Source organism: Providencia sp. PROV003 (assembly GCF_045040775.1).
Taxonomy (GTDB): Bacteria; Pseudomonadota; Gammaproteobacteria; order Enterobacterales; family Enterobacteriaceae; genus Providencia; species Providencia huashanensis.
Genome location: NZ_CP096369.1, coordinates 1,153,430 through 1,211,100, shown reverse-complemented (window position 1 = coordinate 1,211,100; position 57,671 = coordinate 1,153,430). Strand labels below are relative to the sequence as shown.

The window sequence follows — 57,671 nt, the reverse complement described above, 5'->3', positions numbered from 1 at the left end:
GGTTACTTTACTACGCTACTTTAATCCCGTTGGCGCACACCAATCAGGCTTAATTGGTGAAGACCCACAGGGTATTCCAAATAACCTAACACCTTATATCGCTCAAGTAGCAGTTGGTCGTCATAAAGAAGTCATGGTATTTGGCTCTGATTACCCAACTCCAGATGGTACTGGCGTACGTGATTATATCCATGTTATGGATTTAGCTAGCGGTCATATTGCAGCATTAAATAATGTCAGCCATCAAGCAGGCCTACATATCTATAACCTAGGTACGGGTAAAGGAACGAGTGTATTAGAGATGATTGCTGCTTTTGAAAAAGCATCAGGTAAACCTATCCCGTATAAAATTGTTGAGCGCCGCCCTGGCGATATCGCTGAATGTTGGTCTAGCCCTAAAAAGGCCTTTAATGATTTAGGATGGAAAGCACAATATTCAGTACAAGATATGGTTAATGATAGCTGGCGCTGGCAATCGCAGAATCCTAATGGCTATAAATAGATTTATTTGATTTAGGTTAAGATATGAATATTGATATAGATTCTTTTGCTTTATATATTGGCGTTAAGGCAGAGTATTTAGCTATGTTATATAGAACCACATGCGAATTAGAAGGATTACCATTACCGAAAAGAAATAGGCATGGTAAGGTAAAAATGAGTGAGGTTTTGATTTTTAAACAACACGTTGAAGATAAAAATAAAGGGGGACTGTCCTAGATAATTAAGATCATCTAGGATAGTTCTACGAGAAAAAGCAGACTCAGTCAGTACAAATAGGAATGGTTAATTGAGCTGTTCGTTACAGGCTCTACAGCTAGTATTGCTGCCGAATTAGTTGGTGTCCAACACCGCGGCTTATTGTTCCCATCGCCTCAGAGTGCTAATCGCTGAGCACGTTGATAAGCATTCTTGGTTTGATGGAGAGATATAAATCGACGAAAGTTATTTTGGTGGAAGCCGTAAAGATTCTTTAGGTAGAGGCACCGTCGGTAAAGTGACTGTATTCCAGCTATTGAAGTGTAGTGACAAGGTTTATACTAAGATTATACCAGATGCCTAATCTCACATATTGCTACCGATAACGAAGCTTTACTGAAACTCGGCACTTAAACCCACACTATAATGAATAGCCACCAATTGACAGTTTACATAGCCGAGGCTACGGTCATTTCGATATTCTCGCGACCAAAGCTTAGTATTCTCGTTTAGATAGCGCCCTTTTAAAAATCACGCCAATAGTTGCAGATGAGCCAGCTTTGGTGGCAGGTTATTACAACATTGAAAAAGAGTGCTTAAAAGAGGCGTATTTTCAACGAGGGCTATTGCTTCTGATGTGAACAATAACCCAGAAGGCACCACGCTTTGGCATCTAGTACGTGAAGGCAAACTAGATGATTAATCGTAAGAAAATATTATGTGCTGCACAATCGTTAATCATAAAGTGATCCAGAAAGGTGATGCAACATCAACGGATGGTGGCATACTTGAAGGGTGTTATGTTGAAAGCCAATATGTGGCTATCTTGCTTCTACTAGTGCATTTGTCATAACAGTAAGATAAATATCCATTTAATGGTTTGCATTAAATAAAAAAAGAATACCATAATAGCCATCTTCACGGATATCCGTAAAGATGGCTTAAAATAGAGTTTAGTTTGATTAACGTTCTAGCTTATGGATGTCATTGGGGTACCACGACATTCTTTATTTCCCGCCTTAAGGGATGAAAGCGGCTCGACTCTCATGTTGTTGTCCTATCTACCCACCCGTATGATAAACATATCCTCCACTGTGAAAAATTCCGCCTTGTTCAAGACAAACATCACGTCCATAGCGTTCATAGTCAAAGTAATGGGATAAATGACCCAGTTGGGCTAAATCATAACAACCACTTTCTTCTATCCAGTAATAACCTAAATCATATTCATTATAGACCCCCGCTAATTGCTGGAAAGAATCTAAATTATCCGCTAAATGAATTAAATCATGGATTGAACTCGCGGAAGAACCGATTTCAATAGCTGCCTGATAAAGGTCAATTTCATCAGGCGATAACATGGCTAATTGCGTGGCTAACTCATTCAACTCATCTAAAAGGCTATATTCTGAAATATAGGAAGAAAGGCCATCAATGGAGGATTCATAGTCGGTCAAAAAATACTCTTCATAGTGAATACCATCAATGCCAATCCGCATTAAACAGTGTTCTATTTCTTTTGAGGTTGCCGGAAGCTCAAGCCACTCACCAACCAGTTCACCTTCGTTATATTTACCTAAATTCGTAATAAAAACAGAAATCATCCCCGATTTTAGGCATGGGGAAGCCGTCGCAGTTATATGCATATTCGTGTCCTATTATTGATGTATTGTGATTTAATTAATGGCGATATTTTGATAAAGGGAGCTATTTCCCTTTAGAAGCTGATGTTGATATAAAATCCCCATCAGCTGAAAACAGATAATCTGCTTTAAAGCGTGATTAATGGCGTTTTAGATCAGGATAATGAGCAGACTGACAGATCCGATAATGTGTTAAGTTTTCTATCATGATTTATTTTTGTGTGGGTTAAAACGAAAAAAGCCCCTGTTCCAATAAACTAGGGTCAGTTCAGACTCACAGACTCCTAAGAGATGAAACCCCATCAGGGGTTTCCGTTAACTTATGGCTATCAATCAAACGTGTATTCACACTCGATACATTCATAACGATCAAATACCACGCCATCTAAAGCTGAACCACTCACAGCCCCAGCAGTAGCTCCAGCTACTAAACGTCCAAATAGAGCGCCTACCGCAGCACCAGCAATCGTCCCTATAACAGGAACAGCAGAGCCGATAGACGCTCCAGCTAGTGCGCCTGATACGCCACCAGCAACAGCTCCTGTCTTTTTCCCGATATGACGTTCACGAATACGGGTTGAATCGCAGGCCGGGCAACGAATGTAATTTTCCATGATAATTTCCTTTTAGGTTGATTAAAAAGCAAAAAAGCCCCTGTCCGTGAGGACAGAGGCTTTCAGTGATAAAGCTTTTTTATTGAATGAAATGTATTACGATAAATCGTGGTTAGTTATCATGCGTTTTGACGATGAAAATTCCCATGAACAATATTGCCACCATTTCGCAATGAATCGATATAGTCGGCATACCACTGCATCATTTCACGTCTCCCTGCCAAATATTGCGCCATGGTTATAGGTTCCACGTATCGCATTTTTATTGCTATGCGCCAGCTGTGTTTCAATCCAAGCGCTGTTAAAACCTTTCTCACGATAATCCTCATCTCGTGGCGGAGACCGTGTCCTGTTAGCCTTCCTTCATACCTAAGCAATTAAATCGCTTTCTTGACTAACCAGCTTTTGATGAGTATCTAGCAAGGTATGCAAAACTGTATCTGCAAGCCTCACACTATCTCATTGCCTAATTTAGCAAAACTAAACGGCGAAATTTCCCTTTCCCTATTCGCATCCAGATAATCAGCCCACCATTGCACCATCAGTCGTCTTTCCTCAATATGCTCAGCCTTATGAATATAAGCAGCTCTTACTGAATTGCGTTCTTGGTGGCTCATTTGCCTTTCTACTGCATCCTTCGACCATAGCCCTGACTCAATCAACGAGCTACAAGCCATCGTTCTGAAACCATGTCCACAGACTTCCGTCTTAGTGTCATAGCCCATCACACGTAACGCGTTGTTAACTGTGTTTTCACTCATTGGTTTTCTAGGATTGTGATCGCCGATAAAGATCAGTTCGTGGTTGCCACTGAATTGATAGATCTGTTTTAAGATCTCAATGGCTTGTCGGCTTAAAGGGACTAAGTGAGGAGTACGCATTTTTGATCCACGATGAGAGTGCTTAACCCCTTCTATCGCTTCGCGTTCAGCAGGGATCGTCCACATGGCATTATCAAAATCGATTTCATCCCAGCGAGCAAAGCGCAATTCACTGGAACGAATAAAAACTAACAAGGTAAGTTTGACAGCAAGTTTAGTTAAAGGTCTTCCCTTATAATCATCGATACGTTGTAAGAACTCGGGTAGACGTTTAAGCTCTAAAGCGGCTCTGTGGACTCGTTTACCTGTCGCAACTGCACCCGCCATGTCTTGCGCTGGGTTATAGTCGATTAAACCGCTTTGTACGGCATAACGCATTATGGCTGTCACACGTTGTTGTAAACGTGCTGCAACCTCAAGACGTCCAGACATCTCTACGGCTTTAATCGGTTCAAGGAGATCACGAGTGTTTAGTTCGGCAATATTGCGTTTACCAATAGCAGCAAAGATATTGTCCTCAAGGCTTTTAAGGACTCGATGGCTATGCCCTTCTGACCACTTTTTATTGGTCGCGTGCCAATCACGAGCTACCTTCTCAAAGGTGTTAAATTCCTTTTGCTGTTCTTCCTTTAATTCTTTCTTGAGCTCGCGAGGATCGATACCTAAAGCGACTTGCTTTCTGGCAGCATCCCTTCTTTCTCTTGCATCCGCTAAAGAAATTTCAGGGTATACACCAAAAGCCATCAAGTGTTGTTTACCGCCAAAGCGAAAACGGAAACGCCAATATTTAGAACCATTGGGGTGAATATAAAGAAACAAGCCATCACTGTCTGTCAGTGTATAAGCTTTATCTTCAGGTTTAGCTGCACGAACTTTTGTATCGGTTAATGCCATATTCTTTATCCTCTTCACCCCAGAGTGAGTATATAAACGAGATATCTCAGATTACAGTCGATGATTTCGAGTTACATAAACAACTAAGTATCTACGCCAAAGGCTGCGCCTGCATTGCTTTAGCATTGGTAATTCAAGATATAATGAGTATACAAACATTATCGAAGCGAAGATATACTCAGTTATATACTCACTCGGAGGTTGATGTGGGTTGAGTTAAGTTGACATACATTGACTGAAAACGCGGGGGAAGCCTTGCAAATACTGGATTTTAGATACAAAAAAAGACGTCAGTTGACGTCTCTTGATGTTCTTATGGTGCCGAAGGCCGGACTCGAACCGGCACACCCGAAGGCGGTTGATTTTGAATCAACTGCGTCTACCAATTCCGCCACTCCGGCACTGAAGTGATGTGTTTCTTGGAAAACGCTGCCATTATACTTGCCTTGTGTCTACTGGCAACACTTATTCTTGAAGATCAAGTCTGTTCGATTAAAAAAAACGCATATTGCTAAAATCACATGATAAGAGAAAGAAAGCTTCTTTTGTTTATATCTTCATTAGCCGATATGGTAGCTTTCCCTAACTATTTTTCTTATCACAACGCTGGGTCACTGGCGATAGACAATTATTTTTGTTAGTTTATCCGCAATCTAATACAAACATTAAGGCTTTATCATGGGTTTTGTTGGGTGGATAGCGACAGGGATCTTTATTGGCATCTTAATTGGTGTGGTAATGAAAATTTTCGCTAAGAAAAAATAAGATTGGCTGAATAGCCATTTGCAAACAATCATATCGGCTGGCTTCAAACATGAAGAAATCATTACTAAAAATTCTGTCAGTATCTGCGTTGTCTTTAGCCTTGATGGCATGTTCAACAACGACCAAAAAAACACCAAAATTTCTGCAAACGAATGATATTGCATCTACTGACTGGCAGGTTTTTGAAGGAGATAGAAGGACCTACGAACGCGTTGCTAAAATTGTCGATTTATATGCCAATCGTATTTTTAACGAAAGCGACGCCAGAGGTATGGCAATAATTGTTATTGATAATAACCAAGTTTTATCCCGTTATTATGGCGAAACAGCACCCGGCAATGGTAAAAAACCGGGGCCAAATTCACTCATTCGCATAGCATCAATTACTAAATTGATGACGAGTGAAATATTAATCAAGCTTGAACAAGACAAAAAGTTATTAATTACTGACCCGCTGCAACAATATGCCTATCATGGTGTTACTGTGCCTGATAACGCCAGTGGGCAGCCGATTCGCCTCTACCACCTTGCAAGCCACACCAGTGGCTTACCTCGTGAGCAACCAGGCGGAAAATGGGGGCGTCCTGTATTTATTTGGCCAACCCAAGATAACCGCTGGACATGGTTAAAAACAGGCAAATTAGATGCGACGCCAGGCACTGAGGCATCCTATTCTAACCTTGCATATGACTTATTAGCTGATGCCATGGTGAAAGCATCAGGTCATTCTTACCCACAATTGTTTAGTCATTATGTCACCTCCCCAGCCAAAATGACCAATACCACCTATACACCCAATAAAGCTCAATGTGCACGTTTAATGGAAGGCACTAAACCAAGCCCTTGCCATAATACACTTGCAGCAGCAGGAAGCGGTGGTGTGTATTCAACCCCAGCAGATATGCAAAAGTGGATGCAACAATTTTTATCGACAGATAAGAGCTTAAGGAAAGTCACCGCGGCTCGTGAGCAAGGCATCTATTTCCCTCGCGAAAAATTGTTAGAAATTAAAGGAATGGACGTCGCTGGCCATGCGGATGGGTTAGGCCTTGGGTGGGTTTATATGAAACCGAAGAATGGCACTCCAGGAATTTACCAGAAAACAGGCGGCGGCGGTGGGTTTAATACCTATATGGCGATGATCCCACAGCAAAACATTGGGGTATTTGTCGTCATGACCCGAAAAGATAGCAGCAAATTTAGTAAGTTAACTATTGGCGTTAATGAACTCGTCGCTTCGCTATCTTCTAACCACGCATATGGGAAACATTGAAGGAGTACCGCCAAAGCATTACAAACAATGGCGAGTTACACCCCGACCCTAAAACGTGGATTTACCCGCATTATCTCATTAATTGCGACAACAGCCTGATATATTCAGGCTGTTTTTGATAATTTTACTACCCATTTTTAAAATCAATTCATTCAAATTCCCGATAATCTTTTAGCCTTCCATTAACACATCCAGAGCTAAAATGAAAACAAAAAACCACGCGATAACATTAAGTTGTCAGGCTACACAATGCCCAAAAATTAGCCAATTTGAATTGATAGAAATTTTGAATAGTATTAAAGGCCATTGTACTAAAAAACCAGAGTACGTAGAGAATAGGTCTATTGCTACTCAATACCCCTACAAATATTTAGATGGCTCAGAATTACAAGCTATCAAAGCTTACCGACAAGAAGAAAGGCGAATATATCGGGAAAAGTGCCAAACGGCTTTTAAATTTAAACGACAAAATAGTATGAAAGGTGGTTTTTTTTCACTTGCTCAGCAATTAGCAAACCGGAGTCGCCAAAATATTTTAGCTATTGATAACCAAAGTCATATCTCAGGAGCCAGAAAAAAGTTATTTCAACCCCAAACAAGGGTAGTCGCCTTTATCAGTGCATTAGGTTACGCAATAGTTGGTTAATAATAACAGTATTAATGCCCTATTATTCAAGCTATTTCTTATATTTATAATCGTTTTATGCAATGTTGTAAGCTGATTCAAGGCTAATCTTAATCCCTCTTCTACTTGATGAATAGGAATTAAAATGCGTACTTCTCCATTTTTTTTACATCATATAACACGGCCCTGTACCATTAAACAGGGCAACGTTTCTGAGTTGGTTCTCCAACTTAGAAGAATCCATAACCACCAAAACATATTCCCTGCCCCGCAGAAACCGACATCAGTAGAAATAAATCTTGGATCACTCAATTCTCATCCTTTAAAAAACAATCAAAAGAAATTAGAACAAACACCTGAATATAAAAAACTTGTCAGTGAAGCACGAAAAGAAGTACAAATCGCATTCACAGAGCAAGAATGGAAAAAAGCTTATCTTATTCGCCAGTCATATACGGCGAATGGCGGTATTTTTTCTTGTGCTCAACAGTTAGCGAATAAAAGTCGATTGAATGTTATTGGGATTAAAGGTGAATATATCAGTACATCTGCAGATAATAGGCAACAACAAGTTTTATTCCGTCCTCAGAATAAACTATTACGAATTATCAGTAAGTTAGGAAACTTATTACTAAGTAAATGACGACAAAGAAAAAGGCTGTGATACCCGAAGATACACAGCCTTTAATGACCTATAAAACGCTATTTTCGTTTCACTAATAAAACAATACTGACAATTAGGAACAATAAGCTTGGCAAGATAGCTGCAATAATCGGTGGTACTGAATAAACAAGGCTCCAGTTACCAAACCCTTGGTTTAGCACATAAAATAAGAAGCCGCCCACAATACCTGAAATAACACGTACCCCCATTGGTACGGTGCGTAATGGCCCGAAAATAAACGAAACGGCCATTAACATCATGACAGCGGCAGAGAGTGGCGCCAATATTTTTTTCCACATACTTAATTCATAAACAGCTGCAACTTGACCACTTTCTTTCAAGTAAGAAACATACTGATATAAGCCACGAATAGATAACGAATCCGCATTCAAAGAAACTATCCCTAGTTTTTCTGGGGTAAGGTTAGTTTTCCAGTCAACCGTCAACCGCTGTGAACCCGTAATTTTTTTCTCACTGCTTAATATTGACTCATCCACTTGAGATAACACCCACTGTTTATTTGCCGTGTCATACTCCCCACTTGAAGCAAACATCACCGAGTTAAGTTTTTGTTGCTTATCAAAACGGTAAATCGATACATCTTGAATCGATGTTGCGTTATTAATACGCTGAATGTGTATAAAGTCGCGGCCATCTTTTGCCCACATTCCCTCGTCAGTAACCACTAATGAATTACCAACGATTTTTTCTGCACGGTAGTTTCTCGCCCATTGCTCACCGGCTGGTGCAATCCATTCACCAATGAACATCGCCACGATAACCAGAGGGATAGCCGTTTTCATCACCGCAAGGGCAATCTGTAAACGGGTAAAACCAGAAGCTTGCATGACCACCAGCTCACTACGTGAAGCGAGTGCACCTAAGCCCATTAACGCCCCTAATAAGGCCGCCATCGGGAAGAAAACATCAATATCTTTTGGTACCGTAAGTAAAGTAAAAACCCCCGCGCTCAACGCAGTGTAATCACCATCACCCACTTTACGCAGTTGCTCGACAAATTTAATAATCCCAGCGAGTGAAACCAATAAAAAAAGCGTCACCAAAATAGAATTTAGGATGGTCCGACCGATATACCTATCTAAAACACCAAACATCAGGCAACCCCTTTACTCAATTTAAGACGCATACGGCGCATAGGAACAGTGTTCCATGCATTGAGGATCACCGCTAAGACTAAATACCCTAAGTTCACTGCCCACATGGTATACCTTGGGTCAATATCACCTTTATCTGCACTATTGCGTAACGTACTTTGCAGCAAAAAGAAGATGAGGTACAACAGCAGCGCAGGTAACATACTTAGCACCCGACCTTGACGTGGGTTCACTTCACTTAGAGGTACCACCATTAAAGCCATGACGATAACCGAGAAAACAATCGTTAAACGCCAATGAAACTCTGCATTCACTTCAGGTGTATTTTCATTCCACAATTGCAGCATATTCTTTTGCTCAACGCGGTCATTACGAGCCTCACCTGTTTGATGATCGACTATGGCTTGGTAATTGACAAAGTCAGTGATACGAAAATCACGTAATAATGCCGTCCCCTCGTAACGGGTCCCTTCATTAAGAATGACCACTTGACGGCCATCAGGGTCTTCCTTCATATAACCACTTTCGGCAACCACTACAGAAGGGCGCTGTTCATTCGCAGCACGTAACTGCGCTAGGAAAACATTTTTGAAATTACTCCCTTTTACATCACCAATATACAAAACATAGTTGCCGTCTTTTGTGGTTTTAAACTGCCCTTCCACCATTGCGGCTAAACCTGGGTTAGCTTTAGCATCCGCTAACACTTGTTCTTGATATTGAGATGACCACGGTAGCATCCACGTAATATTGGCAACTGCCACCATGGCGGTAATCATGGCCAGCACTAACGCCGCTTTGACCAAAACACTTTTCCCTAAACCGCAGGCGTGCATTACCGTAATTTCACTTTCAGTATAAAGCTTACTGTAGGTCATCAATAGCCCAAGAAATAGGCTTAAAGGTAAGATAAGTTGCGCCATTTCAGGCACACCTAACCCCAGTAAAGGAAGTACTAAGTTTGATGGAATATTGCCCTGAACGGCAGCGCCCAGAATATCTATCGACTTCTGGCTAAAAAAGATTAGCATCAATACAAAAAGTATGGCTAACTGACTTTTCAGGGTTTCCCGTACCAAATATCTAATAATGATCACGCTTATTACGCCTGTGAAAACTTGTCTTTTGGGTAGAAAATGGCTAAGTTCGTTCAATGTCTGCCATTTACTAACATATACTCTAGTTTATTGTATGGCTAGAATGATATAAAAGCATTCTCTATACTGATTAAAATATCAGAACATGCTTAATATTCGCGAAACCAAATATACTCGCCATACTTCGTAGTTGTATCGCGATAAACAGCATACAACTTGGTTTATTTCGCGTATAGATGGTCAGTTTAACATAAAGAGTTCATTCTCTATGAGGTAGATCATGCGAAACGCTAATTCTAGCGGGAGCATCGGCCTTTGTCTTTAAGATTCAGGAGAACGCATGGAGTTTAGTGTAAAAAGTGGTAGCCCGGAAAAACAACGCAGTGCATGTATTGTTGTCGGAGTCTTTGAACCACGCCGTCTGTCCCCAATTGCTGAACAGCTGGACAAAATTAGTGACGGATATATCAGCGCCCTGCTGCGCCGCGGCGAACTTGAGGGTAAAGTAGGGCAATCCCTGCTACTCCATCATGTACCAAATGTTCTGTCTGAACGCATTCTGCTTATCGGTTGTGGTAAAGAGCGCGAATTAGATGAACGCCAATTTAAACAAATTATTCAGAAAACAATTAGTACTCTGAATGAAACAGGCTCAATGGAAGCCGTATGTTTCTTAACTGAATTACATGTAAAAGGCCGCAATAACTACTGGAAAGTACGTCAAGCAGTCGAAACAGCAAAAGAATCGCTGTATGTGTTTGACCAACTAAAAAGTAATAAAACAGAGCACCGTCGCCCACTACGCAAACTGGTGTTTAATGTCCCAACACGCCGTGAATTGACCAGTGGTGAGCGCGCGATTTCCCATGGCTTAGCCATTGCTTCAGGGGTTAAAGCTGCGAAAGACTTAAGTAACATGCCACCAAACATTTGTAATGCCGGTTACTTAGCCTCTCAAGCTCGTCAACTAGCAGATATTTCAGATAGCAAACTAACCACTCGTGTGATTGGTGAAGAGCAAATGAAAGAGCTGGGAATGAATGCCTATCTAGCAGTGGGGCAAGGTTCACAAAATGAATCACTGATGTCCATTATGGAATATAAAGGCAACCCAGATGCGGACAGCAAGCCAATTGTTCTGCTCGGTAAAGGGTTAACCTTTGACTCAGGTGGTATTTCAATCAAACCAGGCGAAGGCATGGATGAAATGAAATACGACATGTGTGGTGCGGCAAGTGTGTATGGCGTGATGCGTTTTATCACTGAATTGCAACTTCCAATCAATGTGATTGGGGTACTAGCAGGTTGTGAAAACATGCCTGGTGGTCGCGCTTATCGTCCCGGCGATATTCTAACTACCATGTCAGGGCAAACCGTTGAAGTACTTAATACTGATGCGGAAGGTCGGTTAGTTCTGTGTGATGCACTCACCTATGTTGAACGCTTTGAACCTGAGCTGGTTATTGATATCGCTACCTTAACAGGGGCTTGTGTAATTGCATTAGGTAGCCATTATACAGGGTTGATGTCAAACCATAATCCACTAGCTCATGAGCTGTTAAATGCCTCGGAACAAGCGGGTGACCGTGCATGGCGCTTACCACTAGCGGATGAGTATTTTGACCAAATCACCCCTAATTTTGCTGATTTAGCGAATACAGGTGGTCGTCCAGCAGGTGCAATTACCGCTGGCTGCTTCCTATCTCGCTTTGCCACTAAATATAACTGGGCACACCTTGATATTGCAGGTACCGCTTGGCGTTCAGGTGCCGCGAAAGGGGCTACTGGTCGTCCGGTTGCGATGCTAGCGCAGTTTTTACTAAACCGCGCGGGTTTAAATGGTGATGAGTAATCCCATTTAAATGATTTAGCTGTATCTCGTCCATAAAAATATCCCGATGAGCAATAGTGATTCGGGATATTGTTTTTTGGTTTTCAAGGCACTGAGAAAGCCATTTTGAGGCAGCTATAAAAAAGGATATAATTAAGCATAGATATATACTGCGCTTGGTTACCAAAATACACCCCTGCAAATTGAAGGGTAGCGATTTAAGCTATACCCTAGATAATTCAGTTTGTAGGTAGGCGGCAAGCGACTGAGACCTTAGGAGCATACATAAGTATGTGACTAAGGCGAAAAAACGTAGCCAACACCCCTGCAAATTGAAGGGTAGCGATTTAAGCTATACCCTAGATAATTCAGTTTGTAGGTAGGCGGCAAGCGACTGAGACCTTAGGAGCATACATAAGTAGGTGACTAAGGAGAAAAACATAGCTAACACCCCTGCAAATTGAAGGGTAGCGATTTAAGCTATACCCTAGATAATTCAGTTTGTAGGTAGGCGGCAAGCGACTGAGACCTTAGGAGCATACCTAAGTAGGTGACTAAGGAGAAAAACATAGCTAACACCCCTGCAAATTGAAGGGTAGCGATTTAAGCTATACCCTAGATAATTCAGTTTGTAGGTAGGCGGCAAGCGACTGAGACCTTAGGAGCATACATAAGTAGGTGACTAAGGCGAAAGAGCGTAGCCAACACCCCTACAAACTGAAGTATGACGGGTATAATGGGTATATGAAAAAAGGTACATTTTACCAACTAACACAAGCCTCACCGCTTCCTGATCTTGAAGCCCATGAATGGCTAGCTTGCGAGCTTGCTGCTCAATTGTGGCGTAATGGGAAGCGAGTTCTGATTGCTTGCGAAACGCAGCAACAGGCAGAAAAAATAGATGAAACCTTGTGGCAGCGTGACCCACATCAGTTTGTTCCCCATAATTTAGCGGGTGAAGGCCCTCGTTATGGTGCGCCTATTGAAATTTGTTGGCCTGCCAAACGGGGAAATACGCCACGTGATATACTGATTAATTTACAAAATCAGTTCGCAGATTTTGCCACGGCTTTCCATGAAGTGATAGACTTCGTACCTATTGATGAAACTTTAAAACAGTTGGCGCGTGAGCGGTACAAAATATACCGTAGCGTCGGCTTCAATTTGACTATGGCGGCGCCGCCAACTTACTGAATACAAAAGATAATGGAAAAGAAACCAGATAGCCCAATGAATGAGCCTTCGCTCGATAAAACCTATAACCCCGCAGAAATTGAGCAATCACTGTATGCTCACTGGGAGAAAAGCGGTTATTTCAAACCTAATGGGGATACCACCCAAGATAGCTTCTGTGTCGTCATTCCACCACCGAACGTCACTGGTAGCCTGCATATGGGGCATGCCTTCCAACAAACCATCATGGATACCATGATCCGTTACCAACGTATGCAAGGTAAAAATACCTTATGGCAAACAGGTACTGACCACGCAGGTATCGCGACTCAAATGGTCGTTGAACGTAAAATTGCGGCAGAAGAAGGCAAAAACCGTCACGATTACGGCCGTGATGCGTTTATTGACAAAATTTGGGAATGGAAAGCAGAATCTGGCGGCACTATTTCTCAACAAATGCGTCGTCTAGGCGACTCTGTTGATTGGGAACGCGAACGCTTCACCATGGATGAAGGCTTATCTAAAGCTGTTAAAGAAGCTTTCGTTCGTCTCTACAAAGAAAACTTAATTTACCGTGGTAAGCGCCTTGTTAACTGGGACCCAAAACTGCACACCGCAATTTCTGATTTAGAAGTTGAAAACCGTGAAGTTAAAGGTTCTATGTGGCACCTGCGTTACCCATTAGCTGACGGGGCAAAAACCGCCGAAGGCAAAGACTATTTAGTCGTTGCTACTACACGTCCTGAAACCATGTTGGGAGATACTGGCGTTGCTGTTAACCCAGAAGATCCTCGCTATAAAGATTTGATTGGTAAAGAAATTATTCTACCAATTGTTAACCGCCGTATTCCTATTGTTGGTGACGAGCACGCCGATATGGAAAAAGGCACGGGCTGCGTGAAAATCACCCCAGCTCATGACTTTAATGACTACGAAGTCGGTAAGCGCCATCAGTTAACGATGATTAACATGATGGATTTAGATGGTAACGTACGTAGCGAAGCTGAAGTTTTCGATACTAACGGTAACCCATCAACCGCTTATAGCAGCGAAATGCCTGAAGCATACCGTGGCATGGAGCGCTTTGCAGCACGTAAAGCTATTGTGGCAGAGTTTGAGCAATTAGGCCTACTCGTTGAGGTGAAACCTCATGACCTCACCGTCCCTTATGGCGATCGTGGTGGTGTCGTTATTGAGCCAATGCTAACTGACCAATGGTATGTACGTACTGAGCCTTTAGCCCGTGATGCCATCAAAGCTGTCGAAGACGGTCGTATTCAGTTCGTTCCTCGCCAATACGAAAACATGTATTTCTCGTGGATGCGTGATATCCAAGATTGGTGTATTTCTCGCCAATTGTGGTGGGGTCACCGCATCCCCGCGTGGTATGACGAAAAAGGCAACGTCTACGTAGGTCGTGACGAAGACGAAGTTCGCCGTGAAAACAACCTAGGGGCAGATATCACACTACGTCAAGATGATGACGTTCTAGATACTTGGTTCTCTTCCGGCTTGTGGACATTCTCCACCCTCGGCTGGCCAGAAAATACAGATGCACTGAAAACTTTCCATCCAACCGATGTATTAGTCAGTGGGTTTGATATTATTTTCTTCTGGATCGCCCGAATGATCATGATGACCATGCATTTCATTAAAGATGAAAATGGCGAGCCACAAGTTCCATTTAAAACTGTTTACATGACAGGCCTGATCCGCGATGAAGAAGGCCAAAAAATGTCGAAATCCAAAGGGAACGTTATTGACCCACTGGATATGATTGACGGTATTTCTCTGGAAGATTTACTCGAAAAACGCACAGGCAACATGATGCAGCCACAATTGGCTGAAAAGATCGCTAAACGCACCCGTAAAGAGTATCCAGAAGGAATTGAAGCCCACGGAACCGATGCACTGCGCTTTACTTTAGCGGCATTAGCGTCAACAGGTCGTGATATCAACTGGGATATGAAACGCCTGTCTGGTTACCGTAACTTCTGTAATAAACTCTGGAATGCGAGCCGTTTCGTGTTGATGAACACGGAAGGTCAAGATTGCGGCCAAAACGGCGGAGAGATGAGCTTTTCACTCGCTGACCGCTGGATCATGGCACAATTTAATCAGACAGTGAAAGCTTACCGCGATGCGTTAGACACTCACCGTTACGATATCGCAGCGGGTATTCTGTATGATTTCACATGGAACGAGTTCTGTGACTGGTATTTAGAGCTGTCTAAACCTGCGGTTCATAAAGGTAACGAAGCACAAGTTCGTGCGGCTCGTTTCACTTTAATTGAGGTATTAGAAGGCTTACTGCGCCTTGCACACCCTATCATTCCGTTTATCACTGAAACCATCTGGCAACGCGTCAAAGTAGTGAAAGGTATCGACGCTGATACTATCATGCTACAAGCGTTCCCTGAGTTCGATGCGGCTAAAGTGGATCAACTCGCGCTGAGTGACCTTGAGTGGATCAAAGAAGCGATTATCGCCGTGCGTAATATTCGTGCTGAAATGAATATTTCCCCAGGTAAACCGCTCGATGTAATGCTGCGTGGTGCTTCTGCCGATGCGAAACGTCGTGTCGATGAAAACCAGAACTTTATCAAGTCAATGGCTCGCTTAGAAAGCATCTCAGTATTAACTGAAGGTGAAGAAGCTCCTATATCTGTCACCAAACTAGTTGGTGGTGCTGAGTTACTGATCCCAATGGCGGGTCTAGTAGACAAAGACGCCGAACTGGCTCGTTTAGATAAAGAGCTGGAAAAGGTGGTTAAAGAGATCGAAACCATTGAAAACAAACTAGCAAATGAAGGTTTTGTAAGCCGTGCACCTGCTGCGGTAGTGGAAAAAGAGCGTGAGCGTTTAACCGCTAATATTGAAGCGAAAGCGAAAATTGAAGCGCAAAAAGTGACAATTGCCTCTTTATAACGGTTCATTAATTTAGCCGACTTGAAAGCCCTTATTGGTTTACTAATAAGGGCTTTTTCTTGCTGAATAATTCGAGTATCATCAAACGACTGCGTTCGCAGTTCTCAGATTGAAGTTCCCTTCTGGTTCTCTCTACACTGAGTTGTACACAATAATAATCAAGAGTTTCACATGACAACACAAAACTATAACGTTCGACTTATTGAACAACAAGATAATGCAGGGATTGCCGCGGTGATCCGTGAAGTTTCTGCTGAACATGGTTTAACTGCAGATAAAGGCTTTGCCGTTGCAGACCCCATCTTAGATACCTTATTTGAGGTATACAACAAACCCCGTAGCGCTTATTGGGTGGTAGAAATGGATGGGGAAATTGTCGGTGGCGGCGGTGTTTCACAACTGGCAGGCGGCGATAACGAAACAGCGGAATTACAGAAAATGTATTTATCTTCCGTATTACGTGGCAAAGGCTTAGCCAAAAAAATTGTGCAGATGTCACTGGAGTTTGCGAAACAACAAGGTTATACCCGTTGCTATTTAGAAACCACCAAAGACTTACAAGCCGCAATTAAGCTATACGAAAAGTTAGGTTTTGAATTTATTGATGCCCCTTTAGGTAATACAGGCCATAGCGACTGTGAAATTCGTATGTTAAAAGCGTTGTAATTATAAAGCTTATAAGGGTAGTCAATATGCTATCCTTATTTATCTAATATTCTTTAGATAATAGATTTTTTATGATCCCACATTTATATCGAGAACCTATTTCATCACTATGTTCTTGTAAAATAATTAGTTCCTTCTCTAAGTTAATTAATTTTTCAATATTTTCTCTCACATTAATTAAATGCGTATTAATAACAGATTCAACTAATTGGCAATCATTACTATTATTATCCACTAAGTCTAATAGTTTTTTTATTTCGCGATGAGACATATTAAGACTACGGCAGTTTTTAATAAACCTTAGTCTCTCAATGTGATTTTCACTATAGCTTCGATAGTTATTATCATTTCTATTAGGAGGAATAATTAACCCCTCTTTTTCATAGAAACGTATAGTCTCCCTTGGAATGTTGAATAGTTTTGATAATTCACCTATTTTCATTATTGACCACCTAAAAACGGATACAGCCCATTGTAAACTTTCAATAATACTAATCCTTACCATCATTGTAATGTCAAGAAAAAAACATATTTTTTCATTTGTCCACTATATTATTAAAATATATAATTAAATTTATTAGTATCGTATTTTTTGGTTCTTTTGGTATATAGAATTAGCCAGATGACTAGCTAATTCTATTCCTTCTTCTAAAACCTATTCACTAAACTATGCATGATATCTTAGCATTGTTTCTCTCCTATATTTAGCAGGGGTCACTTTCAATTCTCGCTTAAATGCTCGTGTTAGCCCTTGCTGACCATCAAATCCATACCTGAAAGCGATATCAATGATTTTATCATTGGTTTCTTTCAAATCTGTTGATACCCTTAACAAGCGGCTGATTAAAAGATATTGTCCTAAACTCACACCAACCGTATTTTTAAAAATACGTTGGAAATACCACTTTGAATATCCTGCTCTATCAGAGATTTCCGCTATCTGTAGTGGTTTATCTACATTCATATCGATCCACAAAAGAATATCTTGTATTACATTTTCTCTAATGGTTTGATGACTCATCGCTCATCTCCTTAATAAAACCGAATGGCTTTACTGATAAAATGTGACATGTCCTCGAAGTTGATTTTCACCGCTTGCGCCAACAATTTTATAGCGGCTCGCTCCTAACTTTTTAGCTTCTTGCTGAGCCTGCATTTCAATTGATGACAAACTAGCATCACCAACAAAAGTCTTTGTTACTAATATTTTTCTGTGAGGTTCTGTTGAGGAATTATTTTCAATTATTTTATTTGATACCAGCTGAAAGTTAACCTTATTACCGGAAGCCAAACCCTGGTAACTAAATAAACTTAACGCTAATAAAACTATCATCTTCTTCATCATTAACCCTTATTTAAGTATGTATTTAAATTAATGATTATTATTAAAAACCTTAAAGTAGATACAAGGTCAATAGCTTATTTCTATTTTTGCACAGTATATTTTAGTCAATTAATCATAATTGAATTAATTAAAGGTTCCTTTTCGATTTTTAATATCCTATTAAAGCCTTATTAAATTAAAACGGTTGACCTTACAACTACTGTAACCTTTACCCTGCCCAAATATTTCTTATTCAAGTTTTAAGCTAACAATGAGATCAATTAATTAGGTAAGGTTTATTATGAAAATAAAAATCGGGATATACGCTACATTTGTTGTAGCCATGGGCATAAGTGGTCTAGTTATTGCTCAAGACGCAAATAATGATAACAAATCAGAAACAGCAAGTTCCACCATACTTCCCAAAGTGCCTGTAGCAGAAGTTATTCAACAAGAAATTGTCCCTTCCTCTGAATTTACAGGCTATTTAGCGTCTCCCAAAATCGTGGATTTACGCCCTCGGGTTGGTGGACGCATTAATTCGATAGAAATTCCAGAGGGGAAACTGGTTGAAAAAGGGGATTTACTCTTTCATATAGATCCGCGACCCTTTCAAATAGCACTACTTGATGCAGAAGGAAAATTAAGCCAAGCAGAAGCTTTAGCCATACAAGCTCAGCGAAATTACCAGCGCCTCAAAGGATTAGTCAATAAAGGGGCGATTTCCCGTAAAGACTATGACGATGCCCTTTCTATACTTTCGGCTAATAATGCGCAAGTAAAATCCGCCAAAGCAGCCGTAGAGTCCGCTAAATTAAATTTATCTTATACCCAAATCCGTTCACCGATTGCGGGTCGAGTTGATAGAGCATTTATTACTGAAGGTAATTTAGTGACTGGTGGGGATACGAATGAGGCGACTCGCTTAACCACGATTGTTTCTATTGACCCAATATATGCTTACTTTGATATTGATGAAACTACCTTTCATAAACTAACAAGTTTACAGCCGTCAACAATAAAAAATAGCGCGACAGCTTTACCTCCAGTGACCATACGGTTACCAAATGAAAAACATACGCAATATACTGGCACCCTTAATTTTATTGGCAATCAAATCGAGAGAACGACTGGCACAGTAAAAGTCAGAGCGGTTATCGCCAATAAAGATGGCAAATTGATACCCGGTACGTTTATTCGTGCACAACTGCCTATAGGAGAAAAAACACCTTCAATTTTAATTGATGACCAAGCGATTGCTTCTAATCAAGGGCAGAACTACGTCCTCGTTCTAGATAAAAATAATAAGGCAGAATATCGCCCTGTGGAACTAGGCGCCATGATTGGCGGCCTCCGAGTCATTAATCACGGTTTAACTGCTGGTGAGAAAATTATTATTAAAGGCCTTATTAGACCCGGTATGGAAGTCATGCCTAATCCTATTCCTATGCATCCCTCATTAGCAGCAGAAGCAACTCAGTCAACCACGAACAACAAACATCTGACCGTCAATGAAGTCGAGGAGAAACAATAATGAAGTTTCCTCATTTCTTTATACAGCGCCCTATTTTCGCTATGGTTTTATCAATATTTATAGTGATAGCTGGGGTATTAAGCTTTTATAAGCTTCCCCTAAGCGAATATCCATCGGTAACACCGCCGACAGTTCAAGTTATTGCGAGTTATCCTGGTGCCACCCCAAAAGTGATTGCAGACACCGTTGCCTCCCCCATTGAGCAAGCAGTAAATGGCGTCGAGGGCATGCTCTATATGAGCTCACAGATGTCAACCGATGGAAAAATGGTGCTCACAATCTCGTTTAGACAAGATGTTGACCCCGATATCGCGCAGATCCAAGTACAAAACTTAGTATCACGCGTTATTCCCCGTTTACCCCAAGAAGTTCAGCAAATTGGCGTTACCACAGAGAAAACTTCACCGGACGTACTAATGGTTGTCCATATGTATTCGCCTAATAATGTCTACGAACCTCTGTTTGTTTCTAACTATGCATTACTCAATGTCCGTGATGAAATCGCAAGACTACCTGGAGTGGCAAGCGCATTAGTATGGGGTGAAGGTGAATATGCGATGCGAGCATGGATTGACCCAACAAAAATAGCCTCATTAGGGCTAACCGCAAATGATGTCGTTGCCGCTATTCGAGAACAAAATGTCCAAGTTGCTACAGGCTCTATTGGGCAACAACCGAATGCAACATCATCATTTCAAGTTAGTATAAACGCCCTTGGACGACTCACAACTGAAGAACAATTTGGCAATATTATTATTCACTCAGGAGAAGATGGACAAGCCACCTATTTAAAAGATGTCGCTAGGCTAGAGCTAGGTGCCGATAATTATTCACTTCGTAGTTTGCTGAATGGGCAAAATGCAGTCGGGCTACAAATTGTGATGAGCCCAGGGGCAAATGCATTAGAGGTTGCCGAATCAGTCAGAGAAACTATGGCGCGTTTACAAGCTAACTTTATCGAAGGAATCGATTATAAAATCGCCTATGACCCAACCATATTTGTCAGTGCTTCTTTAAAATCTGTCGCCATCACACTGCTTGAAGCCACCATATTAGTTGTCCTGGTTGTTGTTTTGTTTTTACAAAGTTGGCGTGCTTCTATTATTCCATTAGTCGCTGTACCAGTATCCTTAATCGGCACATTTGCCTTTATGTACCTGTTTGGTTTTTCTCTAAATACGTTATCTTTATTTGGTTTAGTTATCTCAATAGGAATAGTTGTCGATGATGCTATTGTCGTCGTCGAAAACGTTGAAAGGCATATTTCAGAGGGCTTAGCCCCAAAAGAAGCCGCATTTAAGGCAATGGAGGAGGTTACAGGCCCAATCCTTGCGATTACCTCAGTTCTAGCCGCCGTTTTTATTCCCACCGCATTTTTGTCTGGCCTACAAGGAGAATTTTATCGTCAGTTTTCATTAACCATTGTTATTTCGACAATTATTTCAGCAATTAACTCGCTAACGTTATCCCCTGCCCTTAGCGCGATTTTGCTCAAATCCCATGATAAAAATACAAAGTTAGATTGGCTTACTCGTATTATCAATGCAATATTTGGTCGTTTCTTTACAAAATTTAATATTTTTTTCAATACATTATCTAACAAATACGTTCTAATCGTACGCCGTTGTATTCGAGGAAGCTTAATTGTTCTAGTGCTATATCTGGGGTTTGTTGGGCTAACCGCATTAGGCTTCAAAGTAGTGCCTAATGGTTTTGTTCCCGCACAAGATAAATACTATTTGATTGGCGTTGCTCAATTACCATCCGGTTCATCTCTCGATAGAACAGAAGCCGTTGTCAAAGAAATGTCACGCCTTGCATTGATGGAACCAGGAGTTGAAAATGTAGTGGCTTTCCCTGGCCTCTCAGTGAATGGGCCTGTTAATTTGCCTAACTCTGCCCTCATGTTTGCCATGCTCAAGCCTTTTGATGAGCGCACTGACCCCTCCTTGTCTGCAAATGCGATTGCAGAGCGCTTAATGGGCAAATTCAGCCAGATACCTGACGGATTTGTTGGTATATTTCCTCCACCTCCTGTGCCTGGACTTGGTTCAATGGGGGGTTTTAAAGTACAAATCGAAGATAGGGCTGACCTAGGTTTTGATGCATTAGCACAAGTGCAAGAACAAATCCTTATGAAAGCGATGCAATCACCCGAGTTAACAGGAATGATGGCTAGTTTTCAGACTAATTCCCCACAAATAGATGTAGATATTGACCGTGAGAAAACCAAGTCTCAAGGAATAACACTGACCGATATCTTCGATGCTTTACAAATCAATTTAGGTTCTCTCTACGTCAATGACTTCAATCGCTTCGGTCGTACCTATCGTGTTGTTGTTCAAGCTGATACTCCATTTAGAATGGACCCAAAAGATATTGAACTGATCAAAGTGCGTAATAAACATGGCGAAATGATCCCTTTAAGTGCATTAGTGACTATTACTCGTACAAATGGCCCAGACCGCGTGATCCATTATAACGGCTATCCTTCCGTTGATATTACTGGCAATGCAGCTCCAGGCTATACCTCTGGTCAAGCAACTAACGCAATGGAGAAAATCTTACGTGATACCTTACCTGAAGGAATGGATTTTGAATGGACAGATTTAACTTACCAAGAACAATTAGCGGGTAATTCTGCTCTCTATATTTTCCCATTAGCAGTACTATTTGCCTTCTTAATATTAGCTGCCCAATATAACAGTTGGTCGTTACCATTCTCAGTATTACTAATAGCCCCAATGGCACTACTGTCAGCAATTACGGGAGTCTGGTTGCTCGGCGGGGATAATAATATTTTCACACAAATTGCCTTTATTGTACTGGTCGGTCTTGCGGCGAAGAATGCTATCTTGATTGTTGAATTCGCAATAGTGCAAGAGAAGCAAGAAAAAGATCCACTAACCGCTGTATTGGAGGCTTCGCACCTAAGATTGCGCCCTATTTTGATGACATCTTTCGCCTTTATTGCTGGAGTTATTCCACTGGTACTAGCCACTGGAGCAGGCTCTGAAATGAGACAAGCAGTGGGGATCGCGGTATTTTTCGGCATGTTAGGCGTCACCTTCTTCGGCTTATTGCTAACCCCTGTATTTTATATGACGATACGGAGATTAACGTCCAAGAAATCAACATAACGTATATTTTATCCGATAAGGAAGCTCACTAAGCACAAGTAGTTTGGTGAGTTTTCTATTTAATCACCAAATAAAATTCATTATAAAACAAAAAAATAAAGGAAATTATCATTAATATAAATAAAAATTAAAAAATAGCACTTGACCTTACCCTTAAGGTAAACGTTAGTCTTTACTCAATAAAGACATTCAAGAGGGTAGATCCATGACAACAAATATCTCTAATACCTCAGTCAATAGACTGAGCTTGCCAGTAGAAGGCATGACCTGTGCATCCTGCGTTGGTCGTGTTGAAAAGGCATTAAAAGCGGTTACAAATATTGATACGGCTGTGGTGAATTTAGCAACAGAACGTGCTGATATCACCTTTAAAGGTGATGTTGATCCAGACGTAGCAATCCGCGCGATAGAAAGCTCAGGTTATAAAGTGCGGGAAGAAACAACCGAACTGGCGATCGAAGAGATGACCTGCGCATCGTGTGTCGGTCGCGTTGAAAAAGCATTATTACAAATACCGGGTGTAATTGAAGCGAATGTTAACTTAGCAACAGAACGCGCCCGTATTCGCCATTTATCTGAAGTGGTCACTATCGCCACTTTGGAAGAAGCCATTGTTCAAGCTGGCTATAAACCTCGCCGTTTATCAGATACAACGACCAATGCAAATGACCAAGCCAATGAGCGCCGTGAAAATGAAGAGCGCTCTCTACGTCGTGCGTTGTTCACTGCGGCTATATTTACCTTACCAGTATTTATTATTGAAATGGGTTCACACTTTATTCCAGGTATTCACCACTGGGTATCAGAAAACCTTGGGCAGCAACTCAATTGGTATATCCAATTTATATTAGCAACCCTTGTTTTGTTTGGTCCTGGTTTGCGCTTTTTCCAAAAAGGAGTTCCAGCACTATTACGCGCTGCGCCTGATATGAACTCACTTGTTGCTGTAGGTACTGCCGCGGCTTATGGGTATTCAGTAGTAGCAACGTTTATCCCCCAAGTTCTCCCAGCTGGCACCGCAAATGTGTATTTTGAAGCAGCTGTCGTTATCGTAACGTTAATTCTACTTGGTCGCACATTAGAAGCGCGAGCGAAAGGAAAAACCTCCCAAGCGATTAAACGCCTTGTAGGGTTACAAGCTAAAACGGCTCGTGTAGAACGCGATGGAAAAATGATTGAGATCCCTCTGGATCAAGTTATAACGGATGATATTGTTTTCGTTCGCCCTGGTGAAAAAATCCCTGTAGATGGTGAAGTCATCGAAGGCGCTTCCTATGTTGATGAAAGCATGATCACAGGAGAACCTGTTCCTGTATCTAAAGAAGTAGGTTCTGAAGTTGTTGGCGGCACAATAAATAAAACAGGCGCGTTTAGTTTTCGCGTCACTAAAATTGGTTCAAACACTGTATTAGCCCAGATAATTCGTTTAGTTGAAGAGGCACAAGGGTCAAAATTACCTATTCAAGCGTTAGTTGATAAAGTCACGATGTGGTTTGTACCTGCCGTTATGACAGGTGCCGTGATCACATTCTTTATTTGGCTAATATTTGGCCCAGACCCAGCCCTGACCTTCGCATTAATTAATGCTGTTGCTGTACTCATTATCGCATGTCCATGTGCAATGGGCCTCGCAACACCGACATCTATCATGGTTGGAACAGGAAGAGCGGCTGAATTAGGTGTTCTATTCCGCAAAGGCGAAGCATTGCAAGCTCTACGCGATGTCACTGTAGTTGCTCTTGATAAGACGGGGACATTAACAAAAGGACGTCCAGAGCTCACTGACCTAGTCCCTGCAGATGGCTTTGAATATGATGAAGTTTTATCCTTGGTCGCTGCAATTGAAACCCGTTCTGAACATCCGATTGCGGAAGCAATTGTCAACGCAGCAAACGAAAAAGGTCTGACATTTGCGGCAATTGAAGAATTTGAAGCTGTCCCAGGATTTGGTATTTCAGCCAGAGTAGATGGTCGAGCAGTCTCTGTTGGCGCCGATCGCTTTATGAAACAACTCGGATTAGATGTCAGTCACTTCCAGCAATCTGCGCTACGACTAGGAGAGCAAGGAAAAAGCCCATTGTACGCAGCTATTGATGGTCGCTTAGCTGCAATTATCGCCGTAGCTGATCCCATTAAAGAAACAACACCAGAGGCTATTAACGCGTTACACGCTTTAGGTTTAAAAGTTGCCATGATCACTGGTGATAATGCAGCGACTGCCGCAGCTATCGCTAAACAGCTTGGGATTGATGAAGTTGCCGCAGAAGTATTGCCAGATGGTAAAGTTTCAGCCCTAAAACAGTTCCGTAACAATGGTAATAAAGTCGCATTTGTTGGTGATGGTATCAACGATGCCCCAGCATTAGCCGAAGCAGATGTTGGATTAGCAATTGGTACAGGAACAGATGTCGCTATTGAAGCCGCAGATGTCGTATTGATGTCAGGAGATCTACGCGGTGTTGTTGATGCCATTGCATTAAGCCAAGCAACTATTCGTAACATAAAACAGAATCTGTTCTGGGCATTCGCTTACAATGCGCTATTGATCCCAGTAGCCGCAGGCTTGCTATACCCAATTAACGGAACTTTGCTTTCACCTATTTTAGCAGCCGCCGCAATGGCACTTTCTAGCGTATTCGTATTAGGTAATGCCTTACGTCTAAAACGCTTCCAAGCCCCTATGAAAGATAGTATGGCTCAAACTCAATAAAGGACTTAATCGCCAGACTTTATAAAGTCTGGCTTTACTCGTAGAAAGGAGTTAGCTATGACACTCTCATCAAAAGAACAAATATTGATTTACACCACGCCAACTTGCCCTGACTGTCAACAACTTAAGGATTGGTTAGCTAAAGAACAGCTCTCTTTTGAAGAACGAGACCTTACCGACCCCAAAATTATGGCTGAAGCTAAAGCTCGAACAGGTGTACGTGTTGCTCCCATTATCATCATTGGGGAACATATTTTTTACGGTACTTTTTCATCGCAAAAACCAAACATATTAGCAGCACTCAAACTACCTAAAGAAAATAGCTAGGTATTTTATTTCTAAAATACCTATTCTATTGAGGAGATAAGATTATGAATATCGGTCAAGCCGCTAAACTTTCTGGCATCTCAGCAAAAATGATCCGCTATTATGAGCAGACTGGGTTAATCCCCAAAGCAAAACGGACTAATGCAGGGTATCGCTATTATAGTCAAACAGATATTGATAGCCTAAACCTCATTCGTCGCGCCCGAGCCCTAGGTTTCCCGACTGAACAGATTTCAGTTCTACTATGCTTATGGCGCAATAGAGAACGTGCTAGTGCTGATGTTAAGAATATGGCACTTACTCATCTTCATGAATTAAAAAGAAAAATTAATGATCTACAAGGTATCGCAAATACTCTCGAAGTACTGACAAAACATTGCCACGGTAATAGTGATCCTGACTGCCCTATCATTGAAAACTTAGTGAATCCAGCCGAATACCTTGAAACTCCAGTCACTAAAAAAGGACAACTCGCAAATTATTCAGTAAAAAACTGATTGACCTTCCAATAGGGTAAAGCTGTATATTTATCAAAATGTTAATAATAGGAGTTAGAAAATGATTAACCTTACAATACCTAAAATGGCTTGTGGTGGCTGCGCTAAATCAATTACCAAAATTGTGTTAGATATTGATGCTAATGCACAGGTAGAAACGGACCCAACGACAAAAAAAGTGCTAATTACCAGCCATATAGATGAAAGTATTTTCCGTACAGCGCTCAGCACCGCGGGATACCCGGCAGATCCTAAATAATTTAGTAGGGAGTAATAGCTAATATATTTCAGACTGCAGACAAACATATTATGTTTGGCGAAAAATCGAATAGGTTATTGAATATTAGTCAATCTTCAAGGGCATGAATAACAAACGCCTTGTTGAAATAACCTTTTGTACATCCAGTTCAACTATTTTATTTTAAAATGCCTGCTTTTGGTCATTTTTCAAAGGCAGGCTCATTATCACAATCTTAGATGTTAGAATTAATGAACGCGATCTTCGGGCTCGATATCATCACCGTCTTCGTCATCATATTCTGCATCTGGGTCTTCAAAATAAGTGCCCCAACCATCATAGTTGACACCCATTTTTTCCGCCAGCTTCATTAGCTGTTCAACTTGTGCGTCAATAAGTTCTGCGTTTAATGCGCTTTCGCTGATCACATCGCAACACATCAACGTTTCACCTGTTTCAATTTCTAACTCTTCCGCATCCGTCACTTCATAACCTAGCTTGAATGCTTCAACTGCTGCTTTTTCTAATAACGCAAAGTTGTCCGCAGAGAAATGATGCTCAATTGCATACAATGCATCAGGATCGCTACCATCTTCTAACAGTTCCTCGATAATTAACCGAGTTTCTTCATACTGCGCATCGAGTTCAGCTTTATCTACCATATCCACACCCCTTGTTCCATTATCGCTAGTCTCGCCCCATTCTCCCATAGGGTTGACAGTGAAACCATACATTTAAAAATAATTTCTTTTTCACTTGGGGTTGATTTTGAATTTTTATGGATATAAATTGAATATTAATTCAACATAAAAAGGCCGTAATTTATGAACCCCTTATATAGCAAGCATTTTTTAAGGCTACTTGATTTTACATCTAGCGAAATTCATTCACTGTTAAAACTCTCAGCTTGGTTAAAATCAGAAAAAAAAGCCGGTACAGAACACCCTCTCCTCGCAGGTAAAAACTTTGCACTCATTTTTGAAAAAGACTCTACTCGCACACGTTGCGCATTCGAAGTTGGTGCGTTCGACCAAGGCGCTAGAGTGACCTATTTAGGGCCTTCTGGTAGCCAAATCGGTCATAAAGAAACCATGAAAGATACCGCACGGGTGCTAGGGCGGATGTACGACGGCATTCAATATCGGGGATTTGCTCAATCAACCGTAGAAGTATTAGCCGCGCACTCGGGAGTGCCTGTATGGAATGGATTAACCAACGAATTCCATCCCACACAGTTATTAGCCGATCTGCTGACCATTCAAGAACACCGACCAAATACGCCATTCTCAGAAATTAAATTTGCCTATTTAGGCGATGCACGCAATAACATGGGCAACTCGATGTTAGAAGCTGCGGCTCTCACAGGTTTAGATTTGCGTTTAGTCGCCCCGAAAAGCTGCTGGCCGGAAGAAGAGCTGGTCAATGCTTGCCAAGAGATAGCGAAAAAAACAGGTGCAAAAATTACGCTCACTGAAGATGTGGCTGAAGGCGTTAAAGGAGCTGACTTTATCTATACTGATGTTTGGGTCTCGATGGGAGAAGCCAAAGAGGCTTGGGCGCAGCGTATTAATTTATTAAAGCCGTACCAAGTGAATATGGATGTGATTAAGCTTACAGGCAACCCGAATGTGAAGTTCCTGCACTGCTTACCCGCTTTCCATAATGAAGATACCACGCTTGGGGCTCAGCTAGCGAAAGAGTTCAATATGTATGGTGGGCTAGAAGTCACGGAAGAAGTCTTTGAATCCCCTTATAGTATCGTCTTTGACCAAGCAGAAAACCGCTTACATACTATCAAAGCCGTAATGGTCGCAACATTAGCCCCTGAACTACCGGTAAATATCTTCTAAGATTGGCAATCACCATCGGCACGAATATCATGCCGATGGTGCCATAATCAAGCGTTAAGGGCGTTCACCTTTTGCTAAACGCTGGTTAATGGAATCGATAACTGAAGGTAAATCGTTTAAAGTATCAATAACATAATGAGCTCCTGCAGCAAAAAGTTTATCAGCCGCCTGCTGTTTCAGTTGGCTAACTGCCTCTTCTGGCATACTTTGGTACTCCTCCCATGTTTTGCCAAATTCATTACCTGAAACAGACAACCCAACACTCCACATTCCTGCATTGCGGCCTTCTTCAATACCAGGCACTGCGTCATCAACTTTTATACAGGAAAATACTGCTTCTACGCCTAGTTCAATCACATTTTGCAATGCCATCCAAGGCCCCGGGCGTCCTCCCGCAGGGATATCATCACTCGCGACCCAGTAATCAGGGTGATAACCGAGTTTTTGTGCTGCAGGTACTAATTTCTCCATTACTGCGCGAGGGTAACCAGAACAAGAACCAATTTTAATATTTTGCTGGCGTAAAGTAGTGATTGTGTCGGAAACTCCAGCTATTGGTGCTGCAAAGTCGACAACTTTGGCAATCTGCAATGGCATAAATGCCGCATAGATTGTATCGATATCTTCACTGGTCATTGAGCGCCCAAATTTCACCTTCCATAAAGTGTCAATTTCAGGTAATTTCCCAAGTGCTTCAATATGTTGCCACTTACCTAACCCCATAGGAATACGGGCTTGTGCTAAGGTGATCTCAATATCAAACACACGCTTAAATGCTTCAATAAAAATTTGTGTGGGGGCAAAAGATCCAAAATCCACCGTAGTACCTGCCCAATCCAGAATAACAGCCTGAATGCGGTTCATAATTCTTCCTTATTGTTTCCAGTAAATGGCTTTTTCTATCGCTAACAATAATGCGTCAATATCTGTTTCATACACTTCGCCAATGTTTCCAATACGGAAACAATCACTCTGTGACACCTTACCTGGGTAAATAACAAAACCTTGCGATTTTAATCGCTGATAGAACTCTTTAAATTGGTAATTAACTGAACTTGGTGAGTAAAATGCGGTGATAATCGGTGAATGGTTGCTATCATCTAATAATGTTTTAAATCCGAGAGCTCGCATACCTGCGACTAGTTTTCTCTGATTTTGCCGATAACGTTGGAAACGAGCGGCAATGCCCCCTTCAGCTTCAAGCTCTTTAAGAGCCTGAGCAAAAGCTAATACCGTATGCGTTGGTGAGGTAAAACGCCATTTACCATGGAAATCCTCCATACAACGCCACTGGGCATACAAATCGAGAGATAATGAACGAGAGCGCCCCTTACAATTTTCAAGTGCTTCAGTGCGTGCTATCACAAATGCAAAGCCCGGTACTCCTTGAATACATTTGTTTGCCGAACTTATCAAGAAATCAATATTTAGTTGCCCAATATCCATTGGGATACCGCCAAAGCTACTCATGGCATCAACGATATAGCGTTTTTGATACTGCTTCGCTAGCGCGGCGACTTGCTCTATCGGGTTTAAAATCCCCGTCGTCGTTTCACAATGTACCATCGCAATGTGTGTGATCTGGCTATCTTGTTGTAGTAATTGTTCTATCCATTCAATATCTGGCTTTACCACCTCACCACAATCATAGAGATGATGTGTAATCCCTAAACGCTGTGCCATTTCAGCCATCCGTGCGCCGTATGCACCATTACTGATAATCAATAATTTATCTTCTGGGTGTATCCCACTTCCTAAAACCGCTTCCACCGCATAGCTGCCACTGCCCTGTAATAATACCGATGAGTAGCCTGACTGCGCCGTTGATAGGGCAACTAGCTGTTGGCGGACCTTTTGTACTACCTCTAAGTTATAGTCGTCATCCCATGTACAACTATCAAATAACATGGCCTGCTTCACCGTTTTAGAGGTAGTTAGCGGACCCGGTGTTAACAGCAAATAATTTTTGGTTGTCATTCAATTCACCTATTGGTCTATACCAGATTTCTATTATAATGGTCTTAGGGAGATCAAAAGGTCAAAGGAAAAGTGCCCGTGCAACAAAAAATTCATATAACTATGTATAATGTGGAAGAAATAATCAGCGGAAATAACAATGAAATTATCAACGGATGAAATGCCTCAGTACCTGCTAATTAAGGCTCAATTACAAAAAAGAATTCAGAATGGGGAACTAAAAAGTGGCGATAAGCTCCCTTCTGAGCGCGAGCTTTGTGCTATTTTTGGTACCACGAGGGTCACTATCCGTGAAAGTTTGGCGCAATTAGAATCAAGCGGCGCAATTTATCGTTCTGAACGCCGTGGCTGGTTTGTCACTCCTGAACGCCTTTGGTTAGACCCAACACAAAATACTAATTTTCATAAACTTTGCCTTGAGCAAAACCGCCAGCCTAAAACGACCTTGTTAGATGGCCGAGTTGTCACTGTCCCCCTTGACGCCATGAGTCCGTTGCAGCTCCAACCTTTCGAGCAAATATACTTACTCACACGCCTACGCTTTGCCGATGAAAGGCCTGTTTGTTATTGTGAAAATCATTGCCTACCAGCCCGAGTCCCCGAGTTACTACGCCATGATCTCAATGGCAGTTTAACCGAGGTATATGAAACCCATTTCGGGTTGATATATACCAGTATGCACTTGTCATTCTACCCAACAGCCATGCCTCCTCAAGCCGCTTATGCACTCGGGGTCGCGGTGGGTCGTCCCGCATTACTACTGCAGCGTTTGAACTATGATCAATACGGAAGAGTTCTAGATTACGATGTGGAATATTGGCGTCATGACAGCCTGAGAATTGAAGTCGATACATTGTAAAACCAACATCAGTAAAATATTTTCACTATTTAGCTCTGTTTCATCTTTTTGTCATATAAACCCGTTAGCGTAAAAGAATCTGGTATATACCAGAGTGCATTTTACCCTAACAGGAGAAGACAATGAAACAAACTCACTTAGCCTGCCTATTGATGGCAACCTTTTGTTCAACAACAGTATTTGCCGATAATGTTGTCACGGTTTACTCAGCTGATGGCCTACATGACGGTAATAATAGTTGGTATAAAAACCAATTTGCAGCTTTCACCAAACAAACAGGCATCAAAGTGCAATATGTTGAAAGTGGCTCTGGTGCAATAGTTGAACGCTTAGCGAAAGAACGTACCAACCCACAAGCCGATGTGCTAATCACTGTTCCTCCGTTTATCCAACGCGCCGCTAAAACTCAACTGTTAGCAAAATTTACTCCAGAGGCTGCGGCCAGTATTCCAACTTCAAATCACTATTACACGCCATTGGTCAATAATTATTTAACCTTTATCTATAATGCTAAGTTACTAAAATCACCACCAGAAAATTGGGCTTCTCTTCTCGACCCGCGTTTTAAAAATAAGCTGCAATACTCTACGCCAGGGCAAGCCGGTGACGGTACGGCTGTCATGCTGCAAGTTTTTCATAGTTTTAATGGCAAAGATGCAGGGTTTGATTACCTCGGTAAATTACAAGCTAATAACGTAGGCCCATCCGCCTCTACCGGTAAACTGACCGCACTAGTTAACAAAGGTGAGCTTTATATTGCCAATGGCGATTTACAAATGAATTTATCCCAAATGGCGCGCAACCCAAATGTACAAATTTTCTGGCCAAAAGATGATAATGGGGAGCGTAGTGCGCTCGTTTTGCCTTATGTTGTTGGCCTAGTACAAAACGGGCCTGAAACAGAAAATGGCAAAAAATTAATTAACTTTTTGTTAGATAAACAATCACAAAGCCGTGTGAGTGAGTTGTCATGGGGAATGCCTGTTCGTTCCGATATCACGCCTTCCGATGAACAATACCGTACAGCTGTGAAAATGCTTGAAGGTGTTAAAACATGGCAACCAAATTGGGATGAAGTCGAAGTTTCACTTTCCAGCGATATTTCACGTTGGCAAAAAGTCACTGATGGTGAGTAATTTGTGATGCTAATGAAACGTAAACTCACTGCCGCAATGCAGCAAACAGAACACTCAGGGATCACACTAGAGTCCTTGCGTGTTTCCTATCATAACAATGTCGTGCTTAAGCCGTTAAGCCTAACCATTGACCCCGGAGAAATATTAGTACTAATTGGCCCATCAGGGTCAGGAAAAACCACTGTATTGCGTGCTATTGCAGGGTTTGCTCAACCTGATAGTGGAAGGATATTATTAGGTGATACCGATATCACCCATCTCCCTCCCTATCAACGCGGGCTTGGGATGGTGGTACAAAACTATGCACTCTTTCCTCATATGAAGGTGGAGGATAACGTAGCGTTTGGATTACGCGCCCAGAAACAACCTAAAGTCTTGATCAATGAACGGGTCACCGAGGCTTTGAAGATTGTTGGGATGACAGATTATGCGACTCGCTACCCTCATCAATTATCGGGAGGGCAACAACAGCGGGTGGCGATTGCTAGAGCGATTGCGGTACGTCCTCGCGTTTTATTACTCGATGAACCTCTCTCTGCGCTTGATGCACAAATTCGCCATAATATGGTAGAAGAAATCGCACGCTTACACCGTGAACTACCTGAATTAACTATTCTTTATGTCACCCACGACCAAACAGAAGCCCTCGCCCTAGGCGACAAAATTGGTATCATGAAGGAGGGCTATCTCGTCGCCCATGGTGAAAAGAATGCCTTATATCACCGCCCACCAAACCGTTTTTCCGCTGAGTTTTTAGGCCGTGCCAATATTCTAAATGCTACCGCCCTCGGTTTTTCAGCCAACCCAGCAATTGTCAATGTGAGCTGTAGTGGTACATTACTGGAAGCTTATACCCCCGGTATGCGAGCAAGCACACACAAATGGGTATGCATCCGCCCACAACATATTACGCTAACGCCAAGAAACGAAACGAGCAATCAATTGCAGGCTGTTTTACGATCAATTCGCTGGCAGGGGGACTTGACTCATTTAGTCTGTGATGTTGCGGGCGAAACAGTCAGTGTTGCGGTAACGCACTTAGCTTCACAGCCCAAAGTAGGCGATAAACTCACCTTATGGTTTTCGCCTACTGATACCGTATTGATTGAGGAATGACATGTCATATATCAGTGTGCCAAAACGGTCAAGTATCTCTCTAAAACCCATTTATTGGATAATACCGCCATTGCTGGTGTTAGCCACACTCTTTTTCTATCCGTTATTGTTAATCGCCCAACAAGCACTACAAAATGAAACTGGTGTCTGGGGGCTAGATGCACTCTGGCAACTAATTGAATCTAAACGTTTCATTAATGGTCTATGGAACACCCTGCAAATCGCGTTTTTTGCTACCTTAGGCTGCCTTATCGTAGGGAGCATACTTTCCCTGATATTAGTGTTTATCCCCTTTCCTGGTAGCCGTTTTATTACCCAAGTTATTGATACATTTATTGCATTACCCACCTTTTTGATTACTCTCGCGTTTACTTTTATTTATGGTTCCGCTGGGCTACTAAATGGCACGTTAATGGCATTATTTGATTTCGAACTACCGCCAGTTGATTTCCTATATTCTATCAATGGGGTCATTTTAGCCGAGATCACCGTATTCACGCCGTTAATTATGCGCCCATTGATGGCTGCTCTACGGCAAATAGATAAAAGCCAATTAGAAGCTGCGAGTATTTTAGGTGCGCACCCCGCTCGTGTTATTGCTCAAGTGATTTTTCCAGCCGCACTTCCCGCCTTACTTGCTGGCGGCAGTCTTTGCTTACTATTAACCACCAATGAGTTTGGGATCGTTTTATTTATCGGCGCAAAAGGCGTGAATACCTTACCTATGATGGTGTACAGCAAAGCCATACTAGAGTCTGATTATGCGGTTGCCTGTATGATTGCTTTAGTAAACATCTTACTTTCTCTCGGGTTATTTTTTCTCTATAGAATGGCTACAACTCGCCTCGGAGTAAGGAATTAACTATGTTGATTTGGTCTAAACAAGGTCGAGCCGTCGCAACCTTGATTGCTATTAGCTTGTTTTCATTATTATTTTTGCTACCGTTAGTGATGATTTTAATGTCGAGTTTCAGCCAGCAATGGAATGGTATCTTGCCTTCAGGGTTTACATTTGAGCATTTTGTCAATGCATTCAGTGGCCCAGCTTGGGATGCTATTCTTTCTAGTTTAATTATTGGGTTTTGTGCCAGCCTATTTGCCCTATTTTGTGGGCTTTGGGCCGCATTGGCGCTCAGACGACAGAGCGGGAAATGGCAAAAATTACTCGGTATCGCATTTTACTTACCAAGCGCAATACCTTCAGTCTCTATTGGTCTTGGTATCCTTGTTGCATTTAGCCAAGGATATCTACAAATGAACGGGACATTTTGGATTGTATTCAGTGCCCACTTTGTATTAATTTCAGCTTTCACATTTAGCAATGTTTCTACTGGGCTAACCCGCATTTCCCCTGATATTGAAAATGTCGCCTTTAGTTTAGGTGCTTCACCTTGGTATCGACTATGTCACGTCACTCTACCACTCTTGATGCCTTGGATGATCTCAGCATTAGCATTAAGCCTGTCCCTATCTTTAGGGGAGTTAGGCGCAACGATGATGTTATATCCCCCCGGTTGGGCCACCCTGCCCGTCTCAATTTTTAGCTTAACCGACCGTGGTAATATCGCAGATGGCTCAGCACTGACCATTGTACTGGTCGCCATCACCTTATTATTAATGTTCAAGCTAGAAAAAATAGCGACTAAGTTAAGTCAAAAATAAGAGCAACCCCCAATAAAAGCTCGCAATGAGCTTTTATTCATTTTTCAATATTTTGATATTACCAAAATTATAATTATATATTCAGTTCATCATTTAAATTAACATTAATAACAAATTCATTAACATTAAAATGGTTATTAACCAAAAAATACAAATGCAATATTAAACATAATACTTAAGTAAACAAACATAGTTATTAAAGTATAAATTATTTATATCAAAATATTACCTAAGCATTTACTCTTAAAATAATTAAACACATAAACCACTACAGTTTAAAAAGAGTCTTTTAATGGGATTTATTTTTTAAAACAAAATTAAATGTTTATTTAAATATCGTCTATTTAATATTTTTAATAACTTCATTAAAATAAAATACTTCTCAAAATCAATAAAAGGATTTTTATTATGCACTTGCTAAAAAAAAGTGGTTTAGCGCTATTACTGTGTGTTTCTTTACCTGCGTTATCAGCTGTTCAAAATATGCCAATTAATATTAAAGGCACCTTCTCAAATGTCACCCAACCTTGTAATGATGCAAAGCTTGAAAACAGAACAGATTTTGGTGCGATCAATACACTAGAAAAAGTCGGTGATGAAACTGCATTCCATAGTTCTGGCTATTTAAGCTTCACATGCCAATTCCCTGCTAATGCTAAACTCACTTTTGTCGCAAATAACGCACCAAATTCACCTGAAACATTTAAAACATCAAGTGATGCATTCGGTGTAAAATTAAAATATAACAATATTATAGTTAAACCTGGTCAAAGTGATGACTTTAAAGTGGTAAAAGGTGGGAACAGTATTTCATTTTCTACCAGCCTAACCCGTTTAACCGCTAATGGTCCCAATGACTTTGGTAATCATACCTTTGACATTACGGCTAACTTAGCAATTACCTATCAGTAATATTTATTACTCCTCTATATGATTGTGGCTGGGTTAATTCATTACTCAGCCACGTAATAATAATTTATATGAAAATAGATAAAATGCATGATTTATCATTTGAGAAACATTATGAATTCCGTTATTTTTTTAAAGTTTTCATCTCTTTTGGGCTACTCCTTAGCGCTATTTCTATTTCACAAGCGGCAACGCAAAATGTACCTATCCATATTAGTGGCTCATTTTCAATGACACCCACTATATGTCATATTTCTGACAACACAGTCGCAAGCCATCGCTCATTATCTGTTAGCCATAGTAATCGTATAGGCGAAGAAACCGCACCACATAAAATCGCACTCAATATTGACTGTAATGCTACCGTCAACGCGAAGCTATCGTTTAACGCAGCACCGGCCGCCAATTCAAATACACTATTTCAAACTTCAAGTCATGCGTTTGGTGTGAAATTAAGTTGGCAAGGAGCACCTATTCTCCCGAATAAAAGCGTTGATATTACGATGATAAAAAATCAAAAAAGTTATTATATCGATGCCACTATAATCAGGGTTGCGCCTAATGGTACCGGCGACTACGGTGAGCACTCATTTAACATTGCAGGGAACTTAGCGGTAGATTACCCGTAATACAAAAACAATAACTACAATCAGTAACTCCACCCTCATCTCGCTGATTTTTCCGCTTTTATTCAGTAGGCGAGTTTTCGCTCTAAATGCAAAAATTAAAAAAATTTATTTTTCTTTATGCAAACGCTTGCGTCAAAGAATGAGATGCGTATAATGCGCCACAATTTGCCGGGAGAAACTATGAACGCTGCTGCTGTATTTTTTACAGAGAACACCTCCAACACACTGCCTTCAGGCGGTTTGGACAGCCTGTTTTTCCCCTTCGTATTTCCAAGAAAGCCCCTCAATTGAGGGGCTTTTTTTTGGCCTATAGACCTAACATGTCTTGCTGACACAGGAGAACAACAATGCCGAACCCTTTATACCAACGCGATATCATTTCAATTAATGATTTAGATCGTTCAGACCTTGAACTCGTACTCAACGTCGCCGCTTCACTGAAAAAACAGCCACAACCTGAACTTCTAAAACATAAAGTCATCGCAAGTTGTTTTTTTGAGGCTTCAACGCGGACACGTTTATCATTTGAAACCGCTATTCACCGCTTAGGCGCTTCGGTTGTTGGTTTTTCTGACAGTACCAATACATCATTAGGCAAGAAAGGCGAAACGCTGGCAGATACCATTTCGGTGATTAGCCAATATGTTGATGCAATTGTAATGCGCCACCCACAGGAAGGGGCATCTCGACTAGCCAGCCAGTTTGCAGGCCATATCCCTGTCATCAATGCAGGGGATGGCTCGAATCAACATCCTACTCAAACCTTACTCGACCTGTTCACTATTCAAGAAACACAAGGTAGGTTAGAAAATCTACAAGTCGCCATGGTTGGTGACCTCAAATATGGCAGAACAGTGCATTCTCTGACCCAAGCGTTATCAAAATTTGAAGGCAACCACTTCTATTTTATTGCACCTGAAGCTCTGTCTATGCCAAATCATATTTTGCATATATTAGAAGAGAAAGGCGCAACTTATAGCCTGCATAATAATATTGATGAGGTCATGCCAGAGCTCGATATTCTGTACATGACACGCGTACAAAAAGAGCGTCTGGACCCATCAGAATACGCCAATGTTAAAGCCCAATTTATTCTTCATGCTGCTGATTTACATTGTGCGAAACCGAACTTAAAAGTATTACACCCTCTGCCACGAATCGATGAGATCACTGTCGATGTCGATAGCACACCTTACGCTTACTATTTCCAACAAGCTGGCAATGGGATTTATGCACGACAAGCATTGTTATCACTGGTTTTAAATAAAGAATTAGCTATCTGAGGAGGAAATCACCATGACACACGACCATAAATTACAAGTTGAAGCGATCAGCCACGGCACCGTTATCGACCATATTCCTGCTCAAATTGGTTTCAAGCTCCTGAAATTATTTAAACTGACAAAAACCGATGAGCGTATCACTATTGGCTTAAACCTGCCTTCTAGCAATCTGGGCAAAAAAGATATTATTAAAATTGAAAATACCTTTTTAACTCCAGAACAAGCTAACCAATTAGCAATGTATGCCCCTGAAGCCACTGTCAATCGTATTGAAGACTACCAAGTGGTGGAAAAATTAGAACTCACCTTGCCTGACTATATCGATAACGTACTGATTTGCCCAAACAGTAACTGTATTAGCCATAATGAGCCGGTATCCAGCAGTTTTCGTGTGAAAAAAATCGACAAAGAAGTGGCTCTGACTTGCCAGTTTTGCGAAAAAGAATTCGATAGAGACGCTGTGATCAATAACCAATAGGATATTTCAGCGTAGACTGCGGTGTTGTTCAGGCGTGATCCATGTTTATAATAGCGCCTGATGACCCATACAGTTATACTCAAATTATATTCAAATCCGCACATATAGCCGCAGGTTGAAATAACATGAGTATCTTCTCTTTACGTGATGAAACGGAGTAATTATGTCATTCGAAATCAATACAGAAAATGCACCAGCAGCGATCGGTCCTTACGTTCAAGGCGTAGATTTGGGCAGTATAGTGATGACATCAGGCCAAATTCCTGTTGACCCTAAAACAGGTGAAGTCCCGGAAGATATTGCCGCACAAACACGTCAATCCCTAGCTAACGTCAAAGCTATTTTAGAAAAAGCGGGCTTAAGTGCAGCTAATATCGTGAAAACAACGGTGTTTGTAAAAGATTTAAATGACTTTGCGACAGTGAATGCCACCTATGAAGAATTTTTCAAACAACACAATGCGCCATTCCCTGCTCGTTCTTGCGTCGAGGTAGCCCGCCTACCTAAAGATGTCAAAATTGAAATCGAAGCTATTGCTGTTCGTAAGTAACCGCTAATTTGCTTTAAACACCCCATCATCTTTATATGGGGTGTTATTTTGATAATACCGATACAGCTTATCCTTTCTTAAGTCTAGCGAACAAAACTATAATTTAAGTTAAATTAGCACTCCCTGATGATAAGTATTTATTTTTAACTTCCCCGCTTTTGATATTCATACAATTAATTTTTTTCCTTGTTTTGGATCAAACTTATTGCTGCTAAAAAAAAGCAATATCCTACATATTGTGCTTTAATTATATCAATTGGCACAATATGTAGTATTTATTCACATTTTATCCACAGACGAGTCGTAATAATCAAGATCAAAAATACTTTGATTAACGCTGTGGATAACTTAGCAAGGAGAATAACAGTGGGAACGGTTGTGATTAAAAGAGATGGTTGTCAGGTCAACTTTGACCTTCCACGAATTCAGGAAGCCGTTAAACGTGCTGCTGCCGCAGTAAATGTTAAGGATGACGATTACTGTCTTCAAGTTGCAACTATAGTTAAAGAGCAACTTTGCAGCCGAAACCAAGTGGATATTGCCGAGATCCAAGACGCCGTAGAAAACCAATTGATGGCTGGGCCGTATAAGGACTTAGCACGCGCTTATATTGAATATCGTCACGATAGGGACAGCGAACGCGAAAAACGTAGCCAGCTGACTCATGATATTCGAGGCCTTATAGAACAAAGCAACGTCTCGTTACTCAATGAAAACGCAAATAAAGACAGTAAGGTCATCCCAACTCAGCGTGATTTACTCGCAGGGATCGTCGCGAAGCACTATGCTAAACAACATATTTTACCTCGTGATGTCGTGATTGCTCATGAAAAAGGCGAAATCCACTATCACGACCTCGACTATGCCCCTTTCTTCCCAATGTTTAACTGTATGTTAATTGACCTTGAAGGCATGTTAACTAACGGCTTTAAAATGGGAAATGCCGAAATAGAACCCCCGAAATCTATTTCTACCGCAACAGCAGTAACAGCACAAATCATTGCACAAGTTGCGAGTCATATTTATGGCGGTACAACAATTAACCGTATTGACGAAATTTTAGCGCCATATGTCGCAATCAGCTACGAAAAACACCTAAAAGTCGCCAAAGAATGGGGAATTGCAGACGCAGAAGGCTATGCCCAAAGCCGTACCGATAAAGAATGTTATGACGCCTTCCAATCATTAGAATATGAAGTTAACACACTACACACCGCGAATGGCCAAACCCCATTTGTCACCTTTGGTTTTGGTCTTGGCACATCAAAAGAAGCCCGATTAATTCAGCAATCTATCCTCAGAAATCGTATTGCAGGGTTAGGTAAAAACCGTAAAACAGCCGTTTTCCCTAAACTCGTATTTGCGATTAAAGATGGCTTAAATCATAAGCTAAGTGACCCTAATTACGATATCAAACAACTCGCTTTAGAATGCGCCAGTAAGCGCATGTACCCCGACATTCTTAATTACGATCGTGTTGTTGATGTCACTGGCTCATTTAAAACACCAATGGGTTGTCGCAGTTTTCTGGGGATCTATGAAGAAAATGGGCAACAAATTCATGATGGACGCAACAATTTAGGGGTTATCAGCCTCAACTTGCCTCGTATTGCTATCGAAGCACAAGGCAATGAAGATGCATTTTGGGCATTACTGGATGAACGCCTCGCTATCGCGAAAAAAGCCTTAATGACTCGTATTGCCCGCTTAGAAACAGTGAAAGCCCGCGTTGCCCCAATCCTCTATATGGAAGGTGCTTGTGGTGTAAGGTTAAAAGCTGATGATAATGTTGCTGAAATATTTAAGCATGGACGAGCATCAATTTCCTTAGGTTACATTGGGTTACATGAAACAATCAATGCACTCTTTGGTTCAGAAACGCATGTGTATGACAGCGAAAAACTGCGCGAAAAAGCAGTGGCTATCGTCAACCGCTTACGTCAAGCTACTGATGAATGGAAAGTTCAAACAGGCTACGGTTTCAGCTTATACAGCACACCAAGTGAAAACCTGTGTGACCGTTTTTGCCGTATCGACACTGCTGAATTTGGGGTTATTGCTGGCGTCACAGATAAAGGCTACTACACCAACAGCTTCCACTTAGATGTTGAAAAACAAGTCAACCCATACGACAAAATTGACTTTGAAGCCCCTTACCCTGCTCTCGCGAATGGCGGTTTTATCTGTTACGGCGAATACCCGAACTTACAACATAATGTTAGGGCGCTGGAAGATGTGTGGGACTATAGCTATCAGCACGTCCCTTATTATGGAACCAACACACCAATAGATGAATGCTATGAATGCGGCTTCTCTGGTGAGTTTTCCTGTACCAGTAAAGGGTTTACTTGCCCTGCTTGCGGAAACCATGACACCAACCGAGTTTCTGTTATTCGCCGAGTTTGCGGTTATTTAGGTAGCCCAGATGCTAGGCCCTTCAATGCGGGGAAACAAGAAGAGGTGAAACGTCGTATTAAGCATCTAGGTAATGGTCAATTAGGTTAATATGATGAATTACCACCAATATTACCCCGTTGATGTTGTTAATGGTCCAGGTACCCGCTGTACACTGTTTGTTTCTGGCTGTGTGCATCAGTGCCGCGGTTGCTATAACCAAAGCACATGGCGGGTGGATTCCGGCGTACCATTCACCCAAGAAATGGAAGATCAAATCATTCAAGATTTGCAAGACACGCGTATTCGTCGGCAGGGCTTGTCCCTGTCCGGTGGAGACCCGCTACATCCCGCCAATTTGCCAGCGATACTCAAGCTAGTGAAGCGAGTAAAAACAGTCTGCCCAGATAAAGACATTTGGGTATGGACGGGATACAAATTGAATGAGCTTACCCTTGAGCAACAAAAGGTGGTCAGTTTTGTGAATACCTTGATTGACGGTAAGTTTGAGCAAAATTTGCACGACCCACGTTTAATTTGGCGTGGCAGCGCAAATCAGGTGATCCACCATTTGCGCTAAGCTTCTCGGGTCCAATGTAATTTTGTACCAAATCCCAATTTATTATCCACCATTTTGACATTGTCTAAGTGAAGCTGCCAAATAGGCAGTTTCGCTGTCAATGCCACAGGAAAACGACGGCAGTACTCTGTTCTAGCTAGTTGTTCTGGTTTACTTTCCAACCTTGCTATTTTGCCGATAAATTGAATACCTTGTATCTGATTGACCGTTTTCGATTGTGTCGAAATCGTCCCAGCGACTTGTGGGTTAGCTACCATCAATTGTCCATGCTTCGAACTGGCATCAGTCATTAAAATCAACGACATAGTTTTCGCATCAAATGCATAATAACAACTGGCAGGCCAGATATCATTGTGATGATGAGCAAATAAGGAAAAAACGTGTTGGCGGGCGATATAGCGCTGGATGTGTTGTAAGGTTTGTTCAGGGGTCATAGCGGTTTCCATATAAACCCGTTCAGAACAAGCTCTTGGAGATAACCCCGTGAGCTTGCTTAAAATGTTCTGAACGTAGGCGTAAATTCGCTATTACTATAGCCTAACTAATTAGAAAATGGTTCTAATTAACTTGGCTTTTTAGGCTATCTCACCTAAGTCTTTACTCTAAATAATTCGAGTTGTAGCTAGGCGGCAAGTAAACGAGGCGCTAGAGGCATACATAAGTATGTGACTAGTGCGAATAAACACGGCCAACAACGCTACGGCTCGAAGTATGACGAGTAAATTTATTTATAGATAGCTGCTGTACCACTCATTGAATTCTCACCGCCAGCAGAAATGACACGGAATGAGGTCGCACCAGCTTCATCAGCTTTTTTGGCTAATTGTGCGGTAAGGTCATTTACGCTCACAGCACCTGTTACAGATACATAACCTGCAGCCGGTTGGCTAGAATGTTGAACTTCATCAGCTGCCATTGAACCAAATGAAACAGCACCTAAAGCTAAAGCAGCAGCGAATAATGTTGATTTTTTCATGGTATGTTCCTTTTAACAAACTTGATTTTTAGTTGGGATTTTTACTGTCCCTCTGTGATATGGATCATATTATGCGCTTTAACTCAGAATGAAAATTAGCTAATTTTGCTATAGTTATTCAAATTATTTGAATCAAAACCTAACTTGAGGTTACGGATTTGTGACAGTTTTATATCATTTTTCATTTAAAATTTAATATGTTATAAACATCTTTCTTAACGAATATATTCGTTGTTAACCTATTGTTTTATCTCAACACGCCAGCACAAAATGATAAAAAACACATCAAAAAAAAGCGAAGATCAGCAAAGTAATTGGTATCTTTACTTAGTAAGAGAGAAAAATAATGCCTTGTATTGTGGTATCACGACAGATGTGCAACGCCGTTTTGAACAACATAAAGCGGGTACAGGCGCAAAAGCATTGAAAGGGAAAACGCCACTTATATTAGCTTTCTCGTGTTTTGTCGGTTCACGATCAACTGCCTCACAAGTGGAATATCAAATTAAGAAGTTGAATAAAAAGGTAAAAGAAAGGCTGGTCATTGACCAGCCTGATAATCTCATTGATTACTTAGCTAACTATAAATTACTGAAGTGTGAAGAATAAGTCACTAGGCCTTGATGAGCCCCTATTTCGCCATTTTCGAGCCCACATATCAGGAAATGGGGTTGTTGTTCAGGCCATTGGCAATTCACTCCTTGTTTTGAGGCTGGTTCAAAACCAAAACGTGAATAGTAACGCTCATCCCCTAAAACGACGACAGCACCATAACCAAATTCATTCAGGCTATCTAACCCTTCATAAACCAATTTTTCACCAACGCCTTGGCCTTGGTGAGCTTTACTAACCGCTAAAGGAGCTAACCCAACCCATTGTACGTCTTCACCATTGACATCAACAGGTGTAAAGCCTACATAACCAATGACTTCGCCGTTGTCATTGGTCGCAACAACACCAAGCGTTAATAAGCCGTCTTCTCGCAAGTGCTGAACAAGGTTAGCTTCCGCTTCTGTTGGAAAAGTTTCACGCAATAGCTTATCAATTCCCATTGCATCGACTGGGATTTCAACTCGAATTAACATGAAGTTAACGCAGGCGATTTGTGCTCTACGTCCTCGCTATCATGAACCGTTTTAATCACCTCAGCCAATTGCAGTAAAGCAAAACGCAGCGGAGCCGGCATATTTTCCAATTCAAAAGCATCCATTAAGTTTTTAACGTATAAACCTAATTCGGTGTCCCCTTCAATCACCAAGCGACGTTGGAAAAATAAAGTATCGGGATCTTCTTTACGTGCTGCTATCAAAATAAGGTCGTTTGCATTACCACTAACGCTGACATCAGCTTGTGCGTTCTGTTTAACGGCTAATTGGCCATCTTGCAAACTGATAAACCACACCAATGATAAGTCACGAACTTCAACTTTTAGCCATTTATCCTCGAGAAAATCGAGTTCCCCTTCTTTGACTGACTCACGAAATTGCCAACTTAGTAGCTGTTCAAGCACATGGCGTTGCACAGCAAATGGGGTCACTTTTAAAGGTAATTTCAAAAATGAAGGACCTTTTGTGATGAGTTGAGAACGAATTTTACCTAGCACAGTACTGACTCCCGTCTTAATTGTCTGCCCGTTTTCGGGTAACTACTCAACAACAGTAGCAGCTCGAATTATTTAGGGTAACATATTGTATATTCAATTAGTTAAACAAAATATTTGTAGTTAATAACCCCAATTACTGAGATCATCAATACACTATTTAGCTCACGATGAGTTATCTTGCCAAAAAAACACCTTATTGGTCTGATCCTATATCAATTTTTGCCCATGTCACCCATATTTATTTTTAACAAAATGGATAGTTTCTATTGGTGGCTTTTACCACAAATCATGATCAATAAATAACCAAAAATGACTTAATATCCAGATTTATGAAACGGGTCTCATTTTATTCTTTAGTGCCCTAACTCACAAAAAAGTCACTCACTAATTCAGTCACCCACAGCCTTAATTAACGAATACTGATATCCATTAACAATTTCTCTGCTCTAAATCAAAATCTATAACAGTTCCCTTGACTAGAATGTCCGTTGTTAAATTTTATACAGGGATAGGCCAATGGAATTACTCTGCCCAGCAGGGAATTTGCCTGCGTTGAAAGCCGCTGTCGATAACGGCGCAGATGCTGTTTATATTGGGTTAAAAAACGATACCAATGCGCGCCACTTCGCAGGGCTCAATTTCACTGAAAAAAAGCTGCATGAAGCAGAGCGCTACATTCATAACCATAATCGCAAATTGCATATTGCGATTAACACATTTGCACACCCTACCGGTTATGAACGTTGGCAAAACTCCGTCGATCTTGCTGCGGATTTAGGGGCTGATGCGTTAATCTTAGCCGATATCGCGATGTTAGAGTATGCAGCAAACAAGTACCCGCATATCGAAAGACACGTATCGGTTCAGGCTTCAGCCACCAATACAGAAGCGATCCGCTTCTATCAGCGAAACTTTCAAGTACATCGTGTTGTCCTTCCACGCGTTTTATCTATTCATCAAGTAAAACAACTCGCTAGAAATAGCCCTGTGCCGCTTGAAGTGTTTGCTTTTGGTAGTTTATGCATCATGGCTGAAGGCCGTTGTTATTTATCTTCCTACTTAACGGGCGAATCACCAAACACCGTAGGCGCTTGCTCACCAGCTCGTTTTGTTCGTTGGCAGCAAACAGAAAATGGTATGGAGTCTCGCCTGAATGACGTCTTAATCGACCGCTACCAAGAACATGAAAATGCAGGCTACCCTACTTTGTGTAAGGGGCGTTACCTTGTCGATGGTCAAAAATACCACGTCCTAGAAGAACCAACTAGCCTCAACACGATTGAACTGTTACCAGAACTCATGGCCGCTAGTATTGCTTCGGTTAAGATTGAAGGCCGCCAGCGCAGCCCTGCTTATGTCACGGAGGTAACACGGATTTGGCGCCAAGCGATTGACCGTTACAAAGCCAACCCTGATAACTTCACCACCGACCCTAAATGGCTAAAAGTATTAGGTGGGCTTTCAGAAGGCAGCCAGACGACTTTGGGTGCTTATCATCGCAAGTGGCAGTAATTGAAAAGGTAAATATTATGCAGTACTCATTAGGATCGGTTCTTTATTACTGGCCAAAACACACATTAAGTGAATTTTATCAGTGCGCAATCGAAAGTGAAGCCGATATTATCTACCTTGGAGAAACGGTTTGCAGTAAGCGCCGAGAAATGAAACCCAATGATTGGATAGAGCTCGCCCAACAACTGGCCAAGAGCGGCAAACAAATTGTTCTGAGTACCCTTGCCCTTCTTCAAGCCCCTTCCGAACTTAAAGAAATCAGCAAGTTAGTTGATAATGGTGAGTTTCTCGTTGAAGCCCATGATTTTGGTGTGGTCAACATGTTAGTCGAAAGAAACCTTCCTTTTGTCGCTGGGCACGGGTTAAATTGCTATAACGCACAAACTTTAAATATTTTATTACGCCAAGGTATGACGCGCTGGTGTATGCCTGTAGAGCTATCTCGTGATTGGCTAATTAATTTGCTCAATCAATGTGATGATATTGGTATCCACGGTAAATTTGAGGTGGAAGTGATGAGCTACGGTCATTTACCTCTGGCCTACTCTGCCCGCTGTTTTACGGCTCGTTCAGAAAATCGGCAAAAAGACGAATGTGAGACTTGCTGTATTAACTACCCCCAAGGGCGCAAGGTTCTTTCTCAAGAACAGCAGCAAGTATTTACCTTAAATGGTATTCAAACACTCAGTGGCGCTTGCTATAACCTCGGCAATGACCTGTATTCAATGCATGACCTTGTGGATATTGTGCGCATTTCACCTGAAGGCATTGAGACCCTTGAGGTAATCAAGCAGTTTAAAGCCAATGAAAATGGGGAGATCCCGTTGAATATTATCAACCAAAATTGCAATGGTTACTGGCGACAAATTGCAGGGTTGTCGATGGTGCCTTAAGCCTATTACCCACCTCATAACCACCTATCCTCAGTGTAATGCAAATGCATTGCACAATGCATTTACATTACACTGAGGATAGACTGGAAATTTTTGAAGTAAATAAAATGATTGATATAAACCCAAGCACTGTTTCTTTACGTGCAAAATCCCGCCTTACCGAACGCAGTCAAACAACTATCCCTGCGGCCATATATGATGCTTTATACTTACAACCTGGTGAAATAATTGAATATTCGCTATTAGCAGATGGTAATGTCATTATTTCTAGGCAAACAAACGCCCATGAGAACCCTATAGTTTCTCAATTTCCTAGAAAAAGATATGAAAGAAAATCCACGACACCTTTATCCTGTGCCTGTAGCATTATGGAATAAGGTCAATGAACTTACTGCGGATATCGACATTGATTTAGATGCACCACTTACTGATAGTTAATCATGGAGTCACAGGGAATGTTAGAAATTAACGGATGGAAAATTTTTTTCACTCATGTTTCTTAGAACAGTTAGTTGCATTAGTCAGTACAGTACAAACCTTAAAAAAATCTGCCCCAATAGGCTATAAAAAGAAAGCTCCCACAAAATTACTCGCTACAATTAATAAAGTGATAACAGAACGAATTGCAGTCAACCCACTTGACCCAATTTTTTACCAAGGTAATACCTTAGGAACAAAACACAAACATTGGTTTCGGGCTAAATTTTTACAGCAGTTCTGTTTATTCTTTCGTTGCAGTGAAAAAGATAAAATCATCATTATTAGTTGGGTAAATGATTTCAGTACATTACGTTCATATAGTTCCAAAAATGATGCCTATCAAGTATTTGCCTCAATGCTAAGCCCTCCTGATGACTGGGAAACCTTAAGCCAAGAAGCAAAAATGGCAACAAAAGCCGTTGTTCCTAACTCAGCCATAGGTTTCCTACTCAAAAATAACGATTAATGCCGATGCCTACGCCAACGGTTAAACATATAGCTAATATGGCGTAACTCTCCATCTCTTAGCATGCCAATAAACACACCAATAACCGTATAAATTACACCAAGTGTTAGCATCATAACGATATCCATCAACACCTCACTAAACGGCAATCCCATTTGGTTAAGGCCTGCCATGGCGTTTGTGGCCCATGTTGATGGCAATGCTGAAGCAATCATACGTACCCAATCTGGCATCGCTTGTAATGGCCAAATAGTGCCTGACATATAAAACACTGGCGTAGTGATAAACGCTAACGTTAAATAGATCATTTCAACACTGCGCAAGCATTCTGTTACCAACTTGCCTAGGCCAATAACCGCTAATAGGAACGGGAAGGTAAATATCCAAATTAAGTACAGCGGTGCTTCTTGCCGGAAGCCCAATACCCATGGCCAAAGTGCAAAAAAGACCGTAGATAAAAACAACCAAATGGGTATTAACGCAGATAATGCTCCCAAATAAACGGCTAAAGGCGGTTTACCTTTCGGTGTTGAACGGATCGCAATACTGACGCGCACACAAGCGATCAACAAGGAGTGCTGTAACAACATCACCAATAAACCTGGGAAAACAATGGCCGCAAAGCTGACTCCGGGGTTATACAACGGCTCAGTTTCACTGCGGACTGGGGTAATGATAACTTTGGCTTGTTCTTTGCTATAACCTGCTTTTGTTAGTAATTGCGTATTATAAGCGTTTAAAAGAGTTTGATATGCTTTTGAAAGCTCTTGTTGAATTTGGCCGCTAGCGAGGCGGTTAGTCGCATCACCATAGACAGGGACAGTAATGCTTTTACCACTTAGTAAATGCTGCTGAAAATCGGTTGGAATGATAATTATCGCAAATAATTTTCTAGCGATCATATCCTGACGAGCCTGCGCAAGGTTATCATAACCATGCAATTGTACTTTTGGCGTCGCGTCTAAATCACGGATTAGTTCGCGGCTAGCAGTGCTATGGTCCATATCGATCACGGCAACAGGCAAATCCCATAAAACAGGTTTTGCATAGACCAAACTCATCACGCACAATGAGACTAAAAGTAGTAGCCACATCGGCTTTTCTAACATACCCAGTAGCACTTTACGGAAAGTCGCAAAATAGACCGCCATTAAACTTCCCCTCCTTGAGTTGCAAGCCGCTTAACCAAGCGTTTACGAACTAAAAAGGCAATTACGACAGGGTAAATTAATAAAAACAAACAAACTTCTACAATTCGACCAAACGAAATTTCCCGTAAGAAAATATCGAACATTGCATTAAGTGTATGCGTAAGGGGTTCAATATTAGAAATAATTCGCGCGGGTAAAATCATCGATAATTCAGGCACAGCCATTCCTGAGAACGCTAAAGCGATACTCACTAGCATCCCTATTAAGCTATAAGCCATAATAGCACTAGAGGTAAAGCTAAATAGTAATACCCCAATACTTTGTGCCGCTATCACATAAAAGAAGCCTACCACCAGCATATACAATGGGTTACCCACCACTTTAGCATCAAAAATGGTCACGAGTGCAGCAAGTTCAATTGCCAACAATGTCGTGAAAAATAACGTATATGGGGCCATCTTCCCTAATAGGGCAGTAGCGAAAGGTTTAACGCTTTGTAAAGTGCTCCCTCGCGACATAGTATAAATAGTCGCTGTGACGACAAACAGCTGTAACATATGAATAGTCGCAGCAAACTGCTGGTAATAAATATAACTACCACTCGGATTGAACAAGCTGTCATAAGAAAGTGTCACTTGCGCCAACGGCGGTAGTGCTTTTCCCATCGACCTCGCCAGTTCTTGGCGATACTTTGCATTTAGCTCCGCAACTAAGCCGCTAAAGTCTTGAATTGCATAACTTCCCGATGCGTAAAATAAAGCGTTGTAGTACATACGCAGTTCAGGTTGGCGCCCTCTTAACACATCCTCTTCAAAATCATGGGGGATGTACAGTAATGCATAATCTTTTGAGCTGCCTAATCTTTTTAAGGATGTATTCAGATTGTCATCGATAGTTTTTACATCTGCGTGAGGGCCTGAATTCAAGTCGCGAATAATTTGCCGAGATACTGGACTATGGTTGTCATCTACCACTGACACAGGCAAATCCATCAGCGTTCCTTCTGAAAAGTTAGAACTCACCAACGTAAACAACATCAATGGAAACAACCAGCTCAACCAGTGAAAAACAGGGCTACGGATAGCCATTTTAGTTTCACGGCTAAAAGCATGCTCGAAGCCTTGCCAAGCGAACTTTAATTTCATGGCAACACCTTTTACTTATCCCAGTGCCATAGCACACTCATACCGGGCCGCAGCCCATCAATTGGCTCTAATGGATATAAACGAATTTCAAACGTTTTTAAATCAAAGTCACCAGTTGCACGGGTTGCACGCTTTGTTGCGTAATCACCTTTTGGTGCAATATAACGAACCTCAGCCTCAATCACCTTATTGCCTAATGCGGGCACATCAAGTTGAACTTTATCGCCTTTTTTCACATTGACTAAAATATCTTCTCTCAAGTTATAAATGAAATAAGCCTGAGGTAAGCGAATTAATGAAATTAACGGGCTGCCTGCATTGAATAGTTCACCTATTTCTGCTGGGATAGGGCCGACTTCACCGTCAACAGGCGCTCTAACTTGTAGGTCATCAACCTGTACTTGTAGCTCTGTAAGTTTTTGTTCTGCTTGATTCAGAGCTGCTTCGTATTGTTTTCGTAACTCAACACGATCCCCATTCTGCCCCTCTTCTAACCGAGCTTTTGCACCTTGTACTTGAGAATATGCAACATCTTTAGCTTTACGGGCATTATCAAGTTCATTTGCTGAAACATACCCTTTGCTTTTTAAATTACTCAAACGCGCATATTCGCGAGAAGCATTTTGATATTGTGAGTTTGCTTGCGCTAATGTGGCTTTAAGGTCCCGAATAGTCTCTGCTCGGGTCCCGTTAATCGATTGTTCGAGCTGAGCTTTTGCTTGGTCCCTTGCCGCTTTTGAGGCTTCGTATTGCGCTTGCAACTCAGGGCTTTCTAATGTTAATAAAAGCTGCCCTTGTTTGACATCGTCCCCACGCTCGACATGGCGTTCAACCACTCGCCCCTTCGCTTTTGAGGTGACAATAACTTCAGGTGCATCCACTTCTCCCTGCAACAATAAATATTGATTATGGGAATGAAAAAGTGCAGCTGCTGCTATTAAAATGAGCATCAGCAAAATCAGTACTATTGTTCTTTTTTTCATTATTTATGTGAACCTTAAATAATAACGGGGGAAACTATCATCCCTAGAGTATGACAAGAAAATTAAATACAGCGTTAATAAATTCGTGCGCAAGATCACGAAAAGGTAGGGCATTGTCTAATATTGAATCGATTTTTTTCTTATGTCAAATAATGATGAATGTCCTTTACTCAAATGTCGATTACTTAACCAATGACTTACGGTATAATCACTCGCCAAATAAAGACTAAAATAGACGCTAAAGTGAATAACTCCCGCAATGCAAAATATAACGAGCCATGTTCTAAATAGTTCACATTGTGGGTAGGCGACAAGAGAAGACATCTTGGGGAGCATACATCAGTATATGACCCAAAGAGCTGAACGTAGTCAACATCCCATAACGTGCACATGACGAGCCATGCTCTAAATAATTCGCATTGTGGGTAGGCGACGAGGAAACGAGGCCCTAGGAGCATACAGTAGTATGTGACTAGAGCGAGATGACAAAGTCAACACCCCATAACGTGCACATGACGAGCCATGCTCTAAATAGTTCGCATTGTGGGTAGGCGACGAGGAAACGAGACCCTAGGAGCATACAGTAGTATGTGACTAGGGTGAGATGACAAAGTCAACACCCCATAACGTGCACATGACGAGCCATGCTCTAAATAGTTCGCATTGTGGGTAGGCGACGAGGAAACGAGACCCTAGGAGCATACAGTAGTATGTGACTAGGGCGAGATGACAAAGTCAACCCCCCATAACGTGCACATGACGAGCCATGCTCTAAATAGTTCGCATTGTGGGTAGGCGACGAGGAAACGAGACCCTAGAAGCATACAGTAGTATGTGACTAGGGCGAGATGACAAAGTCAACATCCCATAACGTGCACATGACGAGCCATGCTCTAAATAGTTCGCATTGTGGGTAGGCGACGAGGAAACGAGACCCTAGGAGCATACAGTAGTATGTGACTAGGGCGAGATGACAAAGTCAACACCCCCACAATGTGAAATATGACGAGCATGTACGAATTTGATTTAATATTACTCCTACTCCAGCAAATGTGCGTCTACCTTGTTATCGCATGGGCGCTCAGCCGCACCCCACTCGTCATTCCCTTATTGAAAGTCACTATCCGCTTACCCCACAAGGTGATGTGCTACCTGATTTTTTCCGTATTTTGTATTATCGGGACATATTTTGGCTTACATATCAATGATTCCATTGCCAATACTCGGGCAATTGGTGCGGTATTAGGTGGGCTACTTGGCGGCCCTGCTGTCGGGTTTGCCGTTGGTTTTACTGGCGGAATACACCGTTATTCATTAGGAGGGATGAGTGCATTTGCTTGCATGGTTTCGACCATTGTCGAGGGGCTCATTGGTGGCTTAGTCCATCGTTACTATATGAAACGTGGCGAAATTAATAAAATTTTTAACCCAGTTACTGCCAGTTGTGCGACTTTTGTAGCTGAAGTCCTACAAATGCTGATTATTCTATTACTTGCGCGCCCTTTCGATGAAGCCCTTGAGCTGGTGAGAAGTATTGTCGCACCGATGTTAGTCGCGAACACCATTGGTGCAGCCATGTTTATTCGTATTTTACTCGACCGACGCGCAATTGTTGAAAAATACACTACCGCTTTTTCCGCACAGGCCCTTAAAATTGCCTTAACGACCGAAGGTATTCTACGTAAAGGCTTTAATGCGGATAACAGCATGAAAGTTGCCAAAATTATTTACCAAGAACTGGAAATTGGAGCTGTTGCCATTACCGATCGCGAAAAAATACTCGCCTTTATTGGTATTGGGGCAGACCACCACCGACCTGGAACACCAATCTCATCGACACAATCAAGACAAGCCATTGATAATAATGAGGTTGTCTATGCCGATGGGAATGAAACACCGTATAAATGTTCCCTCAGCCCAACTTGTAAACTTGGCTCGGCACTCGTCATTCCCCTACGAGGCGAAAATGACCGAGTGATTGGGACCATAAAACTCTATGAAGCCAAAAATAGCCTATTTAGCTCAATCAACCGTACATTAGGTGAAGGGATTGCCAGCTTGTTTTCAGCTCAAATTTTGGCAGGGCAATACGAACGCAATAAACAATCGCTGCTACAATCGGAAGTAAAATTGCTCCATGCCCAAGTAAACCCTCATTTTTTATTTAATGTACTCAACACGTTGCAGGCCGTGATCCGCAAAGACAGCCAACAAGCGGGGCAATTAGTGCAATATATTTCGACCTTTTTCCGTAATAACTTAAAACGTCCGGAACAAAATGCCACTTTGGGAGAAGAAATTGAACATATCAATGCTTACTTACAAATAGAAAAAGCTCGTTTTCAAGAAAACTTACAGATTTACATCGACATTCCAGAGGAAGTTAAACATGTTGAACTCCCTGCATTTACCTTACAACCTCTTGTTGAAAACGCAATTAAACACGGCACCTCACAGTTATTAGAGACGGGATATATTACAATACGTAGTTATATCGGTAGCGAACACGTCTATATTGAAATTGAAGACAACGCAGGGCTCTACCAATCTGCGAAGCAAAGTGATGGCTTAGGGATGGGCTTGGTCGATAAACGTTTGCGTTTAAAATATGGCGAACAATACGGCATTAGCGTAGAGCATGAGTCAGAAAAATTCACACGAATGAAAATCCGCCTACCGTATTTGGCGGCACCATAATAATGATAATGTAACCCTATGAATGTATTAATTGTTGATGATGAACCACTTGCGCGGGAAAACGTCCGTTGCCTCCTCGAAGAACACGATGATATTGAAATCATTGGCGAATGTGCCAATGCGATAGAAGCTATTGGGATAATCCATAAAAAAAAGCCTGATGTGGTCTTTCTCGATATCCAAATGCCGCGCCTAACTGGCCTTGAAATGGTGCGCATGTTAGATCCTGAAGACCGCCCCTATATTGTCTTTCTAACCGCTTTTAATGAATTTGCTATTCAGGCTTTTGAAGAACATGCTTTTGATTATTTATTAAAACCCCTTGAACCAGAAAGATTGGAGAAAACATTAAGCCGGCTCCGTCAAGGTAAACAAAAACAAAACCTTGAGCTACTGGGTAATAATGAACCACTTAAATTTATTCCGTGTACTGGTCATAGCCGTATTTATTTGATGAAACTCGATGAAGTATTGTATGCAACTTCTCGTTTGAGTGGCGTCTACGTCATGAGTACACAAGGGCAAGAAGGCTTTACTGAACTCACATTACGCACCTTAGAAACTCGTACACCGCTAGTGCGCTGCCATCGCCAATACTTAGTCAATATGACCCAATTAAATGAAATTTTATTTGGCGATAGTGGGCAAGCCGAGTTAGTACTTAGCTCTGGCGAACGCATCCCCGTTAGCCGCCGTTACCTCAAACCACTAAAAGAGGCATTGGGTTTAGTCTAAATGGCTCTTCGACTTCTCACACATGCACTTGGTGTATAAATTAATAATAAATTTGTACATCAAAACAATTTTTCTATAAACAGAAACATAAGTTCAAAAAACACACAATACGTTATTCTGTATTCCGTGTTGTGTGTTCACCATTTATAGGAACAAAATATATCTAATACAATGTCGCAAAAAGCAGCACGTGAAGGCCTTGGTAACCCTGAGCTCTTTAAGAGGGGCGTTTTTGTAACAAAAAATGGGCAGTCTGAGCTTTTTATTCAAACTAGTGTGGAACGTGAAATAGAGCTAAAAGAAAGAGAGCGCCAAGCAAATGCACTACTAAAATTGGTGATGGCAGCAAAAGATGATGTTAAAAATAAAAGAACCTTATCACCAGAAGAAGCGCTAGAAAAATTACGTGCAGCAAGAAAATAATGAAAGGAAATTGTGATGGAACAACCATATACGGTCACCCTCGCAGAAACTGCATTATGGTCACTACAGGATGTAGAATCGTTTAAAAATCAATTTTATGAGTAGTATTCAAGCTGCAGCGTTTGTTGATGAGCTACTTCTATCATCCGTAAAAGCAATATCAGAAGATCCTAAACCTTATCGCCCAAATCAAATGTTAGCCAATAATGGTCTACTTATTCGAGAGTGAATCGATATAACTAGCCAATATCGCTGTTTATATGAATTTGATAAGCAAACAAATAACGTCGTTATCCTACTTTTTATTAGCACAGCACAAGATTTAGAAAAAACGCTTTATCGCCACTATATACTTAAATAAAAATGACTAATAAAAAAACCCGCACTTCAAAGTACGGGTTTCGTTTTATTGGGATTAAACTCCCCAAAACCTAGCTATTACGCGTTATGGCTGCTGCTACGACGACGAGGTGCCGCATTAGTGCCATCTTGGCGAGGTGCTGCATTGCCACGGTTACCACCGCCACGGCGTTCACCACCACCGTTGCTACGACGCTCACCACCACGGTCATTGCGACGACCTGCACCGAAACCTCCCTCGCTACCACCTTCACGACGAGGACCACCACGACGCTCACCACCGCCACGACGCTCAAACGGTTGTGCATCACCAATCAGTTGCATTTGCATTGGTTTATTTAATACACGTGCACGGCTTAAGTGAGTTAACACTTCGCTTGGCATACCTTTTGGTAACTCGATGGTTGAGTGAGTACCAAACAGTTTGATATTACCAATATAACGGCTACTGATGTCCGCTTCGTTAGCAATCGCACCAACAATATGACGAACTTCCACACCGTCATCGCGACCAACTTCGATACGATACATTTCCATATCGCCAACATCACGGCGCTCACGACGACCGCCACGCTCCCCACGCTCTGCACGGTCAAAACCATTACCATTGCTATTGCGGTCACGACGGTCACCACGGCGATCATCACGGTCGTTGAATTCACGACGCGGACGACGAGGTGCATCTGGTGGTAGGATCAGGGCGCGTTCGCCTTGAGCCATTTTCAGTAACGCTGCTGCTAGAGTTTCCATATCAACATCTTCTGATGGAGACATTTTCGCTAACAGTGAACGATATTGGTCTAAATCGCTGCTTTCTAATTGTTGCTGGATTTTTTCAGCAAATTTTTCCTGACGACGTTGACTTAACAAATCTGCATTTGGCAGTTCAACTTCAGGAATAGTCAGTTTCATCGTACGTTCAACGTTACGTAACAGGCGACGCTCACGGTTCTCAACGAACAGTAAGGCACGGCCCGCACGACCTGCACGGCCAGTACGACCAATACGGTGAACATAAGACTCAGCATCCATAGGGATATCATAGTTAACGACTAAGCTAATACGCTCAACGTCTAAACCACGAGCTGCCACGTCAGTTGCAATCAAGATATCTAAACGACCATCTTTCAGGCGCTCTAATGTCTGCTCACGCAGAGCTTGGTTCATGTCACCATTCAGCGCTGCGCTGTTATAGCCGTTACGCTCTAATGCTTCTGCGACTTCTAATGTTGCATTTTTAGTACGGACGAAAATAATCGCCGCATCAAAATCTTCTGCTTCTAAGAAACGAACCAACGCTTCATTTTTACGCATACCGTAAACAGTCCAGTAGCTTTGAGCAATGTCAGGACGTGTGGTAATGCTTGCCTGAATACGAATCTCTTTAGGTTCTTTCATAAAGCGACGCGTAATACGGCGAATTGGCTCAGGCATTGTCGCAGAGAACAATGCGGTTTGGTGCTCTGCTGGAATTTGGCCCATGATGTTTTCAACATCTTCAATAAAGCCCATTCGTAGCATTTCATCAGCTTCGTCTAAGACTAAGCCTTTTAATTTAGAAAGATCTAAAGTACCACGCTTCAGATGGTCAAGAAGACGGCCAGGTGTACCCACAACGATTTGTGGACCTTGGCGTAACGCGCGCAATTGCACGTCATAACGTTGGCCACCGTATAGAGCAACGACGTTAACGCGGCTCATATGTTTAGAGAAATCGCTCATCGCTTCAGCTACCTGAACAGCCAACTCACGAGTTGGTGCCAGAACTAAAATTTGCGGAGCTTTTAAATCTGGGTCAATGTTTTGCAGTAATGGCAAACTAAATGCAGCGGTTTTACCACTACCGGTTTGTGCCATACCTAATACATCGTTACCATCCATTAACAATGGAATACATTGTTGCTGGATTGGTGATGGTTTTTCGTATCCCAGGTCGTTCAGTGCTGTCAAAATAGATGCTGATAAACCTAAATCAGCAAAAGAAATATCGGTCTCAGTAGTCATGTAAAGGTGCCTCATACATAATGGCAGCCAGTTTACATAACCATGCGAAAATCATTTCGGTCATTTTCATTTAAAATGTGAACTGGCTCAAATTGTGTTTATTAAACGAACAAATAGGCCGTCACCCCGAGGGATGATGACTTAAAAATTAATCATGAAATGTTCGTCAGCTATTGCTGGCCCGATTCTAAAAGGTCGTCTTGTTCTTGGCCTAACAGCGCCAATTCCAACAATGCATAGCG

57 protein-coding genes, 1 tRNA gene and 3 pseudogenes (2 of these 61 running past the window's edge) are annotated in these 57,671 nt (G+C 41.6%); 39 read left to right on the top strand and 22 right to left on the bottom strand.

Annotated elements, in window-relative coordinates; genetic code table 11:
- The 4 genes and pseudogenes from galE to M1F14_RS05510 all read left to right on the top strand — a co-directional run.
- Positions 1-502, top strand: partial view of a UDP-glucose 4-epimerase GalE gene (gene galE, locus M1F14_RS05525; protein WP_181468816.1) — the final stretch only. 521 nt of this gene lie to the left of the window's left edge; the window shows 502 of its 1,023 coding nt (coding positions 522-1,023); the start codon falls outside the window, past its left edge; its stop codon occupies positions 500-502.
- A gap of 23 nt (positions 503-525) precedes the next feature.
- Entirely contained in the window at positions 526-720 is a 195-nt protein-coding gene (locus tag M1F14_RS05520) for a hypothetical protein (protein ID WP_014656694.1), read from the top strand.
- 69 nt (positions 721-789) lie between these two features.
- A pseudogene (locus M1F14_RS05515) lies at positions 790-1,060 on the top strand (IS1595 family transposase); the annotation flags it as partial.
- A gap of 357 nt (positions 1,061-1,417) precedes the next feature.
- Positions 1,418-1,552 (top strand): hypothetical protein, encoded by a 135-nt coding sequence (locus tag M1F14_RS05510; RefSeq protein ID WP_269750008.1) that lies wholly within the window; start codon positions 1,418-1,420, stop codon positions 1,550-1,552.
- 208 nt (positions 1,553-1,760) lie between these two features.
- Here M1F14_RS05510 and M1F14_RS05505 read toward each other — a convergent pair whose 3' ends face one another.
- The 5 genes and pseudogenes from M1F14_RS05505 to M1F14_RS05485 all read right to left on the bottom strand — a co-directional run bounded on the left by M1F14_RS05505 (position 1,761) and on the right by M1F14_RS05485 (position 5,072).
- On the bottom strand, positions 1,761-2,345 hold the full coding sequence (locus M1F14_RS05505; RefSeq protein ID WP_181468817.1) for an antirestriction protein ArdA: 585 nt from the start codon (positions 2,343-2,345) through the stop codon (positions 1,761-1,763).
- A 326-nt stretch (positions 2,346-2,671) separates the two neighbouring features.
- On the bottom strand, positions 2,672-2,956 hold the full coding sequence (locus M1F14_RS05500) for a hypothetical protein (RefSeq protein WP_181468818.1): 285 nt from the start codon (positions 2,954-2,956) through the stop codon (positions 2,672-2,674).
- A gap of 119 nt (positions 2,957-3,075) precedes the next feature.
- Positions 3,076-3,324: pseudogene (locus M1F14_RS05495) on the bottom strand (tyrosine-type recombinase/integrase); the annotation flags it as partial.
- Positions 3,325-3,405: 81 nt separating this feature from the next.
- Positions 3,406-4,671 (bottom strand): integrase arm-type DNA-binding domain-containing protein, encoded by a 1,266-nt coding sequence (locus M1F14_RS05490; protein WP_004915968.1) that lies wholly within the window; start codon positions 4,669-4,671, stop codon positions 3,406-3,408.
- 316 nt (positions 4,672-4,987) lie between these two features.
- Positions 4,988-5,072 (bottom strand) — tRNA-Leu (locus M1F14_RS05485).
- Positions 5,073-5,485: 413 nt separating this feature from the next.
- Between M1F14_RS05485 and ampH the strand changes: the two genes are divergently transcribed.
- The 3 genes from ampH to M1F14_RS05470 all read left to right on the top strand — a co-directional run bounded on the left by ampH (position 5,486) and on the right by M1F14_RS05470 (position 7,977).
- Positions 5,486-6,709 carry a D-alanyl-D-alanine-carboxypeptidase/endopeptidase AmpH gene (ampH, locus tag M1F14_RS05480; protein WP_042845677.1) on the top strand — a complete coding sequence of 408 codons (1,224 nt, stop codon included), beginning with the start codon at positions 5,486-5,488 and terminating at the stop codon, positions 6,707-6,709.
- Positions 6,710-6,911: 202 nt separating this feature from the next.
- Positions 6,912-7,355: a hypothetical protein gene (locus tag M1F14_RS05475; protein WP_129466590.1), complete on the top strand. Its 444-nt coding sequence runs from the start codon at positions 6,912-6,914 to the stop codon at positions 7,353-7,355.
- A gap of 124 nt (positions 7,356-7,479) precedes the next feature.
- Positions 7,480-7,977 (top strand): hypothetical protein, encoded by a 498-nt coding sequence (locus M1F14_RS05470; RefSeq protein ID WP_042845681.1) that lies wholly within the window; start codon positions 7,480-7,482, stop codon positions 7,975-7,977.
- A 59-nt stretch (positions 7,978-8,036) separates the two neighbouring features.
- On the opposite strand, the gene lptG is transcribed toward M1F14_RS05470, so the two are convergent.
- A complete protein-coding gene (lptG, locus tag M1F14_RS05465; protein WP_071548680.1) occupies positions 8,037-9,113 on the bottom strand; it encodes an LPS export ABC transporter permease LptG in 1,077 nt (358 codons plus the stop codon).
- Complete coding sequence (lptF, locus tag M1F14_RS05460) at positions 9,113-10,210, bottom strand: LPS export ABC transporter permease LptF (RefSeq protein WP_042845684.1); 1,098 nt, start codon at positions 10,208-10,210, stop codon at positions 9,113-9,115. The genes lptG and lptF overlap by 1 nt, the downstream gene beginning before the upstream one ends.
- A 340-nt stretch (positions 10,211-10,550) precedes the next feature.
- On the opposite strand from lptF, the gene pepA reads away from it, so the two are divergent.
- The 4 genes from pepA (at position 10,551) to M1F14_RS05440 (ending at position 16,808) form a co-directional block, all read left to right on the top strand.
- A complete protein-coding gene (gene pepA / locus M1F14_RS05455; RefSeq protein WP_042845685.1) occupies positions 10,551-12,062 on the top strand; it encodes a leucyl aminopeptidase in 1,512 nt (503 codons plus the stop codon).
- 723 nt (positions 12,063-12,785) lie between these two features.
- Complete coding sequence (locus M1F14_RS05450) at positions 12,786-13,235, top strand: DNA polymerase III subunit chi (protein WP_034782118.1); 450 nt, start codon at positions 12,786-12,788, stop codon at positions 13,233-13,235.
- 36 nt (positions 13,236-13,271) lie between these two features.
- Complete coding sequence (locus M1F14_RS05445) at positions 13,272-16,142, top strand: valine--tRNA ligase (RefSeq protein WP_181469352.1); 2,871 nt, start codon at positions 13,272-13,274, stop codon at positions 16,140-16,142.
- A 171-nt stretch (positions 16,143-16,313) separates the two neighbouring features.
- On the top strand, positions 16,314-16,808 hold the full coding sequence (locus M1F14_RS05440) for a GNAT family N-acetyltransferase (protein WP_042845687.1): 495 nt from the start codon (positions 16,314-16,316) through the stop codon (positions 16,806-16,808).
- A gap of 43 nt (positions 16,809-16,851) precedes the next feature.
- Here the strand turns inward: M1F14_RS05440 and M1F14_RS05435 are convergent, their stop codons facing one another.
- From M1F14_RS05435 to M1F14_RS05425, 3 genes are all read right to left on the bottom strand, one after another.
- Complete coding sequence (locus M1F14_RS05435) at positions 16,852-17,250, bottom strand: MerR family transcriptional regulator (RefSeq protein WP_042845688.1); 399 nt, start codon at positions 17,248-17,250, stop codon at positions 16,852-16,854.
- A 225-nt stretch (positions 17,251-17,475) separates the two neighbouring features.
- A complete protein-coding gene (locus M1F14_RS05430; RefSeq protein WP_042845689.1) occupies positions 17,476-17,829 on the bottom strand; it encodes a helix-turn-helix domain-containing protein in 354 nt (117 codons plus the stop codon).
- Positions 17,830-17,859: 30 nt separating this feature from the next.
- Positions 17,860-18,153, bottom strand: a complete 294-nt coding sequence (locus M1F14_RS05425) for a DUF1471 domain-containing protein (RefSeq protein ID WP_071548682.1) — start codon at positions 18,151-18,153, stop codon at positions 17,860-17,862.
- 280 nt (positions 18,154-18,433) lie between these two features.
- On the opposite strand from M1F14_RS05425, the gene M1F14_RS05420 reads away from it, so the two are divergent.
- The 6 genes from M1F14_RS05420 (at position 18,434) to M1F14_RS05395 (ending at position 26,599) form a co-directional block, all read left to right on the top strand.
- On the top strand, positions 18,434-19,666 hold the full coding sequence (locus M1F14_RS05420; protein WP_048605884.1) for an efflux RND transporter periplasmic adaptor subunit: 1,233 nt from the start codon (positions 18,434-18,436) through the stop codon (positions 19,664-19,666).
- Entirely contained in the window at positions 19,666-22,806 is a 3,141-nt protein-coding gene (locus M1F14_RS05415) for an efflux RND transporter permease subunit (RefSeq protein WP_042845692.1), read from the top strand. The genes M1F14_RS05420 and M1F14_RS05415 overlap by 1 nt, the downstream gene beginning before the upstream one ends.
- A gap of 205 nt (positions 22,807-23,011) precedes the next feature.
- On the top strand, positions 23,012-25,516 hold the full coding sequence (locus M1F14_RS05410) for a heavy metal translocating P-type ATPase (protein WP_042845693.1): 2,505 nt from the start codon (positions 23,012-23,014) through the stop codon (positions 25,514-25,516).
- 57 nt (positions 25,517-25,573) lie between these two features.
- Entirely contained in the window at positions 25,574-25,843 is a 270-nt protein-coding gene (locus M1F14_RS05405) for a glutaredoxin family protein (protein ID WP_042845694.1), read from the top strand.
- A 44-nt stretch (positions 25,844-25,887) separates the two neighbouring features.
- Positions 25,888-26,340 (top strand): Cu(I)-responsive transcriptional regulator, encoded by a 453-nt coding sequence (cueR, locus tag M1F14_RS05400; protein ID WP_042845696.1) that lies wholly within the window; start codon positions 25,888-25,890, stop codon positions 26,338-26,340.
- Positions 26,341-26,401: 61 nt separating this feature from the next.
- Positions 26,402-26,599 carry a heavy-metal-associated domain-containing protein gene (locus M1F14_RS05395; RefSeq protein ID WP_034782721.1) on the top strand — a complete coding sequence of 66 codons (198 nt, stop codon included), beginning with the start codon at positions 26,402-26,404 and terminating at the stop codon, positions 26,597-26,599.
- A gap of 227 nt (positions 26,600-26,826) precedes the next feature.
- Here the strand turns inward: M1F14_RS05395 and rraB are convergent, their stop codons facing one another.
- Positions 26,827-27,240 (bottom strand): ribonuclease E inhibitor RraB, encoded by a 414-nt coding sequence (gene rraB, locus M1F14_RS05390; protein WP_042845698.1) that lies wholly within the window; start codon positions 27,238-27,240, stop codon positions 26,827-26,829.
- Between the two features lie 162 nt (positions 27,241-27,402).
- Here rraB and argF point away from each other — a divergent pair, with 162 nt between their 5' ends.
- Positions 27,403-28,428, top strand: coding sequence for an ornithine carbamoyltransferase (gene argF, locus M1F14_RS05385; RefSeq protein WP_048605881.1), 1,026 nt, complete (start codon positions 27,403-27,405; stop codon positions 28,426-28,428).
- A gap of 54 nt (positions 28,429-28,482) precedes the next feature.
- On the opposite strand, the gene phnX is transcribed toward argF, so the two are convergent.
- On the bottom strand, positions 28,483-29,292 hold the full coding sequence (gene phnX, locus M1F14_RS05380) for a phosphonoacetaldehyde hydrolase (RefSeq protein ID WP_042845701.1): 810 nt from the start codon (positions 29,290-29,292) through the stop codon (positions 28,483-28,485).
- A gap of 9 nt (positions 29,293-29,301) precedes the next feature.
- Complete coding sequence (gene phnW, locus M1F14_RS05375; RefSeq protein ID WP_181468819.1) at positions 29,302-30,405, bottom strand: 2-aminoethylphosphonate--pyruvate transaminase; 1,104 nt, start codon at positions 30,403-30,405, stop codon at positions 29,302-29,304.
- Between the two features lie 139 nt (positions 30,406-30,544).
- Here phnW and phnR point away from each other — a divergent pair, with 139 nt between their 5' ends.
- The 12 genes from phnR to nrdG all read left to right on the top strand — a co-directional run bounded on the left by phnR (position 30,545) and on the right by nrdG (position 42,001).
- Positions 30,545-31,264, top strand: a complete 720-nt coding sequence (gene phnR / locus M1F14_RS05370; RefSeq protein WP_042845704.1) for a phosphonate utilization transcriptional regulator PhnR — start codon at positions 30,545-30,547, stop codon at positions 31,262-31,264.
- A gap of 122 nt (positions 31,265-31,386) precedes the next feature.
- Entirely contained in the window at positions 31,387-32,400 is a 1,014-nt protein-coding gene (phnS, locus tag M1F14_RS05365; protein WP_129466600.1) for a 2-aminoethylphosphonate ABC transporter substrate-binding protein, read from the top strand.
- A 6-nt stretch (positions 32,401-32,406) separates the two neighbouring features.
- Positions 32,407-33,516: a 2-aminoethylphosphonate ABC transport system ATP-binding subunit PhnT gene (gene phnT / locus M1F14_RS05360; protein ID WP_129466675.1), complete on the top strand. Its 1,110-nt coding sequence runs from the start codon at positions 32,407-32,409 to the stop codon at positions 33,514-33,516.
- 1 nt (position 33,517) lies between these two features.
- On the top strand, positions 33,518-34,378 hold the full coding sequence (phnU, locus tag M1F14_RS05355) for a 2-aminoethylphosphonate ABC transporter permease subunit (protein ID WP_042845711.1): 861 nt from the start codon (positions 33,518-33,520) through the stop codon (positions 34,376-34,378).
- A 2-nt stretch (positions 34,379-34,380) separates the two neighbouring features.
- Positions 34,381-35,178, top strand: a complete 798-nt coding sequence (phnV, locus tag M1F14_RS05350; protein ID WP_048605876.1) for a 2-aminoethylphosphonate ABC transport system, membrane component PhnV — start codon at positions 34,381-34,383, stop codon at positions 35,176-35,178.
- 408 nt (positions 35,179-35,586) lie between these two features.
- Entirely contained in the window at positions 35,587-36,090 is a 504-nt protein-coding gene (locus M1F14_RS05345; protein WP_042845714.1) for a fimbrial protein, read from the top strand.
- Positions 36,091-36,158: 68 nt separating this feature from the next.
- Positions 36,159-36,716: a fimbrial protein gene (locus tag M1F14_RS05340; RefSeq protein ID WP_131680032.1), complete on the top strand. Its 558-nt coding sequence runs from the start codon at positions 36,159-36,161 to the stop codon at positions 36,714-36,716.
- A 347-nt stretch (positions 36,717-37,063) separates the two neighbouring features.
- Positions 37,064-37,999 (top strand): aspartate carbamoyltransferase, encoded by a 936-nt coding sequence (pyrB, locus tag M1F14_RS05335; RefSeq protein WP_042845716.1) that lies wholly within the window; start codon positions 37,064-37,066, stop codon positions 37,997-37,999.
- A 13-nt stretch (positions 38,000-38,012) separates the two neighbouring features.
- Positions 38,013-38,477: an aspartate carbamoyltransferase regulatory subunit gene (gene pyrI / locus M1F14_RS05330; protein ID WP_042845717.1), complete on the top strand. Its 465-nt coding sequence runs from the start codon at positions 38,013-38,015 to the stop codon at positions 38,475-38,477.
- Positions 38,478-38,640: 163 nt separating this feature from the next.
- Positions 38,641-39,027, top strand: coding sequence for a 2-iminobutanoate/2-iminopropanoate deaminase (gene ridA / locus M1F14_RS05325; RefSeq protein WP_042845718.1), 387 nt, complete (start codon positions 38,641-38,643; stop codon positions 39,025-39,027).
- A gap of 366 nt (positions 39,028-39,393) precedes the next feature.
- Positions 39,394-41,532 carry an anaerobic ribonucleoside-triphosphate reductase gene (gene nrdD / locus M1F14_RS05320; RefSeq protein WP_048605872.1) on the top strand — a complete coding sequence of 713 codons (2,139 nt, stop codon included), beginning with the start codon at positions 39,394-39,396 and terminating at the stop codon, positions 41,530-41,532.
- A gap of 4 nt (positions 41,533-41,536) precedes the next feature.
- Positions 41,537-42,001: an anaerobic ribonucleoside-triphosphate reductase-activating protein gene (gene nrdG, locus M1F14_RS05315; protein ID WP_042845954.1), complete on the top strand. Its 465-nt coding sequence runs from the start codon at positions 41,537-41,539 to the stop codon at positions 41,999-42,001.
- On the opposite strand, the gene M1F14_RS05310 is transcribed toward nrdG, so the two are convergent.
- Positions 41,998-42,447, bottom strand: a complete 450-nt coding sequence (locus M1F14_RS05310; protein ID WP_181468820.1) for a YhbP family protein — start codon at positions 42,445-42,447, stop codon at positions 41,998-42,000. The genes nrdG and M1F14_RS05310 overlap by 4 nt on opposite strands.
- A gap of 278 nt (positions 42,448-42,725) precedes the next feature.
- Complete coding sequence (locus M1F14_RS05305; protein ID WP_042845722.1) at positions 42,726-42,977, bottom strand: DUF1471 domain-containing protein; 252 nt, start codon at positions 42,975-42,977, stop codon at positions 42,726-42,728.
- A 270-nt stretch (positions 42,978-43,247) separates the two neighbouring features.
- Between M1F14_RS05305 and M1F14_RS05300 the strand changes: the two genes are divergently transcribed.
- Positions 43,248-43,586, top strand: coding sequence for a GIY-YIG nuclease family protein (locus tag M1F14_RS05300; protein WP_048605870.1), 339 nt, complete (start codon positions 43,248-43,250; stop codon positions 43,584-43,586).
- On the opposite strand, the gene M1F14_RS05295 is transcribed toward M1F14_RS05300, so the two are convergent.
- Both M1F14_RS05295 and M1F14_RS05290 read right to left on the bottom strand, forming a co-directional pair.
- Complete coding sequence (locus M1F14_RS05295) at positions 43,559-44,062, bottom strand: GNAT family N-acetyltransferase (RefSeq protein WP_071548688.1); 504 nt, start codon at positions 44,060-44,062, stop codon at positions 43,559-43,561. The two genes, M1F14_RS05300 and M1F14_RS05295, sit on opposite strands and share 28 nt — an antisense overlap.
- Positions 44,056-44,580, bottom strand: coding sequence for an SCP2 domain-containing protein (locus tag M1F14_RS05290; RefSeq protein ID WP_042845726.1), 525 nt, complete (start codon positions 44,578-44,580; stop codon positions 44,056-44,058). Before M1F14_RS05290 ends, M1F14_RS05295 begins: the two co-directional genes overlap by 7 nt.
- 516 nt (positions 44,581-45,096) lie before the next feature.
- Here M1F14_RS05290 and M1F14_RS05285 point away from each other — a divergent pair.
- The 4 genes and pseudogenes from M1F14_RS05285 to M1F14_RS05270 all read left to right on the top strand — a co-directional run bounded on the left by M1F14_RS05285 (position 45,097) and on the right by M1F14_RS05270 (position 47,931).
- Positions 45,097-46,092 (top strand): peptidase U32 family protein, encoded by a 996-nt coding sequence (locus M1F14_RS05285; protein WP_042845728.1) that lies wholly within the window; start codon positions 45,097-45,099, stop codon positions 46,090-46,092.
- Positions 46,093-46,109: 17 nt separating this feature from the next.
- Entirely contained in the window at positions 46,110-46,985 is an 876-nt protein-coding gene (locus M1F14_RS05280; protein WP_042845730.1) for a U32 family peptidase, read from the top strand.
- 38 nt (positions 46,986-47,023) lie between these two features.
- Positions 47,024-47,423, top strand: a pseudogene (locus tag M1F14_RS05275) (type II toxin-antitoxin system PrlF family antitoxin).
- Between the two features lie 34 nt (positions 47,424-47,457).
- Positions 47,458-47,931, top strand: a complete 474-nt coding sequence (locus M1F14_RS05270; RefSeq protein ID WP_405127779.1) for a type II toxin-antitoxin system YhaV family toxin — start codon at positions 47,458-47,460, stop codon at positions 47,929-47,931.
- Here the strand turns inward: M1F14_RS05270 and M1F14_RS05265 are convergent.
- The 3 genes from M1F14_RS05265 to M1F14_RS05255 are packed head-to-tail and all read right to left on the bottom strand — an operon-like array spanning position 47,928 to position 51,210.
- Entirely contained in the window at positions 47,928-49,082 is a 1,155-nt protein-coding gene (locus tag M1F14_RS05265) for an ABC transporter permease (protein ID WP_042845731.1), read from the bottom strand. The genes M1F14_RS05270 and M1F14_RS05265 overlap by 4 nt on opposite strands.
- Positions 49,082-50,227 (bottom strand): ABC transporter permease, encoded by a 1,146-nt coding sequence (locus M1F14_RS05260; protein WP_042845732.1) that lies wholly within the window; start codon positions 50,225-50,227, stop codon positions 49,082-49,084. Before M1F14_RS05260 ends, M1F14_RS05265 begins: the two co-directional genes overlap by 1 nt.
- An 11-nt stretch (positions 50,228-50,238) precedes the next feature.
- Positions 50,239-51,210 (bottom strand): HlyD family secretion protein, encoded by a 972-nt coding sequence (locus M1F14_RS05255; protein WP_042845733.1) that lies wholly within the window; start codon positions 51,208-51,210, stop codon positions 50,239-50,241.
- A gap of 1,011 nt (positions 51,211-52,221) precedes the next feature.
- Here M1F14_RS05255 and M1F14_RS05250 point away from each other — a divergent pair.
- The 4 genes from M1F14_RS05250 (at position 52,222) to M1F14_RS05235 (ending at position 55,294) form a co-directional block, all read left to right on the top strand.
- A complete protein-coding gene (locus M1F14_RS05250) occupies positions 52,222-53,907 on the top strand; it encodes a sensor histidine kinase (RefSeq protein ID WP_181468821.1) in 1,686 nt (561 codons plus the stop codon).
- 18 nt (positions 53,908-53,925) lie between these two features.
- Positions 53,926-54,642: a two-component system response regulator BtsR gene (gene btsR, locus M1F14_RS05245; protein ID WP_042845734.1), complete on the top strand. Its 717-nt coding sequence runs from the start codon at positions 53,926-53,928 to the stop codon at positions 54,640-54,642.
- 159 nt (positions 54,643-54,801) lie between these two features.
- Positions 54,802-55,065 carry a hypothetical protein gene (locus M1F14_RS05240; RefSeq protein WP_181469353.1) on the top strand — a complete coding sequence of 88 codons (264 nt, stop codon included), beginning with the start codon at positions 54,802-54,804 and terminating at the stop codon, positions 55,063-55,065.
- A 97-nt stretch (positions 55,066-55,162) separates the two neighbouring features.
- On the top strand, positions 55,163-55,294 hold the full coding sequence (locus M1F14_RS05235; RefSeq protein WP_257786023.1) for a hypothetical protein: 132 nt from the start codon (positions 55,163-55,165) through the stop codon (positions 55,292-55,294).
- A gap of 209 nt (positions 55,295-55,503) precedes the next feature.
- Here the strand turns inward: M1F14_RS05235 and M1F14_RS05230 are convergent, their stop codons facing one another.
- Both M1F14_RS05230 and nlpI read right to left on the bottom strand, forming a co-directional pair.
- Positions 55,504-57,429 (bottom strand): DEAD/DEAH family ATP-dependent RNA helicase, encoded by a 1,926-nt coding sequence (locus M1F14_RS05230; RefSeq protein ID WP_048605850.1) that lies wholly within the window; start codon positions 57,427-57,429, stop codon positions 55,504-55,506.
- 170 nt (positions 57,430-57,599) lie between these two features.
- Positions 57,600-57,671, bottom strand: the end of a protein-coding gene (nlpI, locus tag M1F14_RS05225) for a lipoprotein NlpI (protein ID WP_225833090.1). Its footprint extends 846 nt past the window's final position; 72 of the gene's 918 nt are visible here — the last part of the coding sequence; its start codon lies off the right edge, out of view; its stop codon occupies positions 57,600-57,602.

What these genes read in the sequence shown, in the direction of transcription:
- M1F14_RS05300 (WP_048605870.1), top strand. Translation starts at nt 43,248, where the DNA reads ATGATAAAAAACACATCAAAAAAAAGCGAAGATCAGCAAAGTAATTGG.
- M1F14_RS05310 (WP_181468820.1), bottom strand. Translation starts at nt 42,447, where the DNA reads ATGGAAACCGCTATGACCCCTGAACAAACCTTACAACACATCCAGCGC.
- M1F14_RS05520 (WP_014656694.1), top strand. Translation starts at nt 526, where the DNA reads ATGAATATTGATATAGATTCTTTTGCTTTATATATTGGCGTTAAGGCA.
- phnV (WP_048605876.1), top strand. Translation starts at nt 34,381, where the DNA reads ATGTTGATTTGGTCTAAACAAGGTCGAGCCGTCGCAACCTTGATTGCT.
- phnX (WP_042845701.1), bottom strand. Translation starts at nt 29,292, where the DNA reads ATGAACCGCATTCAGGCTGTTATTCTGGATTGGGCAGGTACTACGGTG.
- btsR (WP_042845734.1), top strand. Translation starts at nt 53,926, where the DNA reads ATGAATGTATTAATTGTTGATGATGAACCACTTGCGCGGGAAAACGTC.
- lptG (WP_071548680.1), bottom strand. Translation starts at nt 9,113, where the DNA reads ATGTTTGGTGTTTTAGATAGGTATATCGGTCGGACCATCCTAAATTCT.
- M1F14_RS05340 (WP_131680032.1), top strand. Translation starts at nt 36,159, where the DNA reads ATGAAAATAGATAAAATGCATGATTTATCATTTGAGAAACATTATGAA.
- M1F14_RS05475 (WP_129466590.1), top strand. Translation starts at nt 6,912, where the DNA reads ATGAAAACAAAAAACCACGCGATAACATTAAGTTGTCAGGCTACACAA.
- M1F14_RS05305 (WP_042845722.1), bottom strand. Translation starts at nt 42,977, where the DNA reads ATGAAAAAATCAACATTATTCGCTGCTGCTTTAGCTTTAGGTGCTGTT.
- M1F14_RS05295 (WP_071548688.1), bottom strand. Translation starts at nt 44,062, where the DNA reads ATGTTAATTCGAGTTGAAATCCCAGTCGATGCAATGGGAATTGATAAG.
- M1F14_RS05285 (WP_042845728.1), top strand. Translation starts at nt 45,097, where the DNA reads ATGGAATTACTCTGCCCAGCAGGGAATTTGCCTGCGTTGAAAGCCGCT.
- M1F14_RS05445 (WP_181469352.1), top strand. Translation starts at nt 13,272, where the DNA reads ATGAATGAGCCTTCGCTCGATAAAACCTATAACCCCGCAGAAATTGAG.
- M1F14_RS05410 (WP_042845693.1), top strand. Translation starts at nt 23,012, where the DNA reads ATGACAACAAATATCTCTAATACCTCAGTCAATAGACTGAGCTTGCCA.
- M1F14_RS05510 (WP_269750008.1), top strand. Translation starts at nt 1,418, where the DNA reads ATGTGCTGCACAATCGTTAATCATAAAGTGATCCAGAAAGGTGATGCA.
- M1F14_RS05440 (WP_042845687.1), top strand. Translation starts at nt 16,314, where the DNA reads ATGACAACACAAAACTATAACGTTCGACTTATTGAACAACAAGATAAT.
- M1F14_RS05500 (WP_181468818.1), bottom strand. Translation starts at nt 2,956, where the DNA reads ATGGAAAATTACATTCGTTGCCCGGCCTGCGATTCAACCCGTATTCGT.
- M1F14_RS05435 (WP_042845688.1), bottom strand. Translation starts at nt 17,250, where the DNA reads ATGAAAATAGGTGAATTATCAAAACTATTCAACATTCCAAGGGAGACT.
- phnS (WP_129466600.1), top strand. Translation starts at nt 31,387, where the DNA reads ATGAAACAAACTCACTTAGCCTGCCTATTGATGGCAACCTTTTGTTCA.
- M1F14_RS05505 (WP_181468817.1), bottom strand. Translation starts at nt 2,345, where the DNA reads ATGCATATAACTGCGACGGCTTCCCCATGCCTAAAATCGGGGATGATT.
- rraB (WP_042845698.1), bottom strand. Translation starts at nt 27,240, where the DNA reads ATGGTAGATAAAGCTGAACTCGATGCGCAGTATGAAGAAACTCGGTTA.
- M1F14_RS05415 (WP_042845692.1), top strand. Translation starts at nt 19,666, where the DNA reads ATGAAGTTTCCTCATTTCTTTATACAGCGCCCTATTTTCGCTATGGTT.
- M1F14_RS05450 (WP_034782118.1), top strand. Translation starts at nt 12,786, where the DNA reads ATGAAAAAAGGTACATTTTACCAACTAACACAAGCCTCACCGCTTCCT.
- M1F14_RS05270 (WP_405127779.1), top strand. Translation starts at nt 47,458, where the DNA reads ATGGAAAATTTTTTTCACTCATGTTTCTTAGAACAGTTAGTTGCATTA.
- pyrB (WP_042845716.1), top strand. Translation starts at nt 37,064, where the DNA reads ATGCCGAACCCTTTATACCAACGCGATATCATTTCAATTAATGATTTA.
- pyrI (WP_042845717.1), top strand. Translation starts at nt 38,013, where the DNA reads ATGACACACGACCATAAATTACAAGTTGAAGCGATCAGCCACGGCACC.
- M1F14_RS05280 (WP_042845730.1), top strand. Translation starts at nt 46,110, where the DNA reads ATGCAGTACTCATTAGGATCGGTTCTTTATTACTGGCCAAAACACACA.
- pepA (WP_042845685.1), top strand. Translation starts at nt 10,551, where the DNA reads ATGGAGTTTAGTGTAAAAAGTGGTAGCCCGGAAAAACAACGCAGTGCA.
- M1F14_RS05395 (WP_034782721.1), top strand. Translation starts at nt 26,402, where the DNA reads ATGATTAACCTTACAATACCTAAAATGGCTTGTGGTGGCTGCGCTAAA.
- M1F14_RS05420 (WP_048605884.1), top strand. Translation starts at nt 18,434, where the DNA reads ATGAAAATAAAAATCGGGATATACGCTACATTTGTTGTAGCCATGGGC.
- M1F14_RS05260 (WP_042845732.1), bottom strand. Translation starts at nt 50,227, where the DNA reads ATGAAATTAAAGTTCGCTTGGCAAGGCTTCGAGCATGCTTTTAGCCGT.
- M1F14_RS05250 (WP_181468821.1), top strand. Translation starts at nt 52,222, where the DNA reads ATGTACGAATTTGATTTAATATTACTCCTACTCCAGCAAATGTGCGTC.
- M1F14_RS05405 (WP_042845694.1), top strand. Translation starts at nt 25,574, where the DNA reads ATGACACTCTCATCAAAAGAACAAATATTGATTTACACCACGCCAACT.
- M1F14_RS05230 (WP_048605850.1), bottom strand. Translation starts at nt 57,429, where the DNA reads ATGACTACTGAGACCGATATTTCTTTTGCTGATTTAGGTTTATCAGCA.
- phnW (WP_181468819.1), bottom strand. Translation starts at nt 30,405, where the DNA reads ATGACAACCAAAAATTATTTGCTGTTAACACCGGGTCCGCTAACTACC.
- M1F14_RS05425 (WP_071548682.1), bottom strand. Translation starts at nt 18,153, where the DNA reads ATGATGAAGAAGATGATAGTTTTATTAGCGTTAAGTTTATTTAGTTAC.
- argF (WP_048605881.1), top strand. Translation starts at nt 27,403, where the DNA reads ATGAACCCCTTATATAGCAAGCATTTTTTAAGGCTACTTGATTTTACA.
- cueR (WP_042845696.1), top strand. Translation starts at nt 25,888, where the DNA reads ATGAATATCGGTCAAGCCGCTAAACTTTCTGGCATCTCAGCAAAAATG.
- M1F14_RS05490 (WP_004915968.1), bottom strand. Translation starts at nt 4,671, where the DNA reads ATGGCATTAACCGATACAAAAGTTCGTGCAGCTAAACCTGAAGATAAA.
- M1F14_RS05345 (WP_042845714.1), top strand. Translation starts at nt 35,587, where the DNA reads ATGCACTTGCTAAAAAAAAGTGGTTTAGCGCTATTACTGTGTGTTTCT.
- nrdG (WP_042845954.1), top strand. Translation starts at nt 41,537, where the DNA reads ATGAATTACCACCAATATTACCCCGTTGATGTTGTTAATGGTCCAGGT.
- ampH (WP_042845677.1), top strand. Translation starts at nt 5,486, where the DNA reads ATGAAGAAATCATTACTAAAAATTCTGTCAGTATCTGCGTTGTCTTTA.
- M1F14_RS05430 (WP_042845689.1), bottom strand. Translation starts at nt 17,829, where the DNA reads ATGAGTCATCAAACCATTAGAGAAAATGTAATACAAGATATTCTTTTG.
- M1F14_RS05265 (WP_042845731.1), bottom strand. Translation starts at nt 49,082, where the DNA reads ATGGCGGTCTATTTTGCGACTTTCCGTAAAGTGCTACTGGGTATGTTA.
- M1F14_RS05235 (WP_257786023.1), top strand. Translation starts at nt 55,163, where the DNA reads ATGAGTAGTATTCAAGCTGCAGCGTTTGTTGATGAGCTACTTCTATCA.
- ridA (WP_042845718.1), top strand. Translation starts at nt 38,641, where the DNA reads ATGTCATTCGAAATCAATACAGAAAATGCACCAGCAGCGATCGGTCCT.
- phnR (WP_042845704.1), top strand. Translation starts at nt 30,545, where the DNA reads ATGAAATTATCAACGGATGAAATGCCTCAGTACCTGCTAATTAAGGCT.
- M1F14_RS05255 (WP_042845733.1), bottom strand. Translation starts at nt 51,210, where the DNA reads ATGAAAAAAAGAACAATAGTACTGATTTTGCTGATGCTCATTTTAATA.
- phnT (WP_129466675.1), top strand. Translation starts at nt 32,407, where the DNA reads ATGCTAATGAAACGTAAACTCACTGCCGCAATGCAGCAAACAGAACAC.
- M1F14_RS05470 (WP_042845681.1), top strand. Translation starts at nt 7,480, where the DNA reads ATGCGTACTTCTCCATTTTTTTTACATCATATAACACGGCCCTGTACC.
- phnU (WP_042845711.1), top strand. Translation starts at nt 33,518, where the DNA reads ATGTCATATATCAGTGTGCCAAAACGGTCAAGTATCTCTCTAAAACCC.